This window comes from Bosea sp. (in: a-proteobacteria) (assembly GCF_023953965.1).
GTDB lineage: Bacteria > Pseudomonadota > Alphaproteobacteria > Rhizobiales > Beijerinckiaceae > Allobosea.
Genome location: NZ_JAMLIX010000001.1, coordinates 2,605,684 through 2,661,685, shown reverse-complemented (window position 1 = coordinate 2,661,685; position 56,002 = coordinate 2,605,684). Strand labels below are relative to the sequence as shown.

Here is a 56,002-nt window from a genome sequence, read left to right as displayed (position 1 = left end):
GGCGCTCACCGTCTGGTTCAGTCATGGCGAGACCGAGATGCTCGGCCCGGCCGCCGAAGAGATCTTCATGGGGCTCGCCGAGGACGGGACGCCGCGCTTCGCCCGCCTCATCGACAAGGCGCTGATCGACCCGCTGAAGGAGCGCCCGGAGCTGTTCCTGACCGATCTGCGCTCGGTCGCGCTGAAGCGCATCGTGCCGGAGGAGGAAATCGGGCCGCTCGGCGAGGCCAAGGCCGTGCTCGACTGGCACGCGCGGCACCGCCTCTGCGCTCAGTGCGGCGGGGCGACCGTCGCCGGCGCCTCGGGCTGGCGGCGCGAATGCACCGCCTGCGGCGCGCTGCATTTCCCGCGCACCGACCCGGTCGTGATCATGCTGGTGACGCATGGCGACGCCTGCCTGCTGGCACGGCAGGCCCGTTTCGCGCCTGGCATGTATTCCTGCATCGCCGGCTTCGTCGAACCGGGCGAGACGCTCGAGGACGCGGTCAGGCGCGAGAGCTGGGAGGAGGCCGGCCTCAGGGTCGGCACCGTGCGCTACCTCGCCTCGCAGCCCTGGCCCTTCCCCTCCTCGATCATGATCGGCTGCATCGCCGAGGCACTGGGCGAAGAGATAACGCTCGACATGACGGAGCTGGAAGCCGGGCGCTGGTTCACGCGCGAGGAGGTCCTCCAGATGCTGGAAGGCCGCCATCCCGACGGGCTCGGCTGCCCGCAGCACATCGCCATCGCCAACACGCTGGTCAGGGCCTGGGCGCTCGACGGCGAGAGGGCCTGAGCGCTCAATCGAGCCGTTACTCCCCCGCTTCCTCGATCGTCGAGCGGAAGTCGCTGGCGGGATAGACGCCCATGATCTTCGTCTCCTTGGAGAAATAGGAGAGTTCGTCGAGCGCGCGCCTGAGCCCGGGATCGTCGGGATGGCCCTCGACATCGGCATAGAACATCGTCGCCGAGAACAGCCCGTCGACCATGTAGCTTTCGAGCTTGGTCATGTTGATGCCGTTGGTGGCGAAGCCGCCCATCGCCTTGTAGAGCGCGGCCGGGATGTTGCGGACGCGGAACATCAGGGTGGTGACCGTCTTGCCAGCGCCCTGGCGGGCATATTCGGGATATTTCGACAGCACGACGAAGCGCGTGGTGTTGTGCTTCTCGTCCTCGATGTCCTCCATCAGGATGTCGAGGCCGTAGACCTCCGCCGCGATGCGCGGCGCGATGGCCGCCCGCGTCGGATCGGCCGCCTCGGCGACCTGGCGGGCGGAGCCGGCGGTGTCGGCCGCGACCTCGGCCCTGAGGCCGAGCTTGCGGATGATCTTGCGGCACTGGCCGAGCGCGTGGATATGGCTCTGGACCGTCTGGATCGTCGCCAGCGTCGCGCCCTTGCCTGCCATCAGGTGGAAGCGGATCGGCAGGAAGTGCTCGCCGACGATATGCAGCCCCGAACGCGGCAGGAGATGGTGGATATCGGCGACACGGCCGGCGATCGAGTTGTCGATCGGGATCATGCCGTAGCGCGCCTTGCCGTCGCTGACGGCGGAGAGCGCGTCCTCGAAGGTGGCGCAGGGCAGAAGCTCGCAGTCCGGAAAGACCTGGATGGCGGCCTGCGAGGAGAAGGCTCCGGGCTCACCCTGATAAGACACGACGACGGACATGGGACGACTTCAGGCTCCTCAAGAGCATTTTCGAACGAAGTGGGCACCGGTTCGCGTGAAGAAAATGCGGCAAGACAAGAATCTAGGGCAATTCCGCGGTTCAGGGAAACGCGGAATTGCCCTAGCTGGATTTCAGGATCGCGCGGGCGCGATCGAGATCGGGGGGGGTGTCGACGCCGCGCGGCACTTGGTCGATGACCATGGCGTCGATGCGCATGCCGTCCTCGAGCGCGCGAAGCTGCTCGAGGCTCTCGCGCAGCTCCAGCGGCGATTGCGGCAGGCCGACGAAACGGTCGAGCGCGGCGCGGCGATAGGCGTAGAGGCCGACATGGTGGTAGAGCGGCCCCTCGCCCGCCGGCGCCCTGGCGCGGGTGAAGTAGAGCGCGCGCAGATGGCCCGGAGCGATCTCGCTGCCGACGAGCTTGACGACGCTCGGCGCCGTCTTCTCCTCCTCCTCGGTGATCACGCCGGCGAGCGTCGCGATGTCCACGGCCGGATCGGCGAGCGGCTTCACCGCCGCGGCGATGGCCGAGGGCGCGAGCGTCGGGAAATCGCCCTGCACATTGACGATGATGTCGTAATGCCGCTGCGGATCGAGGATATCGGCGGCTTCCTTGATCCGGTCGGAGCCGGTCTGGTGGTGGGCGCCGGTCATCACCGCCTTGCCGCCGGCCGCCGCGATCGCCGCCGCGATCTCGGCTGAGTCCGTCGCCACGGCGACGTCGCCCGCCCCGGATTCGACGGCGCGGCGCCAGACATGCACGATCATCGGCTCGCCATGGATGTCGGCCAGCGGCTTGCCGGGCAGGCGCGTCGCCTGCATGCGGGCCGGGATCAGGATCAGCGGAAGGGCCATTTTCTGCAGCGTTCCCGGCTGGGCGCCGCCGCGGAAACCCGTGGCGGCAAAAAGTCTCAAACGGTGCGCGCTTATACGAGTTGCAATGAAGCGCGCAAAGCGGTTAAGCAACGGCGTAGGCTGGAGCCTTTCGAGACTCCGGCCAAGCGCTATCTCGTCTCCCGCGCCTTTCGCCGCGGAGGGCAGCAGGGTCGGACAGGATGAACATCGAAGCCAACAAGATCGCCGGCGCGGTTCTCTCCACGCTGCTCGTCGTGATGGGCCTCAACATGACGGCGGGCATCGTCTTCGCGCCGAAGAAGCCGGTGGTGCCGGGCTTCGATCTGCCGAGCGAGGAAGCGTCCGCCGGCGGCGGCACCGCCGCCGCGCCCGCCGCGGAGGAGCCGATCGCGGTGCGCCTCGCCAAGGCCGACGTCGCCAAGGGCGAGAAGGCCACCGCCGCCTGCAAGGCCTGCCACACCTTCGACAAGGGCGGGGCCAACAAGGTCGGCCCGCATCTCTTCGGCGTCTTCGGCCGCAACGAGGGCGCGGTCGACGGCTTCGGCTATTCGGCCGCGATGAAGGGCCGCACCGACAAGACCTGGGACGCCGACGCGCTCGACCACTTCCTGAAGAGCCCGAAGGCTTACGTGCCCGGCACCGCCATGGCCTTCGCCGGCATCGCCAAGCCCGAGACCCGCGCCGACGTCATCGCCTATCTGAACTCGCTGGCGGATTCGCCGCAGCCGCTGCCGAAGCCCTGACGACAGGCCGGCCACCGACGAATCGACGATCACAAAGCCGGGCCCTGCCCGGCTTTTTCTCATCGCGCCTTGCCTGCGCCTTGCGCATGCCCGCACAATCCGCATTACGGTCACCCGCCGCGCGGGCGAGACAGGACGGCGGCGAATCGGACGGAGACGCGAAACCATGCGCAGGCGCATCACACGCCGCGGATTTCTGGAAGCGGCAGGCACCGCCGCGGTCGCGGGCATCCTGCCCGGCCCGGCCGGAACGGGGCTGGCGCAGGAAAGGGAAGCGCACGGGCTCTCGACCTTCGGCGAGCTCGCCCTGCCCCCGGACTTCCCGCATTTTCCCTATGTGAACCCCAAGGCTCCCAAGGGCGGGAGCTTGACCGTCCAGATCAAGAGCCGCTCCGGCAACCAGGGCGCCGACAGCTTCGACACCCTGAACATCTTCGTGCTGCAGGGCAGCGGCGCCGCCGGGATGGACGCCTGCTTCGACAGCCTGATGTCCGGCTCGGGCGACGAGCCCGGCGCGCTCTACGGGCTCCTGGCGAAAAGCGTCGCGGCCTCGCCCGACAGGCTGAGCTATCGTTTCCGGCTGAGGCCCGAGGCCCGCTTCCATGACGGCTCGCGCGTCACCGCAGCCGACGTCGCCTTCTCGATGAACATCCTGAAGACGAAGGGCCATCCCTCCTATCGCATGATGCTGAGCGAGCTCGTCTCGTCCGTCGCCGAGGGCGAGGACATCGTCGTGGTGACGTTGTCGCCCCGGCGCAGCCGCGATCTGCACCTCGTCGTCGCGGGATTGCCGGTCTTCTCCGAAAAATTCTGGTCGACCCGCAATTTCGAGGCCTCGACGCTGGAGCCGCCGCTGGGCTCCGGCGCCTACAAGGTCGGCCGCTTCGAGCAGGGCCGCTTCATCGAATTCGAGCGCGTGCCCGATTATTGGGCGAAAGACCTGCCGGTGAATGTCGGCCTCAATAATTTCGACCGGGTGCGCTGGGAATATTTCCGCGACCGCCAGGTGGCGTTCGAGGCCTTCAAGAGCGGATCGATCACCTTCAACGAGGAGTTCACCTCGAAATTCTGGGCGACGGCCTATGACTTCCCCGCCGTGCATGAAGGCAAGGTCAGGAAGGAGACCTTCAAGCGCACCGCGCCGGTCGGCTCGCAGGGGTGGATCTTCAATCTCAGGCGGAAGAAATTCTCCGATCCGCGCATTCGCGAAGCGCTGGGGCTGGCTTTCGATTTCGAATGGACCAACCGCAACATCATGTTCGGCCTCTATAGCCGCATGACCTCCTATTTCGAGAATTCCGACTCCAAGGCGGCCGGGAAACCCTCGGAAGCGGAATTGGCCCTGCTCGAGCCGTTCCGGGGCAAGGTTCCCGACGAGGTCTTCGGCGAGCCCTGGCTGCCGCCCGTCTCGAACGGCTCCGGCAGCGACCGCAACCTGTTGCAGCGCGCCGACGAGATGCTGCGGGCCGCCGGCTGCAAGCGCGACGGCAGCAACCTGAAGCTGCCCGACGGCCAACCCTTCGAGATCGAGTTCCTCGACTCGCAAACCGTGCTCCAGCCTCATACGCAGCCGTTCCAGGCCAATCTCAAGCGGCTGGGCATCCGCGCCACCTCGCGCATCGTCGACGATTCGCAATATCAGCGCCGGGTCGACGATTTCGAGTTCGACGTGATCAGCCGCGCGCTCGGCGGCAGCGCGATCCCCAGCGACACCCTGCGCATCGTCTACGGCTCGGAGGCCGCGAAGACGCGCGGTTCGCTCAATGCCGGAGGCGTTTCGGACCCCGCCATCGATGCGATGATCCAGCGGATCGGCCAGGCGGACAGCTACGCCGAGGTGGTCGTCGCCGCGAAATGCCTCGACCGGCTTTTACGCGCCGGCCGCTACTGGATCCCGATGTGGTGGAACCCGGGCGAATGGATCGCCTATTGGGACATGTACGACCGGCCAGAGACCAAGCCGAAATACGGCTCCGGCGCGCCGGGGATCTGGTGGTACGACGCCGAGAAGGCCAAGCGGATCGGAAAGGCGTGAGCGGAGCATGCTGAGCTACATCGCCCGGCGCCTGGCGCTGATGGTGCCGACGCTGTTCGGCATCCTGCTGGTCTCCTTCGTCATCGTGCAGTTCGCGCCGGGCGGCCCGGTCGAGCGCGTGATCTCGCAGCTCCAGAACCCCAACAGCAGCGCGATGGACCGCGTCAGTGGCGGGCAGATGGGCGATGCCGGCGCGCAGGGCGACGCTTCGGCCTATCGCGGCGCGCAGGGGCTCGACCCCGCCTTCATCAAGGAGCTGGAAAAGCAGTTCGGCTTCGACAAGCCGGCGCATGAGCGCTTCCTGAAGATGCTCGGCGACTATGCCCGCTTCGATTTCGGCCGCAGCTATTTCCGCGACGCGCCGGTGCTCCAGCTGATCAGGGAGAAGCTGCCGGTCTCGATCACGCTCGGCCTGTGGATGACGCTGATCTCCTATGCGATCTCGATCCCGCTCGGCATCCGCAAGGCGATGAAGGAGGGCTCGCGCTTCGACACCTGGACGAGCGCCGTCGTCATCCTCGGCTACGCCATACCGAGCTTCCTGTTCGCGATCCTCCTGATCGTGCTCTTCGCCGGCGGCTCGTTCTGGCAGATCTTCCCGCTGCGCGGCCTGACCTCCGACAATTGGGCGCAGCTCAGCCTGATCGGCAAGGCCAGGGACTATCTCTGGCACATCACGCTGCCGGTCCTGGCGATGGCGCTCGGCGCCTTCGCCACCTCGACGCTTTTGACCAAGAACTCCTTCCTCGACGAGATCCGCAAGCAATACGTGCTGACCGCCCGGATGAAGGGCCTGAGCGAGCGGCGCGTGCTCTACGGCCATGTCTTCCGCAACGCGATGCTGATCGTCATCGCCGGCTTCCCCGGCGCCTTCGTCAACGCGCTCTTCGCCGGCTCGCTTTTGATCGAGACGATCTTCTCGCTCGACGGGCTGGGGCTTCTCTCCTTCGAGGCGATCGTCAACCGCGACTATCCGGTCGTCTTCGCCAATCTCTACATCTTCTCGCTGATCGGCCTCGTCGTGCACCTGATCACCGACCTGACCTATAGCTGGGTCGACCCCCGCATCGATTTCGAGAGCCGGGAGGCGTGAGCATGGCCGACACGCTAATCGACATCCCCCTCGCCCCGGCGCAGCCGCAGCAGGGCTGGCTGAAGCTCAAGCCGATCAACCGGCGCCGGCTCGACAACTTCAAGGCGAACCGGCGCGGCTGGTGGTCGCTCTGGCTGTTCCTGGCGCTGTTCCTCGTCTCGCTCTTCGCCGAGTTCATCGCCAACGACCGGCCGCTTCTCGTCCACTACAAGGGCGAGTGGCTCATTCCCGTCGCGGTGAACTATCCGGAGGAGAAGTTCGGCGGCTTCCTCGCCACCACCGATTACCGCGATCCCGTCATCGCCAACGAGATCGCGGCCAACGGCTTCGCGATCTGGCCGCCGATCCGCTACGGCTACAATACGCACAACCTCGACCTGCCTGTGCCCGCTCCCGCCCCGCCGACCTGGCTGCTCACGGACGAGCAATGCCGGCCGATCGCCGAGCGCACCGGCGGATCGACCTGCCGCGACCTCGAATGGAACTGGCTCGGCACCGACGACCAGGGCCGCGACGTCGTCGCGCGGCTGATCTACGGCTTCCGCATCTCGGTGCTGTTCGGGCTGATCCTGTGCGCCTTCTCCTCGGTGGTCGGCATCGCGGCCGGCGCCATCCAGGGCTATTTCGGCGGCTGGACCGACCTCGTCTTCCAGCGGCTGATCGAGATCTGGACCTCGATCCCGGCGCTCTACCTGCTGATCATCGTCGCGGCGATCATCACGCCGGGCTTCTTCGTGCTGCTCGGCATCCTCTTGCTGTTCTCCTGGGTGGCGCTGGTCGGCGTCGTGCGCGCCGAATTCCTCAGGGCGCGCAACTTCGAATATGTCCGCGCGGCCCGCGCGCTCGGCCTCTCCAACCGCACGATCATGATCCGCCACCTCCTGCCCAACGCCATGGTCGCGACGCTGACCTTCCTGCCCTTCATCCTGAACGGCTCGATCACGACGCTGACCTCGCTCGACTTCCTCGGCTTCGGCCTGCCGCCGGGCTCGCCGTCGCTCGGCGAATTGCTGGCGCAGGGCAAGTCGAACCTCCAGGCGCCCTGGCTGGGCTTGTCCGGCTTCATCGTGATCGCGCTGATGCTGTCGCTCTTGATCTTCATCGGCGAGGCGGTGCGCGACGCCTTCGACCCGCGAAAGACCTTCGCATGAGCGGCCCGCTTCTCTCCGTCGAGGACCTTTCCGTCGCCTTCCGCCAGGGCGGCAGCGAGACGCTCGCGGTCGACCATGTCTCGTTCTCGATCAATCGCGGCGAGACCTTGGCGCTCGTCGGGGAATCCGGCTCCGGCAAGTCGGTCTCGGCGCTGTCGATCCTCAAGCTCCTGAACTATCCGGCGGCGCGCCACCCCTCCGGCAAGGTGATCTTCGACGGGCAGGACCTGATCGCGGCCGACGAGGACGCGATGCGCAAGGTGCGCGGCAACGACATCACCATGGTCTTCCAGGAGCCGATGACCTCGCTCAACCCGCTGCACACGATCGAGCGGCAGATCGGCGAGATCCTCGAACTGCACAAGGGCCTCAGCGGCGAGAAGGCGCGCGCCCGCACGCTGGAACTGCTCGACCTCGTCGGCATCCGCGATGCGGCAAGCCGGCTCGACGCCTATCCGCACCAGCTCTCGGGCGGCCAGCGCCAGCGCGTGATGATCGCGATGGCGCTCGCCAACGAGCCCGAACTGCTCATCGCCGACGAGCCGACGACGGCGCTCGACGTCACCGTGCAGGCCCAGATCCTGAAGCTGCTCAAGGAGCTGCAAGGCCGGCTCGGCATGGCGATGCTGTTCATCACCCATGATCTCGGCATCGTGAGGCGCATCGCCGACCGGGTCTGCGTCATGCTGAAGGGCAGGATCGTCGAGCACGGCCCCGTGGCCGAGATCTTCGGCAACCCGCGCCACGACTACACCAGGCGCCTGCTCGCGGCCGAGCCGAAGGGTCGCCCCGCCCCCGTCCCGGCCGACGCGGCGACGCTGCTCGAGGCCGGCCCGGTCAAGGTCTGGTTCCCGATCAAGTCCGGCCTGCTGCGCCGCGTCAGCGGCCATGTGAAGGCGGTCGACGGCATCTCGGTCACGGTCCGCGAGGGCGAGACGCTGGGCGTCGTCGGCGAATCCGGCTCGGGCAAGACCACGCTCGGCCTAGCGATCCTCAGGCTGATCGCCTCGGAAGGGCCGGTCGTCTTCCTCGGCGATCGCATCGACGGGCTGTCGAGCAAGCAGCTCAGGCCGAAGCGCAAGGACCTCCAGGTCGTCTTCCAGGACCCTTACGGCTCGCTCTCGCCGCGCATGTCGGTGGCCGAGATCGTGGCGGAAGGGCTCGCCATCCAGAAGCCCGGCCTGAACGACCGGCAAAGCCGCGAGACCGTCGCCCAGGCGCTCGTCGATGTCGGGCTGGATCCTGCGGCGATGGACCGCTATCCGCACGAATTCTCGGGCGGCCAGCGCCAGCGCATCGCGATCGCGCGCGCCATGGCGCTCGACCCGCGCTTCGTCGTGCTCGACGAGCCGACCTCGGCGCTCGACATGTCGGTGCAGGCGCAGATCGTCGACTTGTTGCGCGGCCTGCAAACCAGGCGCAAGCTGGGCTATCTCTTCATCAGCCACGACCTCAAGGTCGTCCGGGCCCTGTCGCACCGGGTGGTGGTGATGCAGAACGGCAAGGTGGTCGAGGAAGGCCCGGCGGAGGCGATCTTCGCGAAGCCGCGCGAAGCCTATACACAGGCCCTGCTCGCCGCCGCGCTCAACCTCGAAACCGCCGGCTCCGCCGCGGTGAAGGATTGAAGCATGGCACGCGCCCTCCTGATCGTGCTGGATTCGGTCGGCTGCGGCGGCGCGGCCGATGCGGGCGCCTATGGCGATGCCGGCTCCGACACGCTCGGCCATATCGCGGAAGCCTGCGCCGACGGCCGGGGCGACCGCGCGGGCCTGCGCGGCGGGCCATTGCGGCTGCCGAACCTCGTCCGGCTCGGCCTCGCCCAGGCCTGCGAAGCCTCGACCGGGCGCCCGCTCGCCGGCATCGCCAAGCCGGCGAGCCCTGAGGGCCGCTGGGGCTATGGCGTCGAGGTGAGCCAGGGCAAGGATACGCCCTCGGGCCATTGGGAGATCGCCGGCTGCCCCGTCTCCTTCCAGCGCGGCTATTTCACCGCAACCGAGAACTCCTTCCCGCCGGAGCTCGTCGCCGGCATCGTCAAGCAAGGCGCCCTGCCCGGCATCCTCGGCAACCGGCATGCCCCGGGCACCGTGATCGTCGCGGAGCTCGGGGCCGAGCATATCCGGACAGGCAAGCCGATCTGCTACACCTCGGTCGATTCCGTGCTCCAGATCGCGGCGCATGAGGAGCATTTCGGGCTCGACCGGCTCTATGCCCTCTGCAAGACGGTGCGCGGGCTGGTCGATCCCCTGCATATCGGCCGCGTCATCGCGCGCCCTTTCATCGGCTCGGCCGAGGAAGGCTTCACCCGCACCGGCAACCGCAAGGACTTCGCCATACCGCCGCCGCAGGAGACCATCCTCGACCGGCTGACCGCGCAGGGCCGCGCAATCGTCACCATCGGCAAGATCGGCGACATCTTCGCCCACCGCTCGACCGGCACCGAGATCAAGCCCTTCGGCAATGCGGCGATGGTCGATGCGGCGCTGGAAGCCTGGGACGGCCTGCCCGACGGCGGCTTCTGCTTCGTCAACCTCGTCGATTTCGACACCGAGTTCGGCCACCGGCGCGACATCCCGGGCTATGCGGCGGCGCTCGAAGCCTTCGACCGCCGGCTGCCGCATCTCGAAGCCGCGCTTAAAGTCGGCGACATCGCCGTCATCACCGCCGATCACGGCAACGATCCGAGCTGGCCCGGCACCGACCATACGCGCGAGCATGTGCCGATCCTCGCCTTCGGGCCCGGCATCGGATCAGCGCCGCTCGGCCGGCGCGAAAGCTTCGCCGACATCGCGGCGAGCCTCGGCACTTTCCTCGGCATCGGGCCGGTCGGCCCCGGCCGCCCCTGGTAGGATCGGCCGGGACGCCCCGCATCTTCACCTGAACGCAGCAGGCTCCGGCGGGCCGGGGATGCATTTACCTTTCGTCAACAGGTGCAATTTACAACCTTAAGTTGCGCTCGTTCACTGAGGAACGGTCATGCTGCCCGCGCTGTCCCGCCTCTCCCGCAACCAGGACGGAATGACCGCCATCGAGTTCGCCTTCACCGCGCCGATCCTGCTGCTGCTCCTCGTCGGCATCATGGGATACGGCTACGTCCTGGGCGTCTACCACAGCATCCAGCAGATCGCCTCCGAAGCGGCGCGCTCGTCCATCGCGGGCCTGAACGACGGCGAACGCTCGCGGATCGCCCGCGATTTCATCACCGCCCATGCCGGCTCCTACGCCTTCATCGACCCGGCCAAGCTCAGGATCCGCACCAGCCAGACCGGCCCGCTGATGCTGGGCTTCGAGGTCGCGGTCGCCTACGACATGAGCGGCTCGGTCTATGACAGCCTGAGCCGGCTGGCCTCGCTTCCGCAACCTGTCATTGAGCGGCGGGCAATCATCCAGCGCGGCGAAAACTAGCTCCGCAGCCGCTGCTTGATCCGCCGGGTCAGGGCATCGCGGACGTCGCGATAGGCGTCGAGCTTCTGCTCGCGCGAGCCCTGGAACGCCGTGGGATCGGCGGTCGGCCAGTATTCCACCGCGGCGGCATGGGTGCGTGTCAGCTCCAGCGCCTTGTGGTGGGCTTCCGGCGAGAGCGTGACGATCAGATCGAAATTGAGCCCCTCCCACTCCTCCAGTTCCTCGATCGATTTCGGCTTGTGGCGGCTGAGATCGATGCCGATCTCGTCGAGCACCGTCAGCACGAAGCCGTCGGCCTCGCCTTTTCGCGCTCCGGCCGACTGGACATAGATCGACTTGCCGAAGAAGTGCTTGGCCAGCGCCTCCGCCATCGGCGAGCGCACGGCGTTCATCGCGCACATGAACAGCACGCTCTGGACCTTGCTCGCGGGCTCCAAGCGCGTCAGCCCTTCCAGTGCAGCGCGTAGATCAGCGTGAAGAGGCGGCGCGCCGTATCGAAATCGACCTCGACCTTGTTGGCCAGCCGCTCCGCCAGGATGCCGGCGGCCTCGTCGTGCAGGCCGCGCCGGCCCATGTCGATCGCCTCGATCTGCGCCGCGGTCGCGGTGCGGATCGCCGCGTAGTAGCTGTCGCAGACGAGCTCGTAATCCTTGATGATGCGCCGGAACGGGCTGAGCGAGAGATGATGCGTGACGACAGGCGCCCCATCGGCCTCCCGGATCTCGAAGACGAGACGCCGCTCGACCATGGCGAGATGGATGCAATAGGGGCCGCCGTCGTGCTCGGGCACGACGAAGCTGTTGCGCTCGATCAGATCGTAGATGGCGACGGCGCGCTCGTGCTCCTGATCGGGCGCCCCCCGGCCGAGGGAATTCTCGTCGAGGGTCAGGCCGACCAGGCGCTGCTTGGTGGGCATCGAGGCGTCGGACATCGCTCCTCCGGCCATGGCGCCGCGATATGCGGCGCTCAGTTGAGCCTGATCGTCACGGATCGCGCGTGCGCCTGCAAGCCCTCCGCTTGCGCCAATCGCGTGGCGGCGGGGGCGAGCGCGCGCAGGCCCTCCGGCCCGCATCTCAAGAGCGAGGTGCGCTTCATGAAGTCGCCGACGCCGAGCCCGGAGGAGAAACGGGCGGAGCGGGCGGTGGGCAGGACGTGGTTCGGCCCGCCGACATAGTCGCCGATCGCCTCGGGCGTATGACCTCCGAGGAAGATCGCGCCGGCATTGCGGATGAGCCCGGCCAGGCGCTGCGGATCGACGGTCATGATCTCGAGATGCTCGGGCGCGAGGCGGTCGACCAGCGGCACGGCGGCTTCGAGATCGGCGACGATGAGGATCGCGCCGAAATCGCGCCAGCTTTGGCCGGCGATCTCGGCCCGCGGCAGCGTCGCGAGCTGGGCCGCCACCGCCTTCTCGACCTCGGCCGCGAGCGTGGCATCGTCGGTCATCAGGATCGCCTGGGCCGAGGCGTCGTGCTCGGCCTGCGCCAGGAGGTCGGCGGCGATCCAGTCGGGGTTGGCGCTGCGGTCGGCGATCACCAGCACCTCGGAGGGGCCGGCGATCATGTCGATGCCGACCCGGCCGAAGACGCGGCGCTTGGCGGCGGCGACATAGGCATTGCCCGGGCCGACGATCTTGGCGACCGGCGCGATCGTCGCCGTACCGTAGGCCAGCGCAGCGACGGCCTGCGCGCCACCGATGCGGTAGACCTCGTCGACGCCGGCAAGGCGGGCGGCGGCGAGCACGAGCGGGTTGGTCTCGCCGCGCGGCGTCGGCGCGACCATGACGATGCGCGGCACGCCGGCGACCTTCGCCGGAATGGCGTTCATCAGCACCGAGGAGGGATAGCTCGCCGTCCCGCCCGGCACATAGAGACCGACCGCCTCGATCGCCCCCCAGCGCCAGCCGCTGCCGACGCCGGCCGCATCCTCGACCCAGGAATCGGCCGGCTTCTGGCGGCGGTGATAGGTCTCGATGCGCGCGCGCGCGGTTTCCAGCGCCGCCAGGAGCTCGGGCGAGCAGGCGGCGACGGCAGCGTCGATCTCGGCCTCCGGGACGCGCAGGGTTGCGGGCGTCAGGTCGAGGGCGTCGAAGCGGGCGGTATAGGCGATCAGCGCCGCATCGCCCCTCTCGCGGACATCGGCGATGATCTCGGCCACGACGCGGTCGACCTCCTCGGAGACCTCGCGCTTGGCGGAAAGCAGCGCCGAAAAGCCGTCGGCGAAGCCGGCATCCCTGTCGTCGAGCCTGATCGGCATGGGGGTCCTCGGAGTATCGTCGGGAAAGGACGGCTCAGGCGCCGTCGGGATGGCCGGGCGTCGCCGCCGCTTCCCAGACCGGGCCGAGATCCTTCATCTGCGCCTCGACGCATTCGACCGAAAGGCGGATCGCCGCGCCTTCCGAGAAATGCAGCGTCACGTCCCCGGCCGGCTCCTCGCTCAGATCGAAGGTGATGGCGAGCAGGTTGAGGACCTTGTCGGGATCGTTCTTGTCGAGTCTCGCGCTGCGCACCGCCCGGACGCGGTCGAAATGCAGCGCCGTCAGGCGGCGCCGGCACTCGCCATGCTGCGCGCCCTCCCAGTCGAAGCGGCGCAGCGCCAGCGCGAAGCGCTGCTCGCGCGGCAGATAGACGAGATCGGCCGCCTTCAGCACCGCATCCTGAAGATGGGCCGAGACGATCGCGAGATCGTCGGCATCGAGCGCGAGGAGCTTCAGCGGATCGGCGGCAGCGTCTGGCATGGTCTTGTTCTGCCGACCCGCCTTGAGAAAATCAACCGCTGATGCGCTCCACCATGGCGCCGCAGCGGGTGAGCTTGGCTTCCAGCGCCTCGAAACCGCGATCGAGATGGTAGACGCGGTTGATGGTGGTGTCGCCCTCGGCGGCGAGGCCTCCGATGACCAGCGAGACCGAGGCGCGCAGGTCCGTCGCCATCACCGGCGCGCCGGTCAGCTTCTCGACGCCCTCGACATGGGCGACGTCGCCGTCGAGCCGGATCTTCGCGCCGAGCCGGACGAGCTCCTGCACATGCATGAAGCGGTTCTCGAAGATGGTCTCGCGGATGCGCGAGGTGCCCTTCGCCTTGGTCATCAGCGCCATGAACTGCGCCTGGAGATCGGTCGGGAAGCCGGGGAAGGGGTCGGTGTCGACATCGACCGCCTCGATCCCATGGCCGTTGCGGCGCACGCGGATGCCCTCGTTCGTCGCGTCGATCTCGACGCCGGCCTTGCCCAGCGCGTCGAGCGCCGCCTGCAGCAGCTCGGGCCGGGCGCCTTCCAGGACGACGTCGCCGCCGGTCATCGCGACCGCCATCGCATAGGTGCCGGCCTCGATCCGGTCGGGCAGCACGGCGTGATGCGCGCCGCCCAGCCGCGCGACGCCCGTGACGACGATGCGCGAGGTGCCGGCCCCCTCGATCCTGGCGCCCATCTTGACGAGGCAGGCGGCGAGGTCGGTGACCTCCGGCTCGCGCGCCGCGTTCTCGATCACCGTTGTGCCGCGGGCGAGCACCGCGGCCATCAGCGCGGTATGGGTGCCGCCGACGGTAACCTTCGGGAAGACGATCTCGCCGCCCTGCAGGCCCTTGGGCGCCCGCGCCAGCGCATAGCCGTTCTCGATCACGATCTCGGCGCCGAGCTTCTCCAGCGCCATCAGCAGGAGGTCGACCGGGCGCGTGCCGATGGCGCAGCCGCCCGGCAGCGAGACCTTGGCCTCGCCCATCCGGGCGAGGATCGGCGCGATCACCCAGAAGCTCGCCCGCATGGTCGAGACGAGCTCGTAGGGCGCGCAGGTATCGACGATCTGGCGCGCGGTCAGCGCGATGGTCTGGCCGGTCTCGGCCGACTGGCCGATGCGCTTGCCGGCGACGGTGCGGTCGACGCCCTGGTTGGAGAGGATGCGCGAGAGCGCGGTCACGTCCGAGAGCCGCGGCACATTGGTCAGCGTCAGCGTCTCGTCCGTCAGCAGGCTCGCGATCATCAGCGGCAGGGCGGCGTTCTTCGCGCCGGAAATCGGAATGGCGCCATGAAGGCGCTGGCCGCCGGTAATGCGGATCTTGTCCATCGTCGGGTCCTGCTCGGCCGGCCGGGCAAGGCCGCCGCATGGGAATTGAGGAAATTCAGGTCCGGGAAGATTCGGCCTGAGCGGGCGCGGCCGGCTCACGCGTTTGCGCTTCCTGCGAGCGACGGGCGCGAGCCTGGGCCTTGCGGCGCTTCAGGTTCTCGCGAAGCGCCGCGGCAAGGCGCGCCTGCTTCTCGTCCTCGGCTGTCTGGCGGGTCACGGCATCAGCTCGACATCGGTGTTGTACGCGGGAACACGGCGAATTCGCGGCGGTATCGTTAGAGCATCGGACCGGAAAGGGGAATCCGCTTTTCGGACAAATCCGATGCCCGCACAAGGCGCCGGATCGCCGCTTCGCGCCCGATGGCGCGGCGCCGACCTTGCCGACCTGACGCTTGGTAAACCAAAAACCTTAATTATATTAACCATTTCCAGCTTGTTTCGTTTACAATTTGTTAAGCTCGCTTAGGCTGTCGGCATCGGGGGTTTCTCGGGGGTTGAGTGGAGAGCGCCATGTTGCAGTTCTCGAAGATTGAAGAAGGAAGCTTCGCGCCGACCTCGCTCGAGCACTGCGAGGTGGTCGAGGCGATCCGCGACAAGGCGGGATTCCTGCCGGAGGTCGAGCTCGCCTATGAGCCCGAGATCCGGACGCTGTGGGTCACGATCCGGCCGGAGCTGAAGCCCGTCTTCACGCTGCAGCTGCTCGACAGCCTGGTGAAGATCCAGAGCACGATCGTCGCGCTGTGGGGCGCGCGCGACCGCTACCAGCGCGCCCCGGTGCGCTTCCTCGCCTTCCGCGGCTCAGGCCCCTTCTTCACGCTGGGCGGCGATCTCGACTTCTATCTCGACTGCCTGGCCAAGAACGACCGGGCCGCGCTCACCGAATATGCCAGGCTCTCGGCGGAGGGGGCGATCTGGAACGCCGGCGGCCTCGACGGCCTCGTCATCACGCTCGCGACGATCCATGCCAAGGCGATCGGCGGCGGCATCGACGCGCCGCGCTCCTGCAACGTCATGATCGCCGAGGAGCAGGCTTCGTTCGTCTATCCGGAGATCAAGTTCAACCACTTCCCGATCACGGCGGTGGCGATCCTGTCGCGGCGCATGGGCCAGCGCGCCGCCGAACGGATGCTGCTCTCGGGCGAGGAGATGAGCGCAGAGGCGTTCATGGCGGCCGGGGGCCTGGAGGCAGTGGTGCCGGCTGGCACGGGAGAAAGCTGGATCCGCAAGTACTGCACGGAGGCGCTGCCGATCCACGCGGCCAAGACCGCCCTCTTCGCGGCCTTCAACCGCCGCTCCGGCGATCTGCGCGAGGAGCTCAGCCATCTCGGCCAGATCTGGACGGATTGCATGCTGCGCCTCAGCCCGAGCGCGATCTCGAAGCTGCAGCGCATCGCGCAGACGCAGGACCGGATGCTGGCACGCGTCTATCAGCGCCACCCCGCCCCGGCCTGAGCGGCGGGAGGCGATTATGGGAAGCCATACGAAGCATTTACCTCTGCTCTCGTACAAAGCACCGGCATGATGCGCAGAATCCGGACCTCGCGCATCGCCCCGCGTACGGCGGCAAAGGCAAAGAGCGGATGGCAGTTGCGCTGAAGCGGTTCATGGCGGCGGGCGGCCGCAGGCAGGGTGGGGAGGTCGACCTGACCGGCTACACGCTGCTGGTCGGCTCGCTGTTCTCCTCGCCGGCCTCGATCGTTCCCGGCTGCATCGCCGGTATCCTGACACCGTTCCTGTGCTGGGTTTCCACCGGCATGGGCATCTTCATGAGCCTCACGGTGCTGGTGACGCTGATCGTCGTCCTGCGCATCATGACCGTGATCACCTATCGCCGGCGCAACCACGCCGATGACGACTATGCGCAGACCCGCCGCTGGGACCGCGACTATTTCCTCGGCGCCACGGCGTTCAGCGCCGCGCTGGGCTACAACTGCTATGTCGCGCTGGCCCACACCGACGACCCTGCCGCGCACATCACCTCGGTCGCCTCGACCATCGCGCTGGCCTCGGGCTATGTCGCGCGCAATGCCGGCCGCCCGAAATTCGTCGCGGTGCAGCTCTTGACCTTCTGTATCCCGATGGCGTTCGGGCTGATCGAGGCCCACAACCCCTATTACAACTACATCGGCTACTTCGCCATTCTCTATGTCGCGGCCAATATCGCGATCACCAACTCGCTGCATCGCAACCTGCTGGCGCTGAGCGACGCCAACAAGCAGTCGAAGGCGCTCGCCTCCGCCCTGCATTCGCAGAACCTGACGCTGGACGCCGCCCTCAACACGATGATCGGCGGGCTGGCGATGTTCGACCGCAACCTCAAGCTGGCGGTCAGCAATGCGCCCCACGGCACCCTCTACGGTCTGCCGGAAACGCTGACGCTCCCCGGCACGCCGCTGACGGCGATCGCGCGTTTCCTGATCGAGCGCCAGGTGATCGCCCAGGACCAGCTCGGCGACCTGCGCGCGGCACTGACCGACGTCCAGGCGACCCAGCAGGCCGTGAGCCGGGAGCTCGCGACGCGCAACGGGCACGTGCTGGTCGTCACCTTCGCGCCCGCCGCCGAGGGCGGCATCCTGATGCTCACCGAGGACGCCACCGAGCGCAAGGCGGCGGAGGCCCGCATCGAGCAGATGGCGCGGTTCGACGAATTGACCGGGCTTGCGAACCGCTTCGAATACAACACGCAGATCGCCGACGCCTTCGCCAGGCACGCGCGCACGGGTGAGGGCTTCGCGCTGCTCTATCTCGACCTCGACGGCTTCAAGCAGGTCAACGACAGCCTCGGCCACGATGTCGGCGACCATGTGCTGAAGGAAACCGCCAGCCGCCTGCGCCGGGCGAGCCGCGGCGACGACACGCTCGCCCGCTTCGGCGGCGACGAGTTCCTGCTGATCCTGCCGGCTTGCGATCATTCCGCCGTCACCGCGATCGCCCAGCGCATGATCGACGTCATGGCGCGCGTCTTCGACGTCGACGGCAAGACCGTCTATGTGACGGCGAGCGTCGGCATCGCGATGGCGCCGCTGGACGGCGAAAACCCGGCCGACCTGCTGCGCCATGCCGATACGGCGCTGTACAAGGCCAAGGCCGCCGGCCGGAACACGCTGATGTTCTTCAACCCGTCCATGGCCGAGGAGATGCTGGAGCGGCACGAGATCGAGAACGACCTGCGCCAAGCCTACGGCAAGGGCGAGCTCGAGCTCCACTACCAGCCGATCGTCGATCTGAAGACCCAGAAGATCGTCTCGCGCGAGGCGCTGATGCGCTGGCGCCATCCCACCCGCGGCCTGGTGCCGCCGGGCGTCTTCATCCCGATCGCCGAGAAATCCGGCCTGATCGCCGGCATGGGCGACTGGGCGATCCGCCAGGCCTGCCGGGACGCCGCCGGCTGGGAGCCGGGCATCGGCGTCTCGGTCAACGTCTCGCCGCTGCAGTTCCGCGAGCCGCGCCGGCTGATCGAGACGGTCAAGGGGGCCCTGCTCGCCGCGCATCTCGAGCCCCGGCGGCTGATGCTCGAGGTCACCGAATCGCTCCTGATCGAGGACGACAAGCTGGCGCTGTCGGTGCTCGACGAGCTGCGCGCGCTTGGCGTGACCTTCGCGCTCGACGATTTCGGCACCGGCTATTCCTCGCTCGCCTATCTCTCGACCTACCCCTTCGCGCAGGTGAAGATCGACCAGAGTTTTGCGCGCAAGGTCCATACCAGCGAGGCTTCCAAGGCCGTGATCGAGGCGGTCTGCCAGCTCGGGCTGCGGCTCCAGGTCAATGTCGTGGTCGAGGGCATCGAGACCGATCAGCAGCGCATCGCCGTCCAGTTCCTCGGCGCCCATCGCGCCCAGGGCTTCCTGTTCGGCCGCCCCGAGCCGCTCGCCAGCATCGAGGCCAGGAGCCAGAAGCGCGGCGTGGCCTGAGCGGGCCGGCGCCGCAAGCGACGGGAGCGACGGGAAATCCGGTGAGTGACGGCATGGCCGAGGCGGCGAAACCAGCCGCGCTGACACCCGATATCTGCATCATCGGCGCGGGCCGAGACGGCATCGCCCTGGCGATCGCCGCCTCGGCCTTCGGCGTCCCCGTCGTCCTGGTCGAGCGGGGCACGATCGGCGGCAGCCCGGGGCCGCTGGCGGCGCGCGCCCTCGTCGCGGCCGCGGCTGGGGCCGGGCCGGACCCGGTCCGGATCCACGACCATATCCAGCGCGCGCTCGCCACCGAGCGGGCCAACCACACGGCCGAGCGCCTGACGGCCCTGGGCATCCGCATCGTCCGGGGGCAGGCCCGCTTCACCAGCCGCAGCACGGTCACCGTCGAGAGGCTTCAGATCAAGGCGCGCCGCTTCGTGATCGCCACCGGCGCACGCCCCGCCCCGCTCGCGATACCGGGGCTCGACACGCTGCCCGTCCTCGACGAGGCCGCCCTCGCCGGCCTGACACGGCTGCCCGAGCGGCCGATCGTCCTCGGCGGCGGCGGCACGGGCGCCGCCCTGGCGCAGGCGCTCAACCGGTTCGGCTGCGCTACGACGCTGATCGCTCCGGAGGGGCTGCTGCCGGATCACGACGCGGAGGCCGTGGCGCTCCTGCGGCGCCGGCTCACGCGCGAGGGGCTCGATATCCACGAAGGCCGCGCGCCGCTGCGGGCCGAGCGCAGCCGCTCCGGGTTGCGCCTCGTCCTCGCCGGGCCTGCGGGCGAAGCGACGGTCGAGGGCTCGCATCTTCTCGCCTGCGGCCCGCTTCAGCCCGCGATCGGCGGGCTTGACCTCGATCTCGGCGGGATCCGCCATGATGCCTCCGGCGTGAGCGTCGACAAGGGCCTGCGGACGAGCAATCGCCGCGTCCATGCGCTCGGAGCCTGCGCGGGCGGGGCGGCGGCGGCGGCGCCCGCCCGGGCGGGCGACGATCATGTCGGGCTCCTGCTGCGCACGCTCCTGTTCCGCCAGCCGGTCCGGATCGACCCGGTAAGCGAACCCCGCATCGTCTGGAGCAGGCCCGAGATCGCCGCGATCGGGCTGACGGAGGAAGAGGCCCGCGCCCGGGCCGGGACGATCCGGGTGCTGCGCTGGCCGTTTTCGGAGAATGCGGCCGCGCAGGCTTCTGGCGAGACCGAGGGCTTCGTCAAGGCGATCACCGACCGCAAGGGCCGCATCCTCGGCGCCGTCATCGTTGGCGACGAGGCCGGCGAGCTGATCGCGCCGTGGTGCGTCGCGATGCGGGCAGGCCTCGGCATCGGCGCGGTCGCCGGCCTGCCGCTGCCCGCGATGGGCCGCAGCGACGCCTCGCGGAGCGCCGCGCTTTCCTTCCACGCGCCGCTGACGACGCGGCCGGCCTTGCGCCGCCTGATCGGCTTCCTGCGGCGCTTCGGCTAGGCACGGCTGACGCTCGCCACACCCTCGTCATTCCGGGGCTTCGCATCAGCGAAGAACCCGGAACCCACGACCGGGTGAGCGAGCAGCCCGCAACGCGGCATCGGATGCCTCACCCGGTCGTGGGCTCCGGGTTCGCGCCTGAAGGCGCGCCCCGGAATGACGAGGGGCAGCGCTGATCAGGAACGATCCTAACTCGTTATTCCACCGCATTTTCCCGATGCGCATCGGTCTCTACTTCCCGCGAAAATGCTTTAGGATCACAGGCGATGCATCCGCCCAAGCAAGCCCTGTCGATCAACCGGCCGCGCCTCGGCCTTTCGGCCAAGCTCCTGTTCGTCACCGTGCTTTTCGTCATGCTGGCGGAGGTGCTGATCTATCTGCCCTCCATCGCGAATTTCCGGCGCAACTGGCTGCATGACCGGATCGCCGCCGCGCAGGTCGCGGCGCTGGTGCTGGAAGGTGCGCCGGAGGACGGCCTGCCCGAAGGCAGCGAGAATCGCCTGCTGATGGGGGTGGGAGCCCGCGCCATCGCGGCGCGCGTCGGCGGCGCGCGGCGCTTGCTCAGCCTCGATTCGATGCCGCCGCCGGAGGTCTCGCGCTCGGTCGACCTGCGCAGCCTCGGCTGGATCGGCGCGATCGAGGAAGCGCTCGCCGTGCTCGTCGCGCCAGCGACCATGCCGATCCGCGTCGTCGGCGAGGCGGTCGGCGGCGCCGATTTCGTCGAGATCGTCATCGACGAGGCGCCGCTGCGCCAGGCGATGCTGACATTCTCCGGAAACCTGCTGCTGATCTCGCTCTTGATGACCGGGCTGACGGCGCTTGCCGTCTATATCGCGCTCAACGCGTTGATCGTCTGGCCGATCCGGCGTCTGGCTGCGAACGTCACGGCGTTCGAGGCGGAGCCCGAAAATCCGCGGCGGATCATCGAGCCCTCGCTCAGCGCCGACGAGATCGGCGAGGCCGAGCGCGCGCTCGCCCGCATGCAGGCGACGCTCGCCGACGAGTTGCGCACCAAGAAGCACCTCGCCGAGCTCGGCCTCGCCGTCTCGAAGATCAACCACGATCTGCGCAACATGCTGGCGGCGGCGCAGCTCATGTCCGACCAGCTCATCGAGACCCGCGACGCCAAGATCCGCCGCTTCGCGCCGCGCCTGATCGCGACGCTGGGGCGCGCCATCGCTTTCTGCGAGGCCACCCTCGCCTATGGCCGCGCCGCCGAGGCGACGCCTTCCCTCCGCGACGTGCCGCTGCGCCTCCTCGTCGCCGAGCAGGCGGAGATGCTCGGCCTCGGCGAGGGCAAGAAGCCGCGCTTCGAGAACCGGGTCCCCGCCGAACTGGTGCTCCCTTGCGACCCCGACCAGATGGCCCGCGTTCTGACGAACCTGATGCGCAACGCGATCCAGGCGCTGACGCGGGCCGGCGCGGAAGCCGGCAGCGAGCCGGTGCTGACGGTGACGGCGGGGATCGAGAACGGCTCGGTCGCGCTGCGCGTCATCGACAACGGGCCGGGCGTGCCCGAGCGGGCGCGGGCCAATCTGTTCCAGGCCTTTCGCGGCTCGGTGACGCCGGGCGGGACCGGGCTTGGCCTTGCGGTCGCAGCCGAGCTCGTCCGGCTCCATGGCGGCGCGATCGCGCTCGAACCCTCCGCCACCGGCGCGGTCTTTTCGGTGACGCTGCCGGCGCGGCGCGCCACGGGCATTGACCGCACCCCGTCTTCCGTCATTGCGAGCGCAGCGAAGCAATGACAACGGATAACGCGGCGCGCCGGCGCACCTACTGGCTCGCCCAGATCACCCGCGCCATGAAGGCGATCTCGGCGAGGTTCAGCACGCGGTCGGGATGCTCCGGGTTGAGCGAGGCGAGTTCGACCGTCCGCGCGGTCTGGCGCCTGAGCTGCTTGGCCAGCACCTCGCCCTCCACCGTCTTGACCACGACGCGGTCACCGCGCCTGACCGTCGCGGTCGGCGAGACGATGATGGTGTCGCCGTCACGATAGAGCGGCAGCATCGAATCGCCGGAGATCTCGAGCGCATAGGCCTTCTCCTCGGCGACGCCGGGAAAGGCGACCTCCTCCCAGCCCGTGCCGACCGGAAAGCCGCCATCGTCGAAGAAGCCGCCCGAGCCGGCCTGGGCGAAGCCGATCAGCGGGATGGTACGCGCCGGGGCCTGCTCGCGGCGCAGGACCACGCTCATGAACTCGTCGAAGGAGGCGCCGGTCGCCGCCAGGATCTTGGCGATCGACTCCGTCGAGGGCCAGCGCTCGCGCCCGTCGGGGGCGACGCGCTTGGAGCGGTTGAAGGTCGTGGCGTCGAGCCCGGCCTTGCGCGCCAGCCCCGAGGCGGTGAACCCGTAACGCTGGGCGAGCGCATCGATCGCCCCCCAGATCTGGTCATGTGACAGCATCGCTGAGGCCTCGCTTGGCTCTTGCCGTTCGGCGGGGATTAGCGATAGGAAATATCCCCTATTAAATAAGATTTCAATCCGAATCTCGCCGCGATTCAGCAATGGCTTGCGGAATCCTCCTGCCAGCGTTTAAGCCGGTGCCGGACATCTGCGCGAGGCTTCCGTTGCCCCTGATCTACAAGATATGCCCCGCCCCGCTCTGGCGCGAGGCGGAAGCCCGGGGCCGCTTCGACGGCGCCCCGGTCGACCTCGCCGACGGCTACATCCATTTCTCCACCGCCGCCCAGCTTGCCGAGACCGCGGCGAAGCATTTCGCCGGCCAGGACGGGCTCCTCGTCGTCGCCGTGGAGGCGGAGCGCCTGGGCCCAGCGCTCCGCTACGAGCCCTCGCGCGGTGGCGCCCTGTTCCCGCATCTCTACGCCGCGCTCGACCCGCAGGCGGCACGCTGGATCGCGCCCCTGCCGCGCAAGGCCGATGGCAGCCACGCCGTCGCGGAGGCGCTGGCATGATCGGCACCCTGTTCGGTCTCGCCCGGCCGCTGATCCATCGCATGGACGCGGAGACGGCGCATCGCCTGACGGTCGCGGCGCTCGCCGCCGCACCCGCGCTGAAGCCCGGCGCCGACGACCCGGTGCTCGCGACCGAGGCGTTCGGGCTCACCTTCCCCAACCCGGTCGGGCTCGCGGCCGGCTTCGACAAGCATGCGCAGGCGGTCGACGGCGCGCTGGGGCTGGGCTTCGGCTTCGTCGAGGTCGGCGGCGTCACCCCGCTGCCGCAGCCCGGAAATGCGCGCCCGCGCGTCTTCCGGCTGACCGAGGACGAGGCCGTGATCAACCGCTACGGCCTCAACAGCGAGGGCATGGAGGCCGTGGCGAGGCGGCTCGAAGCCAGGCAGGGCCGCGGCGGCATCGTCGGCGTCAATCTCGGCGCCAACAAGGACTCCGCCGATCGCGCCGCCGATTACGCGGTGCTGGCGCGCCGCCTCGCGCCCCTCGCCGATTTCCTGACGATCAACGTCTCCTCGCCGAACACGCCGGGCCTGCGCGACCTCCAGGCCGAGGCAGCGCTCGACGACCTCGTGGCGCGCACGCTCGCCGCGCGCGACGAGTCCGCGGACAAGCGCACGCCCGTCCTCGTCAAGATCGCGCCGGACCTGACCATGCCGGAGCTCGACGGCATGATCGCGGTGGCGCGCCGGCGCGGCATCGACGGACTGATCGTCTCCAACACCACGGTCACGCGCCCGGAAAGCCTCAAGAGCGCCCACAAGGCCGAGACCGGCGGACTCTCCGGCAAGCCGCTCTTCACCGCCTCGACCCGCATCCTGGCCGAAGCCTTCCTGCGCGTCGAAGGGCAGTTCCCGCTGATCGGCGTCGGCGGCGTCGATTCGGCCGAGACGGCCTTCGCCAAGATCCGCGCCGGCGCGACGCTGGTGCAGTTCTACTCGGCGATGGTGTTCAAGGGGCCGGGCCTGGCGAAGGAGATCAAGGCCGGGCTCGCCAGGCGGGCGCGCCGCGCCGGTCTGACGCGGCTCACCGCCCTGATCGGGCGCGACGCCGCGGGGATCGCCCGCGGCGAGGGGCTGTAAGGTTTATTTACGCGCCGCGAAGAGCCGCATCAGCAGCCAGAGCGGCACGACGATCACGGCGCCGGCGACGAGCCATTGCCCAACCTCGCGCACGGCGTCGAAGCCGAGCCCGGTGATCGAGCGGATGAAACGCGCCGCCGCCTCGTAGAGGTTCTGCGGCGAGAGGCCGAGGAAGGCCATCGCCGCGCCGACGAGCAGCGAGATGAAGACGAGACGGACGAGGACGCTGAGCGGCGAGCCGCCGAGAAACCGTTCCATGGAAGCAATCGTCATCCTGTTGCGCCCCATGTGGCTCGGGGCGCTTCCGCGCTGTCTTAACCTGAAACCCGCCGCGCTTGAACCGGGGCTGAACGCGGCTCAGCCCGTGGCCGACGCGCCCGCCGTGGCCCAGGCGGTGCCGGCGATCTTCGAGGCGGCGATCACGGCTTGCGTACGGCTGTCGACGTCGAGCTTGGTCAGGATCGCCGAGACATGGGCCTTCACCGTCGCCTCGGAGACGCCGAGCTCATAGGCGATCTGCTTGTTGAGCAGCCCCTCCGACAGCATCATCAGCACCCTGACCTGCTGGGGCGTCAGCGTCGAGAGGCGGCGCACCATGTCGGCGACCTCGGCATCCACGGGTGCGGACAGATCGACGCCGGGCGGGGTCCAGACGCCGCCGTCGAGCACGGCGCGGATCGCCTCGCCCATCTGGGCGAGATCGGCGGTCTTGGGCAGGAAGCCGAGCGCGCCGAACTCGATGCAGCGGCGAATCACCGCCGGATCGTCATTGGCCGAGACGACGATGACCGGGATCTCCGGATGGTCGGCCCGCAGGAAGAGCAGGCCCGAAAAACCCTGCACGCCCGGCATGGTCAGGTCGAGCAGGACGAGATCGGCGTCGCCGCCGCCGGCCAGCGCCTCGGTCAGGGCCTCCAACGAGCCGACCTCGCTGACCTCGGCCCCGCCGATGGCGTACGAGACGGCCTGGCGCAAGGCGCCGCGAAACAGCGGATGGTCGTCCGCGATGACGATTCGCGTCGAAGGCTGCCTGGTCATCGCCATCCCTCCCCTTATGCAACTTTTATTTTGCCCCAGACGGGGAGCCGATCACAAGCATAGCCAACGCAGAGCCGCAACCCGCTACGGATCAACCGGCGGCCGGCAGCATCGCCTCCAACACCTCGATATGGTCGGCCTCGCGCGGCGGCTTGTCCCAGCGGATGCGGCTGATCCGGGGAAAACGCATGGCGAGACCGGATTTATGCCGGGTCGAGCGCTGCAGGCCCTCGAAGGCGACCTCGAAGACGAGGCCGGCCCCCGCCTCGTGGACGACCTCGCGCACCGGGCCGAAGCGGTTCACCGTGTTCTTGCGGACATAGCGGTCGAGTACGACGAGTTCCTCGTCGGTGAAGCCGAAATAGGCCTTGCCGACCGGAACCAGCTCCTCTCCGCCCGCCTCGCCCGCGCGCCAGACGCCGAAAGTGTAGTCCGAATAGAAGGAGGAACGCTTGCCGTGCCCGCGCTGGGCATACATCAGCACGCAGTCGACGAGGCGGGCGTCGCGCTTCCATTTCCACCAATGGCCCTTGGGGCGGCCGGGCAGATAGGGCGAATCGCGGCGCTTGATCATGCAGCCCTCGACGGCCTCCGCATCGGCGCCCGCCCCGGCCGAGGCGGGGTCGGCGCGAGCCGCCCTCAGCTCGTCCCAGGAGCCGAAGGGGATCAGCGGCGACAGGTCGAAGCGGATGCCGGCGAGGCGCGAAAGGAAAGCCTCAAGCCGCGCGCGCCGCGCCGCGAAGGGCAGGTGCCGGATGTCCTCCTGCCCATCGACGAGAAGGTCGTAGACGCGGATATGGGCCGGAAATTCGCCGAGCATCCTCGCGGTGACGCTCTTGCGGTTGAGGCGCTGCTGCAGCGTGTTGAAGCTCTGCACGGCGCTCTCGCGCATCACCAGCAATTCGCCGTCGAGCGCCCCGTCCTCGGTCAACGCCTCGACGAGATCGGGGAAGGCCCCGGCGATGTCCTCGCCGGTGCGCGAAAACAGCCGCGTCACGCGCGTGCCGTCGGCCTTGGCGCAGCTCGCCGCCTGGACGCGGATGCCGTCCCATTTCCACTCGGCACAGAATTCGGCCGGATCGAGCCTGTCGAAATCGCCGTCCTCGACCGGATGCGAGAGCATCACCGGGCGAAACGGCGCCGGATCGCGCGCTTCCGGCCGCTCGCCCCTGCCCTCCAGCCAGGCAAAGAGCTCGGCATAGGGCGGCTTCAGCCCATGCCAGACCTGCTCGACCTCGTCGGCTGGCACGCCGCCGAGGCTCGCGGCCGCCGTCTTGGCGAGGCGGGCCGAGACGCCGATGCGAAGTGAGCCGGTGATGAGCTTCAGCAGCGCCCAGCGGCCGGTCTCGTCGAGCGCGTCGAGCCAGGCGGCGACGAGGCGCGGCAGATCGGTCTTGCCGGCCTCGCGCAGGCTCTCGACCACCTCCGGCAGATGCGGCACCGCGTTCGTTCCGTGCCGCGCCGGCCATAGCAGCGCGACCGTCTCGGAAAGATCGCCGACATAGTCGTAGGAGAGCGCGAACAGCACCGGGTCGGTCCGCTCCGCGATCAGCGCGCGGACGAGCCCGGCCTTGGCGTGGCGGAATGAGAGCCCGCCCGTCATCGCCGCCAGCGCATAGCCGCGATCGGGATCGGGCGTCGTACGCAGGTAATCCGCGATCAGCGCGAGCTTGGCGTTGCGGCGCGGTTCATAGGCGAGGCGGTCGAGCAGCCGGGCGAAGCGGTTCATCGTTCAGCTACCGTTCATGAAGCGAACCTTAACGGCGGCAGGGTAGCCCGGAGAAAGCCGTCGATGCGCGCCGCGATGCGGTTCCTCGCCTTGCCTGTCGTCGCCGCGACGCTTTCGGCCGCAGCACCCGCCGAAGCCGCGGGCTTCTCCTGCCGCGAGAGCCCGATCGTGCAGGCGAACACGGCGCTCGCGCCGCTCTCGGCCAGGGTCGCGCAGGGCCAGCCGCTCGCCATCCTCGCCATCGGCTCCTCCTCGACGGAGGGCGTCGGCGCGAGCGCCCGCGACAAGACCTATCCCGCCCGCCTGCAGGCGCTGCTCGCCAAGGCGTGGCCGCTGTCCCCGGTCACGATCGTCAATGCCGGCATCGGCGGCGAGACCGCGCCGCAGACCCTCGCCCGGCTCAGGGCCGCGCTGAAGGCGCAAGCCTACGACCTCGTGATCTGGCAGGTCGGCACCAACGACGCCGTCAGGGGCGGCGATCTCGACGCCTTCCGGGGCATGGTCGCCGAGGGCATCGCGCTGGTGCGCGCGGCGGGCCCCGCGCTCGCCATCCTCGATCCGCAATTCTTCCCCTCCGTGCGCGATCCCGAGCGCTATGGCCGCTATGTCGAGGCGGTCGGTGAGATCGCGAGGCGCGAGGCCGTGCCGGTCTTCGCCCGCTATGCCGCGATGCGCGAATGGCACCGGGCCGATGCCGAGGCGTTCAAGGCCGCGCTCTGGAACGACGGCTTCCACATGAGCGATGCCGGCTATGACTGCCTCGCCCGCGACATGGCGAATGCGATGGTCGGCATGGCCGCCCCGGTCCGGCCGGTGGTGGCGGCCTCGCGCTGAGCAGGCTCCCGGTGCTGTCATTCCGGGGCTTCGCGGAGCGAAGAGCCCGGAACCCACGACCGGGTGAGCCGCTGACAACCGGGCATCGAAGGTTTCACCCGGTCGTGGGTTCCGGGTTCGCGCCTGCGGCGCGCCCCGGAATGACGGTTCGAATCGAGAGCAATCCAGCAATCGCCCACATTGCCTAGACGGCAGCATCGGCCGCCTCCCCTTCCGTCTCGGCCTCGCCTTCGTCGCCATAGCCGACGAGTTGCAGGGGCTTTGCCTTCAGGCCGGCCGTGCCGCACCAGTGGACGAGCGCCTCGGCCTCGCCATGCGTGACCCAGATCTCGCCGGCCCCGGTCTCGCGGATCGTGGCGGTGAGATCGTCCCAATCGGCGTGGTCGGAGATGACGAGCGGCAGCTCGACGCCCTTCTGGCGGGCCCGCGCGCGGATGCGCATCCAGCCCGAGGCGAAGGCAGTGACCGGATCGGGGAAGCGGCGCGCCCACAGATCCTGCGTCGCGCTCGGCGGGCAGATGACGATCGCGCCGCCGAGCGCCTTGCGATCCTCCCCGGCGACCGGGCGGATCTCGCCGAGCGGAATACCCTCAGCCTCATAGAATGCCGTGATCCTCTCGACGGCGCCGTGGATGTAGAGCGGCTGCCCATAGCCAGCCTCGCGGATCAGGGCCATGACGCGCTGCGCCTTGCCGAGCGAATAGGCGCCGACGATATGCGTCCGCTCCGGAAAGAGCCGGACCGATTCCAGGAGCTTGGCCACCTCCCCCGCAGCCGGCGGATGGCGGAAGACCGGCAGGCCAAAAGTCGCCTCGGTGATGAAGACGTCGCAGGCCACGGGCTCGAAGGGCGCGCAGGTCGGGTCGCGCTCGCGCTTGTAGTCGCCCGAGGCGGCGATGCGTAAGGACCGGCTCTCGACCACGATCTGGGCCGAGCCGAGGACATGGCCGGCCGGCACGAAGGTGAAATCGACCTCACTGACGCGGATCGCCTCGCCCGGCACCGCCACCTGCCGAGAACCGGCGAAGCTCTCGCCATAGCGCAGCGCCATGATGGCCAGCGTCTCGCGCGTCGCCAGCACGGCGCCGTGGCCGGCCCGCGCATGGTCGGAATGGCCATGGGTGATCAGCGCCCGCGCCACCGGGCGGACCGGGTCGATATAGGCGTCGGCCGGCGGGCAATAGAGCCCGGCCGGCGTCGGCAGCAGCAATTCGGAGGGGCGCCAGCGGGCGCTTCGTCTGGCCAGCATCACCCTCCTCGGTTACATCGGTCACCATGACCGATCCGGGCTCGACCACGCATTTCGCCTCGTCCGGCGACCCCGTGCTCGACCGCCGCTATGGCTGGGCCGAGGCCGCGCTGAAGGACGGGGACGCGCGGGCGGCGGTCGACATCCTCGACCAGACGCTGGCTGAAGCCTATCATTTCGCCGCCGGCTGGCATCTCTATGGCCTCGCCCAGGAGGCGCTCGGCCATCAGGAAGAGGCGGCCACCGCCTGGCGGCAATGCCTCGATCTCGACCCCGACGATCCTTTCGGCGCGCGACTCGACCTCGCCCGCATCGGCGCGCTGCCGGCCGAGCAGGCGACCTTGGAGCATTTCTCCGGCGCGCTGTTCGACGCCTATGCCGACCGCTTCGACAGCCATCTGACCCAAACCCTGCACTACAACGCGCCCGACCTGCTGAAGGCCGCGCTCATCCGCTGCTGCAGCAACGCCGGCCGCCCCTTCCGGTTCGACATTGTCTACGATCTCGGCTGCGGCACCGGGCTGATGGGCGAGGCGATCCACGAGCAAAGCGGCTTCATCGCCGGCTGCGATCTCTCGCCGCGCATGATCGAGCGGGCGCGCAACAAGATGGCTCCCGACGGAACGCCGCTCTACGACAAGCTCTCCGTCGCGGGATTGACGGACTTCCTGGCCAGCCGTCCCGACCATTCCGCCGACCTCGTGATCGCGGCCGATGTCTTCGTCTATCTCGGCGATCTCGCCCCCTGCTTCGCCCAGAGCGCGCGCGTGCTCGAGCCCGGCGGCCTCTTCGCCTTCACGGTGCAGAGCCATGACGGCGAAGGCGTGGTGGTCGGTGGGGATCGGCGTTTCGCACATGCGGAGGCCTGGTTGCGGGAGCGGCTCACGGATGCCGGGCTCACTCCCCTATGCGTCGAGCCCGCCAGCGTGCGGCAGGATCGCGGCGCGCCCGTGCCGGGGCTCTTGGTGGTGGCGCAGAAGCGGTGAGGGAGGTTATTCTCCTTTCGTTCTCCCTCCTCAACCCCTATCCTGCGCCGGCATGGCCGCCCCCTCCCCGCTTCCGCCCGCTTTCGCTGCCTGGTTCGCAGGGCGCGGCTGGAGCGTGCGGCCGCATCAGCTCGCGCTTCTGGACGAGGCTCGCGCCGGGCGCTCGACCTTGCTCGTCGCCCCCACGGGAGCGGGCAAGACGCTCGCCGGCTTCCTGCCCTCGCTGGTCGAGCTCAGCGAGCGCGAGGGTCGGCATGACGGGCTGCACACGCTCTATATCTCGCCGCTGAAGGCGCTCGCCGTCGACATCGCCCGCAATCTCGAAGCGCCGGTGCGCGAGATGGGATTGCCGGTCACGATCGAGACCCGCACCGGCGACACCTCCGCCGCCAAGCGCACGCGCCAGATCGCCAGGCCCCCCGATATCCTGCTGACCACCCCGGAGCAGCTCGCGCTCCTGGTCTCGCATCGCGACGCGGCGCCGTTCTTCGCGAACCTCAGGCGCATCGTGCTCGACGAGCTGCACGCGCTCGTCACCTCCAAGCGCGGCGACCTGCTGGCGCTCGACCTCGCCCGGCTGAAGACGCTGGCGCCGCAGGTCTCGGCGGTCGGCCTGTCGGCTACGGTGCGCGAGCCGGCCGACCTCCAGCGCTATCTCGGCGGCGCCGGGACGCCGGCCGGGCTCGTCATCGTCGCAGGCGGGGCGAAGCCGCGGATCGCCATCCTCGATACGCAGCGCAACCTGCCGATCGCCGGCCACACCACGCTGCATGCGGTGACCGAGGTTTATGAGGCGATCCGCGCGCACAAGCTCACCCTCGTCTTCGTCAACACGCGCATGCAGGCGGAATTCGCCTTCCAGGCGCTGTGGAACCTCAACGAGGACAGCCTGCCGATCGCGCTGCATCACGGCTCGCTCGATGCCCAGCAGCGCCGCAAGGTCGAGGCGGCGATGGCGCAGGGGCGCCTCAAGGCGGTGGTCTGCACCGCGACGCTCGATCTCGGCATCGACTGGGGCGATGTCGATCTCGTCGTCAATCTCGGCGCGCCGAAGGGGGCGAGCCGCCTGATCCAGCGCATCGGCCGCTCCAACCACCGCATGGACGAGCCTTCCGAGGCGCTGCTGGTGCCCTCGAACCGCTTCGAATTGCTGGAGTGCCGGGCCGCGCTCGAAGCCGTGCACGAGGCGGCGCAGGATACGCCCACACCCCGCATCGGCGCGCTCGACGTGCTCGCCCAGCATGTGCTCGGCGTCGCCTGCTCGGACGGTTTCGAGGCCGATGCGCTCTATCGGGAGGTCCGCGGCGCCGCGCCTTACGCCGATCTCGCCCGCGCCGATTTCGACGCGGTCGTCGCTTTCGTCGCGACCGGCGGCTATGCGCTGAAGAGCTATGAGCGCTTCGCCAAGCTCAGGCAGGATAAGGCCGGCCTCTGGCGCGCCAGCAACGCCCGCGTCATCCAGCAATACCGCATGAATGTCGGCACCATCGTCGAGGCGACGATGCTGAAGGTCCGGCTCGGCCGGGCGCGGGCCGGAAGGCCCGGCAGCTCTTCAACGCCAAAGGTTGCCGGCATGATCAGCCGCGGCGGGCGCGTGCTCGGCGAGGTCGAGGAGTATTTCGCAGAGACCCTGGTGCCGGGCGATACCTTCGTCTTCGCCGGCGAGGTCCTGCGCTTCGAGGGGATCGTCGAGAACGAGGCTGTCTGCTCGCGCGCCGCGCCCGGCACGGACCCGAAGATCCCCTCCTATGACGGCGGCAAGTTCCCGCTCTCGACCTTCCTCGCCGAGCGCGTGCGCGCCATGCTGGCTTCGCCGGCGATGTGGAACACGCTGCCGGAGGAGGTTTCGGCCTGGCTTGATGCGCAGCAGCGGAAATCGCGGCTGCCCAAGCCCGGCGAGCTCCTGGTCGAGACCTTTCCGCGCGGCGGGCGCTTCTATCTCGTCGCCTATCCCTTCGAGGGCCGCCTCGCCCACCAGACGCTCGGCATGCTGCTGACGCGAAGGCTGGAGCGCGCCCGGATGCGCCCGCTCGGCTTCGTCTGCAACGATTACGGCCTCGCCTGCTGGACGCTGGGCGACCTCACGGCAGCCATCGCGCGCGGCGCGCTCGATCTCGACGAATTGTTCGCCGAGGACATGCTCGGCGACGATCTCGAGGCGTGGATGGCGGAATCGGCGCTGATGAAGCGCACCTTCCGCTCCTGCGCCATCATCGGCGGGCTGATCGAGCGCCGCTATCCGGGCCAGGAGAAAAGCGGCCGGCAGGTGACGATCTCGACCGATCTCGTCTACGACGTGCTGCGCCGGCACGAGCCCGACCATATCCTGCTCAAGGCGGCGCGGGCGGATGCGGCGACCGGCCTGCTCGACATTCGCCGGCTCGGCGAGATGCTGACACGGATCAGCGGGCGAATCGTGCATCAGCCGCTCGCTCACGTTTCGCCGCTCGGCGTCTCGGTGATGCTCGAGATCGGGCGCGAGGCGGTCTATGGCGAGGCGGCTGACGAGATCCTGGCGGAGGCGGAGGCGATGCTGACGCAAGAGGCGATGGCGTGACGCAACCCTTGAGCACCGGCGAAGCCTTCATGCTGGGCCGGCTCGTGCTCGTGCCCGATCTCTCGGGCGCGCTCTGGCTGCCTGAGGAGCGCACGCTCGTCGTCGCGGACCTGCATCTGGAGAAAGGCTCGGCCTTCGCGGCGCGCGGGGTGATGCTGCCGCCCTATGATTCGGCCGCGACGCTCGCCGCGCTCGGCCATGCGATCGGGCGCCGCCAGCCGGCACGCGTGATCGCGCTCGGCGATTCCTTCCACGACCGCAAGGCGGAAACCAGGCTGGCGCCCGAGACGCGCGCGATGCTGAGACACTTGCAGCGAGGCCGCGACTGGCTCTGGATCACCGGCAACCACGACCCCGCCATCGGCGCCGCCATGGGCGGCGACAGCGCCGCCGCGATCGCGCTTTCCGGCGTGACGCTGCGCCACGAGCCGACCCCGTGCAGCGGCCATGAGATCGCCGGCCATCTGCATCCGGCGGCGAAGGTGAGGCTGCGCGGACGGGCGGTCAGGCGGCGCTGCTTTGCCCTGTCCGCGCGCCGCTGCGTGATGCCGGCGATGGGCGCTTATGCCGGCGGGCTCAACCTGCGCGAGGCGGCCTTCCGGCCGCTGTTCCGCGAAGGTTTCAGCGCCCATCTCATCGGCGATGGCCGGCTCTTCCGGATCGACCCGCGCTTATTGCTGCCGGATTGAGAGAGCGGGTTGCGTCCGCCCTGCGCTTATGGCATCAGGGCGCCGCATCGGACCGGCGCTGTCCGGCCGGCGGATTTGCTGCGGTAGCTCAGTGGTAGAGCACTCCATTGGTAATGGAGAGGTCGAGAGTTCAATCCTCTCTCGCAGCACCAGCCGTTCTCCGGATAGCCGGCGAATTTCCAATTGCGCGGAAAACCCGCGCCTTCGTTGTCACTTACGAATCTCGCGACCGATAGAACGCGATGATCAGCCGGCGCTCACGCGCCGAACTCTCGGCCAGCCTGGCGCGTGTCTCTGACGCGCCATTTCGGATTTTCCGTCCATTCCAGCGGCCGGGGGTCAGAGACGGGTTAGCTTCGGAATGAGACGAGTTCGCAACTCGGCTATGGCCGTACCTGGCCCATAGCTGACGCTAGGAACGTCTGCTTCAGGGCAATCTATGCAATTCGGTAATCGAGCAACCCAACCTGCCGCATGGCTGACGTCCGGAACGTCCGCTTCGGAGCGTTCCTGTTCAAAGGCCGAACTTCGGCTTCTGTCGAATCCAGCGACATGGCCCAACTGCCACCTACTGACACCTCCTGACACTGAGCTTCACTACTCTAGTCTAGCGATATGTGGGACTGGTTGGGGGGGGCGATGGCGAAGGAAGGACAGTGGCTTACCCGCTCATTCCTCGTGGGCTACGGGGCAGGTGCCGGCCACAGCGCCTGGCGCGCTACGAAAAGTCGCGCTTCCCACGTCGTGATAGTTGGCCTCGCCGTCTTTCTAGCCGCGGCACCGCTGTTCTTCGTTTACAAGACCGCAAAGACGACTTTCGAACGCACGCCACCGGATGAAAGCAGGGCCACGAATCTCGCCCTATTCGGCGGCGGCGCGATCCTGTCGATCATGTACCTGGGGTGGGCACTTTATTGGTCCACATTCGCGTTCAGCGCCATCGTCCATCCGGCAAAGCTGCCCGGCTATAACCTCGTCCCCGAGCAGGCCACGACGGTCGTCTATCGGAACGTCATCCACTCGACAGTCCGGGCCGGCCTGCTCATCGGGAAGCTATTCGGGCGCACGGCTGAGGATGATGACGTTTCCGTTGGCGTCATTTATCCGAACGCCGAGAACTCGGATCTGCTCGACACGCTCAACTTAGTGGCGCGGCTCTATTTCTTCGCCTTCTTCCTCGGTGTGTTCGCCGGCGTGCGGCAGAGGATCAGCACAGTCTGACCAGAGCAAGCCCGCCGAGTAGTCGTGGATTGGGCCAAATCGACCATTTCCCGTTCCTTGGCCTGCTCTATAGTTCGTTGACCTGTAATCTGAGGGGGATAGCGCGTGTTTGTTCTCGTCGACGCCACTGCCGCAAAGAGGCGCGCCCAGGCCCAGCTGGAGCGGAACCTGAAGTCCATCCTCGATCATCAGGGCTCCCTGTCAACGGCGGTCGGATTCCAGGCCATCGTGGCGGAGTAAAAGCAGGCCACTGGCGTTGGCGAGCGGCGGATATGGCGAGGGCCCCGATCGGGGCCCTCGCCATATCGCGCTGCCGGGATTGCTCAGGCGATGATCTCGCCGGTTTCGGGATCGGCTTCGTCTACTGTGGCCTGGTTTTCCTCCGCCGCGGCGGTGGCACGGCGACGGCCGGCGGATTGCCTGAGGCGGTAGCTGTAGCCGTTCATGGCCAGGATGCTGACGTGGTGGGTCAGCCGGTCGAGAAGCGCACCGGTCAGGCGCTCGGACCCGAGGACCGAGGTCCAGTCCTCGAAGGGCAGGTTCGAGGTGACGATGGTCGAGCCGCGCTCGTAGCGCTGCGAGAAGACCTCGAACAGAAGCTCGGCGCCGGTCGGCGACAGCGGCACATAACCAAGCTCGTCGACGATCAGCAGCTTGACCGCCTGCAACTCGCGCTGGAGCCGGAGCAGGCGCTTCTCGTCGCGGGCCTCGAGGAGCTGATTGACCAGGGAAGCCGCCGTCGCGAAGGCGACAGAGAAGCCCTTCTGGCAAGCGGCCAGCCCGAGCGCGAGAGCGACATGGGTCTTGCCCGTGCCGCTGTTGCCGAGCGCGATGATGTTCTCCCGGCGCAGGATGTAGCCGCAGCGCGCCAGCTCCAGCACGAGCATCTTGTTGAGGCTCGGGATCGCGGTGAAGTCGAAGGTGTCGAAGCTCTTCACCGCCGGGAAGCGCGCCGCCCGGATCCGCCGCTCGACCATGCGCCGTTCCCGGTCGATCAGTTCGAGTTCGACCAGCCGCAGCAGATAGCGGGGATGATCGACGCCGTCCCGGGCGCATTCCCGCGCCACCTTGTCGTATTCGCGCAGCACGGTCGGCAGCTTCAGATGCTTGAGGTGGTGCGCCAGCAGGATCTGCGGCGTTCCCGCGGTGGTCCCCGCCGGCATCGACTCCTTCGCCGCGCCCGTCATGCCGCCGTTCCCGGCAGAAGCACCGCATAGTCGGCGGCCGAGGTCGTCTTCACCATGGTCTTCGGCAGATGCGGATAGGCCGCCAGGTCGAGGCGAGCCGGGCGCCGCTCCAGGCGCGCCAGGGCGATCAGCTTCACCGCATCGAAGCCGATCGCACCAAGCCGGATCGCCTCGCCGACGGCGAAGCTCACGACCTCGCGCGGCAGAGCCTCCATCAGCCGCAATACCTGGATGAACTCGCGCTTGCCGCGATTGCCCATCCGGGCCTCCAGCAGATGGCGCAGATGCTGGAAGCTCTCGGGCAGATCCCAACCCTGCAACGCCGCCGCCTGGTCGAGCGCGTTCGGCTTCACCTCGATCAGCGCCAGATAATGCAGCGGATCGGCGACGAACACGCCGGTCCCGTAGCTGCGCGGGTGCCGGGCGATCTCCTCGCCCCGGCACAGGATCACGACCTCTTCGACGAAGCCCTTCACCACCACATCCTGGAAGCCATAGGCCGTCGGCACCGAGTAGTCGTTGGAGCGATAACGGACCAGTGCCGTCGACGAGACACGCCCGCCGCGCTTCTCGCACGGCTCCAGCGGCACTGCCGGCAAGGAGCGCAGGGCTTCAAGATCGGCCAGGAGCCGTTCGCCGATCGTCTGCGCATGCCGACCAGCCCGCTCGTCCTGCCGCCGGCGGCAGCGCTCTGCCAGCATCACGTTCAGCTCGGCGAAGCTCGCCGCCACCGGGATCGGGGTCGCGTCCCTAGTGATGGTGTAGCTGACGGGCGGTCATCGGCGATTGCCGGTTAGGTTTGGGTTGCGAATGCCAACCCCGAACCGAGAGATCCCCGATGACCGACGAGATGATGAGCCTGCGCGGGCTGCTGGAGAAGAGCCCCGACACGGATTTTCTGCGCGAGATGATCGGCTTTGCCGCCCAGCGCCTGATGGAGCTGGAGGTCGGCAGCCTGACGGGCGCCGGTTTCGGCGAGAAGAGCCCGGATCGGCTGGCCCAGCGCAACGGCTATCGCGAGCGTGACTGGGAGACGCGCGCCGGCACGGTCGAGCTGCGCATCCCCAAGCTGCGCAAGGGCTCCTACTTTCCGGGCTTCCTCGAGCCGCGTCGCATGGCGGAGAAGGCGCTCACCGCGGTGATCCAGGAGGCCTACATCCAGGGGATCTCGACCCGCTCGGTCGACGACCTGGTCAAGGCGATGGGGATGAGCGGCATCTCGAAGAGCCAGGTCTCGCGGCTTTGCGAGGAGATCGACGAGCGGGTGCAGGCCTTCCTCGACCGGCCGATCGAGGGCGACTGGCCCTATCTCTGGATCGACGCCACCTATGTGAAGGTGCGCCAGGCTGGCCGGATCGTCTCGGTCGCGGTGATCGTGGCGGTCGGCGTCAACAGCGACGGCCGGCGCGAGGTGCTGGGGATGGATATCGGCCCGTCCGAGGCCGAGACCTTCTGGGCCGCGTTCCTGCGCAAGCTGGCGCGGCGCGGTCTGCGCGGCGTCAAGCTCGTCGTCTCCGACAGCCATGAGGGCATCAAGGCCGCCGTCTCGAAGGTCCTCACCGCAACCTGGCAGCGTTGCCGGGTTCACTTCATGCGCAATGCGCTCGCCCATGCCGGCCGCTCGGGGCGGCGGGTCGTCTCGGCCTTCATCGCCACCGCCTTCGCCCAGAACGATGCGGTCGCTGCCAGCCAACAATGGCGCAAGGTCGCCGACCAGCTCAGGCCGACCGTTCCGAAGCTCGCGGCCCTGATGGACAAAGCCGAGACCGAGGTGCTCGCCGACATGACCTTCCCGGCGCAGCATCGCGCCAAGCTCCATTCGACGAACCCGCTGGAGCGTCTCAACGGCGAGATCAAGCGTCGGACCGAGGTCGTCGGCATCTTCCCCAACGAGGCCGCCATCACCCGGCTCGTCGGCGCCATCCTGCTCGAACAGAATGATGAATGGGCCGTCCAGCGGGCTCGCTACATCACGCTGGAAAGCATCGCCCCGATCAGCGATGATCCGCTCGTCAGCCTGCCCGCCGTGGCCGCCTGACCAGCCCGGCCAACGCCGGCGCTCGACGGTTCCTGCCGTCAGCTACACCACGACCGGGGACACGACCGTCGCAGCCCAAGGGCGCGGTCAATCCCTTCGCGGTGAAAGTGTTGCAGAGCTTTGACTACCCCTCTGAGGGCTTCCGCTCCAAGAGCTGGGAGGAGTTTGCCTGCCCCGACGCGCCCGTCATGGATTTCGTCTTTACCGTCTGCGACAACGCCGCTGGCGAAGCCTGCCCGGTCTGGCCCGGACAGCCCATGACCGCGCATTGGGGTATCGAAGACCCGGCGGCCGTCGAGGGGTCGGATATACAGAAGGAAGCCGCTTTCGTTGCGGCCTTCCGCTACATGAAGAACCGCATCTCAGCCTTCACGTCCTTGCCAGTCGCCAGTCTCGACAAGGCGTCGCTGCGCACAAAGCTAACCGAGATCGGCCAATCCGATGGCGCGTCGTCTCCACGCAACAGCGCGGCGTGAGGCGGACCATGGACGTCATTATCTATCACAACCCGGATTGTGGCACCTCGCGCAACACGCTGGCGATGATCCGCAATGCCGGCGTCGAGCCACATGTCATCGAATATCTCAAGATGCCGCCGTCTCGGGAAATGCTGACCCAGCTCATCGCGCGCATGGGCATATCGGTGCGCGACCTGCTTCGGGAAAAGGGCACGCCCTATGCCGAGTTGGGCCTAGGCGACCCAGCGCTGAGCTACGAGCAGGTGCTCGACGCAATGATGGCGCATCCCATCCTGATCAACCGGCCCATCGTCGTCAGTCCGATGGGCGTCCGGCTCTGCCGACCGTCCGAGGAAGTGCTCGATCTGCTGCCCGCGCAACGCGGCGAATTCGTCAAGGAAGACGGCGAGCGCGTGATCGACGAGCACGGCCGGCGCGTGGCTACGGCCTGAGGGAATTCCATGCCCACCTTCGAACGCTATCTCACCCTGTGGGTCGCGCTGTGCATCGTCGCCGGCATCGCGCTCGGCCATCTGCTGCCGGGTGTGTTTCAGATAATTGGATCGGCAGAGATCGCCAGCGTCAACCTGCCGGTCGCTGTACTGATCTGGCTGATGGTCATCCCCATGCTGCTCAAGATCGACTTCGCGGCGCTGGGCGAGGTCGGCCGCCACTGGCGCGGCATCGGCGTGACGCTGTTCATCAACTGGGCAGTGAAGCCATTCTCTATGGCGCTGCTGGGCTGGCTGTTCATTGGCTGGCTGTTCCGGCCTTATCTGCCGGCCGATCAGATCGACAGCTATATTGCCGGCCTCATCATACTTGCCGCAGCACCTTGCACGGCCATGGTATTCGTCTGGTCGAACCTCACCAAGGGCGAGCCGCATTTCACGTTGAGCCAGGTCGCGCTCAACGACGCCATTATGGTTGTCGCTTTTGCGCCCATTGTCGCCCTGCTGCTGGGCCTGTCAGCCATTACCGTGCCATGGGGCACGCTGGTCCTGTCTGTCGTGCTCTATATCGTCATCCCCGTCATTATCGCGCAGCTCATTCGTCGCCAGCTTCTGGCACTCGGTGGGCAGGCTGCACTCGACAGACTTCTTGCGAGGCTCGGTCCAGCCTCTCTCGTTGCGTTGCTGACGACGCTGGTGCTGTTGTTCGGCTTTCAGGGCGAACAGATCATCGCGCAGCCGGCGATCATCGGCCTGCTGGCCGTGCCGATCCTGATTCAGGTCTATTTCAACTCAGGGCTTGCCTATCTGCTCAACCGGATGGCCGGCGAGCAGCATTGCGTCGCCGGTCCCTCGGCGCTGATCGGTGCGTCGAACTTCTTCGAGCTAGCGGTTGCTGCCGCCATCAGCCTGTTCGGCTTTCACTCGGGCGCGGCGCTCGCCACGGTCGTCGGCGTGCTGATCGAAGTGCCGGTGATGCTCTCGGTCGTCTGGATCGTGAACCGCTCCAAAGGCTGGTATGAGCGCGGCGGCAAAGTTTCAAAGCTGGCGGAAGAGCAGCGTTGATGTCGGACGATCTTCCCAATCTAGATGCCGGTTGCGTTGATACTCCGGGCATTGGCAGGCTGCGCGATGCGACACCCTCGACCCACCCGCCGCGTATCCTGCTGCTTTACGGCTCCCTGCGTGAACGATCCTACAGCCGTTTCCTGACATTCGAGGCTGAGCGTCTGCTGAAACATTTTGGGGCGGAAACACGTATCTTCGATCCGTCCGGCTTGCCGTTGCCGGACGGAGCTGACGTCAATCATCCCAAGGTGCAGGAACTGCGCGAACTCTCGCTCTGGTCGGAGGGACAGGTCTGGACCAGCCCCGAGCGTCACGGTGCGATGAGCGCGGTGATGAAGGCGCAGATCGACTGGATTCCCCTTTCGGTTGGCGCGGTAAGGCCGACGCAGGGCCGGACTCTCGCCGTCATGCAGGTCTCCGGCGGCTCGCAGAGCTTCAACGCCCTCAACCAGATGCGTGTGCTCGGCCGCTGGATGCGGATGGTCACGATCCCCAACCAGTCCTCCGTCGCCAAAGCCTTTCAGGAGTTCGACGAGGCGGGCCGGATGAAGCTGTCGCCCTACTATGATCGGGTGGTCGATGTGATGGAGGAACTGGTCAAGTTCACGCTGCTGACGCGCGACGTGTCGTCCTACCTGACGGATCGCTATTCCGAGCGAAAAGAAAGCGCTGAAGCCTTGTCGCGGCGGGTGAATCTGACGACCGCGACCTGACCAGACTTGTGACGACGCGGCCACTGTTGTCGTACCGTAGCGGGCTATCGGCGGCTTTGATGTAATCTTCTGCCGATAGGGTAATCGGCGGTGATCGGCGGCCATAGCGCACCGTAGAGGGCAATCGGCGGAGCGTGGCGCGCCCGAAAGGATTCGAACCTCTGACCCTCAGATTCGTAGTCTGGACCAAAGTTTAGGAATTTAAGATACTTAATTGAAGTGGGACTGTAAAATTCAGGTGTCAATGCTGTAGGCAAATGCTGGATTTTCCAACTAGGCGCGATGACGCAAACGGTCGCATCAATTGGCCGCGTGATCGTTTTACCCCGCTGACTCGAACCTCCAGTAGGGCTACCTAAGCACTGAATTACTGTCCGTCATCAGATGATTTGAGACCGTTTCGGCGTCTCAGGAACGGAGGTTCTGGCTCATCTGGGTTTGAGGCTATGCGGCCTGCAGGTGATGCTGTAAGCGTCTTTGCTGGATGGTCTGGGGCTTGATCCTTTCGCGATTGGTGAGGATGGCCTGCTCGCGGCCGAGGTAGACATCGGCGGGCGTCAGGTTGCCGAGGCTCTCGTGGTAGCGCGCATGGTTGTCGTGCTCGACGAAGGCCGCAATCTGCCTTTCGAGATCGCCAGGCAGATAGTAATTCTCGAGCAGGATGCGGTTCTTGAGGGTCTGGTGCCAGCGCTCGATCTTGCCTTGCGTCTGGGGATGGTAGGGCGCGCCGCGAACGTGCTCCATGCCCTTGCCGTCGAGCCAGGCGGAGAGGTCAGCCGAGATGTAGGACGAGCCGTTGTCGCTCAACAGCCTTGGCCGGTGCGCGACCGTGATCTGGTCGCGCACCGCTGCCACTAGCGCCAGATCGAGCTTGGCGGCAACGTCATCGGCGCGCATCCTGGAAAAAGATTCCAGGCGACGGTGAGCCGAGAGAAGTCATCGGGCACGGTCAAGAGATAATACCACCCCCAGGCGGGTAATCTGGCTCAGCCGCTCCAGAGGCTCCGAAAGCCCGAAAAGCGATCTCTGCTTCATGCCTCTCTCCCCAAATCGCGGCAGGCCAGTTAAACACGAAATCACCAATCAAGGGAGGTTCTTGCGAGTGTCCAGCCGCGAGGCGCCGGGCTCAGCGATTATCTGGATGCGATTTGCGTCGGCCCTTTCATCTCTGCCGTCTTTTTTCCGGAAGAATCAAACTGTTTGAGAAAGGCAATCAGATCCTTAATCTTCTGCTCGTCCTTGAGGCCGACGTAGAGCATTTTCGTTCCTGGAATCTTGGCCTTCGGGTCTTTGATATACTCCGCGAAGGTAGCCTCATCCCAAGTCAGACCGGAATTCTTGTTAGCAGCCGAATAACTGTAGCCCTCAACTGTGCCTGCCTTGCGCCCGATGATGCCATTCATCACTGGACCAACGACATTCTTAGCGTTCGCGCCGATCTGGTGACAGGCCTTGCAGGGAGCAAAAACCTTTTCCCCCGCAGCTGCGTCTTGGGCGTGCGCAAGGGCTGGACTTAAGGCCAGAATACCAGAAACAAGTACGAACAAGCGCATCATAACCTCCTTGCCAATGTTCTGAATTTGAAGGCCAATTATTGACCTATGTTCCGCCGCTGCCTTGCGTTCTTTGAAGTCGAAACTAGACGCTGATCGCGACGCTCGCTATCGAAATCACGCGCGAAGCGCGAGGTGTTCCCCTGATGCCGTAATCGATCGCACCTCTCCTTCTCCGAGCTGGCCAAGTGCCAGCGCAATGTCCTCGGGAGCCATCAAGCTGAAGGCGGTTGATAGCGCATCCGCCGCAGTTGCAGTTGGCATGACCACCGTAACGGAGCGGTGGAGGTGAGCGCACTCGCCAGTCCGCGGGTCGAAGAGATGATTGAAGCGTCCCGGGGAATCGAACCGGAAACCATACGCTCCGGATGTCGCGACGGCTTGATCAATCGCCTCCAGCGTCGCGCCGATCCGCTCCGGTCGGTCCGGATCGGCAATGCCGAACTGCCAAGCCGAACCGTCAGGACGCTTGCCGAGCGCGCGGCTTTCACCCATGTCGACAAGGCTGCTCGCAATCCCCTCGCTACGCAGCAGGTTGACGATCCGATCGGTAGCGAAGCCCTGGGCGATTCCGTTCAAGGTGAGTGCCATCCCGGAGCGGAGCAGGGCAATTCGGTCCTTGTTGAAGGCCACTCCATCAAAGCCGACGCGGGCGAGCGCGGCGGACAATGCCTGTGCGGGCGGCCCCTGCGGGTCGGCATCCGTTCTCGAGAAATGGTCGCGGTAGAGCGTCCATAGCGCCTGCACGCTCGGGTCAAAGCGGCCTCGCGTAAGCTCAAAATAACGCCGGCAATCGTTCAAGACCGTCACGAGTTCGGGTGGCGGCGCCAGAAGGAAGCCCTCGCGATTGAGCACAGACAGGGCGGAATCGTCTCTGTAGAGGCTGAACACCCGTTCGAGCCGACGCACTTCCGAAAGTGCACGGGCAATCAGCCGTTGGGCCGCAGCACGATCGTGATGATGGATCTGCAACGTCGCGACGGCTCCCATGGCCTGACCCTGCCAGATCACGAGTTCGCCTCCGGCCTTGGCCCTCTTGCCCAGCGGAAGAAGGCTCAGGCCGGCCGCAGCGGCCGAAATTCCAATGAAGCGCCTGCGGGATGGGATCGAAAACATTGCAAGCTCCTACCTGATAGGGCCGCCCCCTGGGGGGACGGGCGCATTGTCACGAGGCTCGTCTCCGCTGGATTGGTGCTCCCCTTCGGTCGTAGGTTCAGCGGCGCTGCTGCCGAGGATATAGTCCTGCGGCATTTCGGCATACGCGACGACACGTCCGCCATTCTCGGACGCGAATTTTTCGGCAGCCTGCCTCTCCGAAAACGGCACGGCCTCGTCGGCCCCCATCCCGCCCTTGGCCCGACTTCCAATGACGAACGACGCCTTCCGCGCCTCGACCCAGTTGGTTGCCCCTGGTTCGTCCCAGCTCGTGGCTTTCCCCATGTCCGAAACATAGATGGCTTGGATATCCTTGGCCTCCTCCGGTAACATTGTGAAGGAAAGCGCATCGCGAGCCGACGAGAACCAGACGGGCTGGAGCCGGCTGGCGAGCAGGATCTGCCCCTTCGGGCCGGGATGCTCCAGCACGTTCATTCCGCAGTAATGCCCCATCGCTCGTTGTGTCAGTTCATGCGGCGGCGGCAGAGCTTCGGCAGCCTTCTCGTCCTTGCACGCGACCAGGGCGAGACCCGCGACCAGAAGGGTGGACAGGGTCAGGATCCTCATAGTTCCCTCCTCGAGAAGGCGACCGCCGCGAACGTGAGCGGCAGGAGCGCCCAGGCCCCGAGCGCAGCCAGGAGAACCAACGGATTGAGATTTGCGGTTTGCGCTAGCCCGGCCATCCCGGAAAAGGAGCTGACATTGCCCGAGCTGGTGAGATTGAAGAGCCGGTAAGCGTCGGTCGGATTGAGCAGCAGCAGCGTGTTGAGGGCGACGCCTGAAACCGTTTGCCCCTGATCGACGACCAGGACTCCGAGCAGGGCCATGTCGTAGATCAACACGAATAGGAGCCATACGCCGACGGCGATGCCGGCGGCAGTGCCGCGCTCGCGGACAAGCGTACTAACCAGATAGCCGATGGCGATGAATGCGGCACCCAGCAGGATCGAAGAACCAACCATCCAGCCAAAGGCGCGCCAGCTCTGTGGATCGATGGCCGCTCCGGTCGCGACGAGCGCGGCCGCGGCCGCGCCGTAGCCGACAAAGGTTGCGAAGGCCAGAATCGCCAGGTGGCCGACGAATTTGCCGAGCACCACCTGCCAACGTGCCACCGGATAGCTCAACAGCAGCAACATGGTGCCGCGTTCCATCTCCCCCACAATGGCATCATGCGAGATCAATAGGGCAATCAAGGGCAACAGGAAGATTGTCAGGCTGGAGAGGCTGACAATCACGACGTCGAGCGCCCGCACGCCGACATTCCCGGTCGGCGCGCTTCCGAGAAAGGTGAGCGTCAGGGCAAGGGCAGCCAACAGGAGGGTCGTGGCAAGGACCCAGCGATTGCGCAGACTCTCTTGGATTTCCTTGCCCGCGACGATCAGGACGGTCCTCACCGCGGCACCTCCTGCGTGCGAAGAAAATGGGTGTAAAGTTCGTCGAGGGTCGGCGGGGTCACATCGATATCCTCGACGGGGGCGTCAACGGCGGTGGCGTGCCGCAGCACCTCGATCTTCTGGTCGGGGGCTGCATCGATTTCGAGCAAATGACCGTTGATCGCGCGCCATTCGCCAAGCGATGCAAATCGATTCCGGGCATCCGCAAAGCCCGATGCTGCGACCTTCAGACGAATGCGCGTCGGCAAGCGGGCGATGTGGCGCAACTCGTCGAGGCTGCCGTCGGCAACCTTGCGCCCTCGGTTCATGATCACCACCCGGCCAGCTCGTTCTTCAAGTTCGGTCAGCGCATGTGACGACAGCAGCACCGTGGCCCCCTGTCGGCGCAGTTCTTCGATGATTTCGTAGAAGCTCTGGCGGAGCGCCGGATCGAGGCCACTCGTCGGCTCGTCGAGGAGCAGGATGCGGGGCTTGCCGAGAAGCGCCTGTGCCAGCCCGAGCCTCTGCCGCATTCCCTTGGAATAGGTACCGATCCGGCGGTCGGCGGCAGGGCCGAGACCGACACGCTCCAGCAGCGGCGCGACGACGCCGCCGCCCTCACGCTTCAGCCGAGCATAGAAGGCGAGGGTCTCCCGGCCGGTCAGCGCCGAATTGAACGAAACATTCTCCGGCAGATAGCCCAGAAAGCGGCGCGCCGCGAACTGACCCGCGGCCGGGTCTTCGCCCAGCACCTTGATGCTCCCGCTCGATGGACGGATCAGGCCGAGCATCAGCTTCAGCAACGTGGTCTTGCCGGCGCCATTGTGGCCGACGAGTGCGATCGTCGTGCCCTCCCGCAGCTCAAAGGACACGTCGCGGACAGCCTCGACCCTGCCGAAGTTCTTCGTGACATCGCCAATTTCGACGGTGCTGGTCACGGCCGGTTCCTCTCGGCGATTTTGGGGCGGGCCGGCGGCAGCATCAATGGATGACTGTCGACCACGCCGCCAGGAAGCAGTGCCGGGAACTGCGACTGAGCCCAGCGGATCACCTGGACCGCAGGTGAATTGGCGAGCACCTTCGCCTGTGGCACGGTCCAGAGCACCTTGTCCATCAGGTCGTTCGGCCGATAGGCGCTGTCGCCGAGCCCGTCGCCATTGAGGTCGAAGGTCGGGTTGTCGCTCCAGAAATTGCCGCGGCCGCCCTTCGACCAGTCGAGATAGCGCGTACCGACATATTTCACCTGGTTTTGATTTTTCACGAAGGCATTGCCGGCGATCTCGTTGCCTTCCGACCCGGCCGTGAAGTGAATGCCGATTTCGCAGCCCTCGAACCAGTTGTCGCGAAACCGGTTTCGGTTGGCATTATAGATGAAGACGCATTTCCCGGGGCCGCTGCGCCAGCCCGTCGCCCGGGCGCTTTCGATGTCGCCCGCGTCCGGAAGCCCATGTTCACGGGCCTCCCCTGTGCGCATGCCCGATGTCATCCAGCGCTCGGGCGGCTGCAAACGGCCGAAGACGGCATTCCCGAATATCTGTGACCCGTTGGCGTAGTTGAACAGGAAGCCGTGGTCGCGGTCGCCGTCGGAAATATTCCTGCTGACCTTCAGCCGATGCGAAAACATGATGGCGAACCCGACCGTGTTCCCGGTCGAGATGTTGTCCGCGATCTCGCTGTCGTTGGTGTACATGTAGTGGATCGCGAAGCGCAGCTCGCGGAAACGGTTGCCGTTGAACACGTTGTGCTTGCTGGCAATCGAGAAGATCCCGTCCCGGCCGAAGGAGACATCGTTGTCGAGCACCTTGGCGCCCGTTGCGTTCCAGACCGAGATTCCGTTCCCGGCCTCGTTGACACGGCCTTCCTTGATGCCGACGATCGTGTTGCCGAGCGCGATCGCGCCTTCCGCTCCGTGCAGATAGATGCCGTAGAGATTGCCCTCGATCCGGTTGCCCACGACAAGCGCGCGGCTTGCAGTCTTCTCGACGAAAACACCCGAATCCAGCGTCTCGCCGTTGGTGCCGGAACCGCGAATGGTGAGGCCTCGCACCACGGCCTGCGGCGCTGAAATCGTCACCACGCTTCCGCTACCAGGTCCTGTCAGGACCGCTCCGGGCGCGCCTTCCAGGACCAGTCTCTTGTTGAGCCGGACAGGGCCACGGTGGTCGCCGCTCTGCAACGAGACGATGTCGCCGTCGGAAGCCCGTTCGAGGATGGATTGGAGGTCTTCGCTCCCCGACGCCACGACGATGCGTTCCGCCCATGCAGGCAGGTAGGGGCTGGCGGCGAAGGTCGCCGCCAGCCCGAGACGCACAACGGTGCGGTGCGGCCGCATGCTCACGTCGCTTGCGGCTCGACGAGCATTCGGCCCTTCATCTCCATGTGCATGGCATGGCAGAACCACGAGCAGTAATACCAATAGACGCCAGGCTTGGAGGCGATGAAGGTCACGGACGCCGTCGCCTGGGGCGCGACCTCCATGTTGATGCCGTAGTTCGTGATGCAGAAGCCGTGGGTCAGGTCCTCGACCTCGTCGATATTGGTGACGACGACGGTGACCTCGTCGCCTTGCTTGACGGTGAACTCTTCCAGGCCGAAGGCTGGTGCCGCGGAGGTCATGTAGACGCGCACCTTGTTGCCGTCGCGGATGACCTGCGAATCCTGCTCGAGCGTGACACCGTCAGCCTTGGCCTGCTGCACGGCATGCGCAAAGAACGGGTCATCGCGCTTCCAGATATGCAGCGGATTTATCTTGGAACGGTGAACGATAGTGGCGTCGTGCGGCTCGGCGAAACTCGGACCATCGTGAACCAGCAGCATCCGGTCGCCCGAGATGTCGATCAACTGATCGTTCTCGGGTTTGAGGGGGCCGACGTTCAGGAACCGATCCTTCGAGAATTTGTTGAGCGAGATCAGCCACTTGCCGTCCGCCTCCTTGGTCTGCCCCATCGAGGTGTGGTTGTGCCCAGGCTGATAGTGCACATCCAGCTTCTGGATGATGGGGTTGACCTTCTCGCCCTTGAAGGCCCGCTTCGCCAGATCGATGTTCCATTTGACCACCTGGCTGTCCAGGAAGAGCGTCGTGTAGGCATTTCCCTTGCCGTCATAGGCGGTATGCAACGGCCCCAGGCCGACTTCCGGTTCGGCGACGACGACATCACGAGGCTTGATCTTGTCGTCGAAAAGATCGTCGAGCTTGCGGGCGTCGAAGACCGTGACAGTGGGCGATAGCTTGCCATTGGCCACGAAATGGATGCCGTCGGGGGCGGTATTGATGCCGTGAGGGCTGTTGGGAATCGGGATGTAGCGCGTGAATTTCGAGCCAGAACGCCCGTCCAGCACAGGAACGCCGCCCAAGGTCTCGAACTCGCCGTTCTTGACGGCTTCCTCGATGCGCTTGAGATTGAAGACGACGATCCAGTCCTGTTCCTTCGCCATCATCTCGGCGAGGGTGACGCCCTCTTCGGAATTGTAGCAAGTGGCCCAAGCATACTTTCCCTGGTAATCACAATCGACATTGTCGAGATTACCATCGACCTTGACCTGCCATGCAACCTTCATCGTGTCTCCATCGACCGCACTGAAGATTGCTACGTATTTTTTCGGATCATTAAGATCTCTTCCATCATTTGGCACCGGCACGCGATCCTCACCATTGCAGAAGACGTAACCGGTTCGAGGATACTTCTGCACCCGCAGTCCGTGAACAGTGTGCTGGTTCGGCAGCTGGATGATCTTGTCGCACTTCATGACGTCCAGGCGAATGCGGCAGACGCGCGTATTCGCCTTGTCGTTGGCGTAGAGATAGCGTCCATCGTAGGTGCCATCGGTGAATGACAAATGCGGATGGTGCAGGTCGCCATTGAGATAGGTTCCGCCCTTGTCCTTGAGAAAATCGCGAGCCTCGGGCGTGAGACTTTCGGTCAGTATCCTCAGGCTCTCATTGGTCTGGCCCCAGCCGGTGGCGCTATCGCGGTTGAAGACCGGGATGCGCATCAATTCGCGCATCGAGGGGCAGCCGATGATACGGACCTCGCCGCTCTGCCCGCTCGAGAAGAATACGTAATACTCGTCGAGCTCGCCGGGTTTCACCTCGTATTTGTTGGCTACGGCCGGCCGTGTCACCGGGCCGGCGGGCCGTGTCTGCGCTTCTGCGGAGATGATCGCGCCAGACGGCGACAGCACCATACCCCCCGCGACACCCGCCGCTCCAGCCGCGCCGACTGCCGCGGTGGTCCCGAGCATGTCGCGCCGGCTCAGTCCCTTTTTACTGCTCTCATCTGACATGGCGGTCTCCCGATTGTTCGTAAAGCGATGGCGAGGTGGTCAATTCCCGATCGAAGCGTCAGCCGGGTCGGTGTCCTGAATTGGCTTCCCCATATGGGTTACAACCAGTTTAGCAGGTCCAGCTCCTCCTTCTTTGATCTGGCGCGTGGACGGTGACGAAAGCGCCTCGCGTCTTTCGCGCTTCAGCCTCACCTGGATCATGTGGGGACAGCGGTGATCGTCGTGGTACACTTCCTGGCAGTGCATGCAGTAGATGCATTCGTTCACGTTGATCTGCCCCTCGGGGTGGATCGACTGGACCGGGCATTCATTGGCGCAGCGCTGGCAGGGAGTTCCGCATTCGGGCCAGCGCTTCAGCCATTCGAACATGCGGATCCGTCCAGGGATGGCGAGGGCCGCGCCGAGCGGGCAGAGATAGCGGCAAAAAAAGCGCTCGATGAACAATCCCGCTGCCAGCAGCGTCAGGGCATAGATGACGAACGGCCAGTCGCGGCCAAATTTGAGAACGATCGCGGTCTTGAACGGTTCGACCTCCGCAAAGACCTCAGCCAGCGCGATGGAGTAGAGTGACAAGCCGAACAGTCCCAGGAAGATGATGTACTTGATCGGCCATAATCGCTCGTGGAGGCCCCAGGGCACCTTGATCTGCGGAACCTTCAACCATTGGGCGATATTGTTCGTCAGCTCCTGAAGCGCCCCGAATGGGCAGAGCCAGCCGCAGAAGGGGCCGCGCCCCCAAAACAGCAGCGCAGCGGCGATGGCCGTCCAGAGGATGAAAATCAGCGGCGCTGCCAGGAAGAACTCCCAGTTGAAGCCCGATACCAGAGCGCTCGTGAAGGTCAGAACGTTGACCACCGAGAGCTGCGCGTTCGCATACCAGCCGAGCCAGACGAGCGTGAACGTCAGATAGGCGCGACGTACCCAGACATATGTCTGCGGCCGTCGGACCAGAGCGTCCTGGAAGAAGAAGATCCCTGTCAGCGCGAGGATCGCAAAAGCCGCGATCCCGATAGAGACTGCGTTGGCGATCCAGATGCGCTGCCAGAGCGGGGTGTCCAGTTCCCCGCCGAGGATGCTCGTGTCGACGCCCGCGGGCGTGGCGTGATCCTCCTCGGAGACGGCCTGACCGCCTGGTACCGGGCCTGGAAGGGCTGGCGGCCTGCCGGCTTGCTCGATCCGCAGATAGCGCTCGGGGAGAGTGTATTCGAGCTCATAGTCCAGAAAGGCCTTGTCGCGGGCGCCGACATTACGCTGGACCAGCAGTTGCAGTTGCCACGGCTCCGTCAGATCGAGCCGGAACTCGTCGGGGAGGACGAACAGGGCGATCTCGCGCAGTTCGGGCGCACCATCGGCGGCAAGGTCACCCAACCGAGTATGGTTTCGATCTCTGAACCGCGTGCTCTGCCCGTCCTGAAGGATCTCGATACGGTCGAAGATGCCGCCTCGGACATAACCGGAACCCTTGAAGGAATAGGCACCGTTGCCCGCGACGACAATGGCTTGCTGCCCGGGCTTCAGGCGCGCCCGCAACCGCTCGTAGCCTGCGTCCCCCAGCAGGCTACGACCGATCGTCGGCACGCTGACCGGCGCCACGTAAAGTTCGATGAACGGGTCGTTTGCATCGCCCGGTTCGGGATTGTCGGCCGCAGCCTGGCTGCCGGCCTTCGCGAAAGCTTCGCTGACCTCGCCAATGGTCAGCGACAGGCGGCGTACCGATCCGTCCCCGAGCAGAGCTTCCCAAGCGCGCCGCTCACTCTTGTCGAAGTCCACGGCCTTCACGGCCGGGGGCGCCGATGCGGCGGGTGATGGCTGCCTTCCAGCGCCGAGCCGTCCGCTCTTGATCAGCCGGACGGCTGAGCGCACGACGCTGTCGCCCATGACGAGCACGGTCACGGTCGCGCCGCTGACGATGTCGACCTGAGGCGGCCGCTCGGCGCCGGTGGCCACGGGGACGAGGTCCTTCCCGACAAGCCGGTTCATCGCCTCGACGATGCGTTGCTCGGGGATGCCGATCAGGACGATCGGTTCCTTGTGATCGACAAGCTTCACGCCACGGATGACGCCTCGCGGGTCGATGCCGACCAGCATGTGGATGGGCTTGCCGGAATAACCGGTCGCGTTTGCGAAATCCGAGTTCAGATAGACATAGCCGAGGAGTTCACCGCCGCGGTAGGCCGGCACCAATGGCGGATCGCCCTGCGCTGGGCCGAAACGATCGGCTTGCGCAAAGAAATCACTGGGGCCAACCTTCGACAGGAATTCCTGCACCCGCCCCGCCGCGAGAGCCGTTCCCGCGAGCGCAAGCAGCGCCGCAACGACTAGCGCGGCTCGCACAATCTGCGAAACCGCGCTGAAATGTAGCCTTTGGGTCGTCGCCGAGAAAGCCAACAGGGAACGTCCTATCCTGAACGCAGTTCCTGACCATAGAGGCCATTGGAACGTGATCAACACTGACGGGTCCCTGCTCGGCGATTGACGAGCATGGATCTCGACCGTCATCTTCCGAAAATTGCCATCGATAGGCAAGGAGGCTGGATGTCGCTACTTAAAGCCGAGCCGTCGACGCCGGTGAGAACGCTGGAGGAGTTGTTCTCGATCGCGCACGCCATGGAACGCGAGGCCGCCCACCGCTACGCCGAGATTGCCGAGCGTATGAAAGGCGCGGGCAACTTCGGGCTTGCGGCGGTTTTCGAGCGCCTCTCAGCCGATGAGCAGGGGCATCTGGCTCAGGTTGCGCATTGGTCGCAACAGATGAAGGGAAAGGCCCCCGACTCGGCTCTGATCCGGTGGAAACTGCCGGAAACATTTGACGATGAAGGTATCTCCACCACGGATCCCCAGCTTCTGAGCGCCTATCGTGCGTTGGCAATGGCCGTGCGTAATGAGGAAAGGGCCTTTGCATTCTGGAGTTACGTTGCGGCTCAGGCAGCAGATCCCGAGATTCAGCAGGCTGCGGAAGCGATGGCGCACGAAGAACTCGGTCATGTCGCCACACTGCGACGCGAACGCCGCCGGGCCTTCCACTCGGGCCGCCCAGGCCCCATCGACGAAGCCGGGGGCAGTGCATCGGGCCAGGCCACGGCTTCGCTTGAGCGCCGACTTGCCGAGCTCCTCGAGCAGATGTCAGCGCGGGCGCCGCCTGCCGAGCAACCGCGCCTGAAGGCATTTGCGGAGGCGGCAAGGCGGCACGCGCGCGAGCTCGAAGGTTCACCGATCAGTGTTCCCGCCGGATCCTATCCACCGACACTTTCCGATCGCCCCGAAGTCCTGGCCGAGTGGCTCAGCGAGCGCTATCTCGAAGCGGCCGATGATCTTCACGACGAACAGGAGTTGGTGCGCGTCCAAGCTCTCGCCGGGCACGCCATCGCTCGTCTCGCCTGGCTGCGGGCGGACCTGCCGGAACTGGAAGGAAGCCCAGGAGGCTGAATGGCTCCGCCTTGCCGCTTCGGATGCGCCAACCACCCGTATAAGGACCGACATCTGCTACCAGCGAGCTAGATGTTTGATCCCGGCATTTGATGGTGCAGTCTTTTCGCAAAGCTGGAGGGATGCGCTATGGGCCAGGTTCACCATGGGAGCGCCACGACGACAGCGGCGGTCCGTCGAGCGATACAGCATAGTCAAGAGAGCCTGAGGGCTCGGTCGCGTCCCTAGTGATGGTGTAGCTGACGGGCGGTCATCGGCGATTGCCGGTTAGGTTTGGGTTGCGAATGCCAACCCCGAACCGAGAGATCCCCGATGACCGACGAGATGATGAGCCTGCGCGGGCTGCTGGAGAAGAGCCCCGACACGGATTTTCTGCGCGAGATGATCGGCTTTGCCGCCCAGCGCCTGATGGAGCTGGAGGTCGGCAGCCTGACGGGCGCCGGTTTCGGCGAGAAGAGCCCGGATCGGCTGGCCCAGCGCAACGGCTATCGCGAGCGTGACTGGGAGACGCGCGCCGGCACGGTCGAGCTGCGCATCCCCAAGCTGCGCAAGGGCTCCTACTTTCCGGGCTTCCTCGAGCCGCGTCGCATGGCGGAGAAGGCGCTCACCGCGGTGATCCAGGAGGCCTACATCCAGGGGATCTCGACCCGCTCGGTCGACGACCTGGTCAAGGCGATGGGGATGAGCGGCATCTCGAAGAGCCAGGTCTCGCGGCTTTGCGAGGAGATCGACGAGCGGGTGCAGGCCTTCCTCGACCGGCCGATCGAGGGCGACTGGCCCTATCTCTGGATCGACGCCACCTATGTGAAGGTGCGCCAGGCTGGCCGGATCGTCTCGGTCGCGGTGATCGTGGCGGTCGGCGTCAACAGCGACGGCCGGCGCGAGGTGCTGGGGATGGATATCGGCCCGTCCGAGGCCGAGACCTTCTGGGCCGCGTTCCTGCGCAAGCTGGCGCGGCGCGGTCTGCGCGGCGTCAAGCTCGTCGTCTCCGACAGCCATGAGGGCATCAAGGCCGCCGTCTCGAAGGTCCTCACCGCAACCTGGCAGCGTTGCCGGGTTCACTTCATGCGCAATGCGCTCGCCCATGCCGGCCGCTCGGGGCGGCGGGTCGTCTCGGCCTTCATCGCCACCGCCTTCGCCCAGAACGATGCGGTCGCTGCCAGCCAACAATGGCGCAAGGTCGCCGACCAGCTCAGGCCGACCGTTCCGAAGCTCGCGGCCCTGATGGACAAAGCCGAGACCGAGGTGCTCGCCGACATGACCTTCCCGGCGCAGCATCGCGCCAAGCTCCATTCGACGAACCCGCTGGAGCGTCTCAACGGCGAGATCAAGCGTCGGACCGAGGTCGTCGGCATCTTCCCCAACGAGGCCGCCATCACCCGGCTCGTCGGCGCCATCCTGCTCGAACAGAATGATGAATGGGCCGTCCAGCGGGCTCGCTACATCACGCTGGAAAGCATCGCCCCGATCAGCGATGATCCGCTCGTCAGCCTGCCCGCCGTGGCCGCCTGACCAGCCCGGCCAACGCCGGCGCTCGACGGTTCCTGCCGTCAGCTACACCACGACCGGGGACACGACCGTTGGTGAGCGAAATATCGATCTCGCTCTGGTCGATGCCCGGAAGTTCAATCGAGATTTCCAATGCGTTTTCCGTCTCGGTAACGTCGGCTTTTGGCCCGTCAGGAGCCCAGCGTCCGAACGCCCCGACCGGTTGATCGAACCGCTTCCAGAAATCATCGAAAATCCGGTTCACATCACGTTGGAGGGAGAAGACGGGGTTATCCTCCTCCCGCTTCGCGATTTCGCTCCCCTTGTTGCTACCCCAGGGGATCAGGTCTCTGATTGGCATCGTCAACCTCCTTGTGGTGCATGACTTAAGCGGTCTTGAGCTCGATCTTGCGAGCCTTGGCCGGCGCGGCCTTGGGCAGGACGAGGCGCAGGACGCCGTCTTTCTGCGACGCCTCGATGGCATCGCGGTCGATGTCCTCGGACAGCGTGAAAACGCGCTCATAGTCGCCCGCGCCATACTCGGCATAGATCTGGCGATAGTTTTCGCGCTGCTGGTCGGCAGCGTAACCGCGGATCGCCAACGTTCGCTTCTCGAGCGTGATATCAACTCCGTCCGAAGCGACGCCGGGCATATCAACGAGAAGAACCACCTGGTCCGGTGTCTCGTAGATGTCGGCGCGCGGCACGAATACCTGGCGCGAGCGGGTCCGTTCACTACCGTCAAGCTTGCTCGGGACCTGCCGGTCGGTTGTCTGCAGTTCTTGAGCCATGTTTGCCTCCACTCATCCCTTGATCTGGATTTTCCTGGGCCGGTCCGCCTCCGGTCGATGCAGCTCGACTTCGAGCAGTCCGTTGTCAAAGCGCGCCTCCACCTGTTCCGGGTCGACGCGGAACGGCAGCTGGATCGTCCGGGAGAATCGTCCGCTGGGGCGCTCGCGGCGATGCCAGACGGACGTCTCGTCCTGCGACTTGCGTTCGCCCTTCAATGTCAGCGTATTTTCACGCACGGTCAGATCGACATCGTCGGCAGCGATGCCAGGCAGCTCTGCAGTCACCGCGACGCTGTTTTCGCCAAGCCAAAGATTGACTGGCGGAAACTCCTGAGCGGCGTTGGACCTGAGACCAGCCAGACGCTGATTCATTTCCTGTTGCATGCGCCGCATTTCCAGAAACGGGTCGTACCCGAGGCGGCCAAAGTCCGATAACAGCATGTCATCCTCCATCGCTTCATGACTCGGCATGATGCCGCGCGCACCTGCGCGCCCCGGAGGCGTATCGATCAGTGGCAGGCGAGATGAAGCGATCCTGTCCGAGGCCGAGCCGGTCGATCGCATGAGCTCGCGAAACGCGAGTAGGAGGGGTTCGAGTAAATACCGGACCACATCCTCCGGTCGTGTCCCCGGTCGTGGTGTAGCTGACGGCAGGAACCGTCGAGCGCCGGCGTTGGCCGGGCTGGTCAGGCGGCCACGGCGGGCAGGCTGACGAGCGGATCATCGCTGATCGGGGCGATGCTTTCCAGCGTGATGTAGCGAGCCCGCTGGACGGCCCATTCATCATTCTGTTCGAGCAGGATGGCGCCGACGAGCCGGGTGATGGCGGCCTCGTTGGGGAAGATGCCGACGACCTCGGTCCGACGCTTGATCTCGCCGTTGAGACGCTCCAGCGGGTTCGTCGAATGGAGCTTGGCGCGATGCTGCGCCGGGAAGGTCATGTCGGCGAGCACCTCGGTCTCGGCTTTGTCCATCAGGGCCGCGAGCTTCGGAACGGTCGGCCTGAGCTGGTCGGCGACCTTGCGCCATTGTTGGCTGGCAGCGACCGCATCGTTCTGGGCGAAGGCGGTGGCGATGAAGGCCGAGACGACCCGCCGCCCCGAGCGGCCGGCATGGGCGAGCGCATTGCGCATGAAGTGAACCCGGCAACGCTGCCAGGTTGCGGTGAGGACCTTCGAGACGGCGGCCTTGATGCCCTCATGGCTGTCGGAGACGACGAGCTTGACGCCGCGCAGACCGCGCCGCGCCAGCTTGCGCAGGAACGCGGCCCAGAAGGTCTCGGCCTCGGACGGGCCGATATCCATCCCCAGCACCTCGCGCCGGCCGTCGCTGTTGACGCCGACCGCCACGATCACCGCGACCGAGACGATCCGGCCAGCCTG

Annotated in this window: 51 protein-coding genes, 2 tRNA genes and 3 pseudogenes (2 of these 56 running past the window's edge); 27 read left to right on the top strand and 29 right to left on the bottom strand. The window is 66.6% G+C overall.

The features are described from left to right. Positions 1-775, top strand: partial view of an NAD(+) diphosphatase gene (nudC, locus tag M9917_RS12390; RefSeq protein WP_297254073.1) — the 3' portion only. Its footprint begins 185 nt before the window's first position; only the last 775 of its 960 coding nucleotides appear in the window; its start codon lies beyond the left edge, outside the window; its stop codon occupies positions 773-775. Positions 776-791: 16 nt separating this feature from the next. Here nudC and M9917_RS12385 read toward each other — a convergent pair whose 3' ends face one another. Together M9917_RS12385 and M9917_RS12380 are read right to left on the bottom strand one after the other, a co-directional pair. Beyond that, positions 792-1,646 carry a prephenate dehydratase gene (locus M9917_RS12385; protein WP_297254071.1) on the bottom strand — a complete coding sequence of 285 codons (855 nt, stop codon included), beginning with the start codon at positions 1,644-1,646 and terminating at the stop codon, positions 792-794. Positions 1,647-1,767: 121 nt separating this feature from the next. Next, positions 1,768-2,502, bottom strand: coding sequence for a 3-deoxy-manno-octulosonate cytidylyltransferase (locus M9917_RS12380; protein WP_297254069.1), 735 nt, complete (start codon positions 2,500-2,502; stop codon positions 1,768-1,770). Positions 2,503-2,702: 200 nt separating this feature from the next. On the opposite strand from M9917_RS12380, the gene M9917_RS12375 reads away from it, so the two are divergent. From M9917_RS12375 to M9917_RS12345, 7 genes are all read left to right on the top strand, one after another. Continuing rightward, on the top strand, positions 2,703-3,245 hold the full coding sequence (locus M9917_RS12375) for a c-type cytochrome (protein ID WP_297254068.1): 543 nt from the start codon (positions 2,703-2,705) through the stop codon (positions 3,243-3,245). Between the two features lie 166 nt (positions 3,246-3,411). After that, positions 3,412-5,280, top strand: coding sequence for an extracellular solute-binding protein (locus M9917_RS12370; RefSeq protein WP_297254066.1), 1,869 nt, complete (start codon positions 3,412-3,414; stop codon positions 5,278-5,280). A gap of 7 nt (positions 5,281-5,287) precedes the next feature. Further along, positions 5,288-6,373 (top strand): microcin C ABC transporter permease YejB, encoded by a 1,086-nt coding sequence (locus M9917_RS12365; protein WP_297254064.1) that lies wholly within the window; start codon positions 5,288-5,290, stop codon positions 6,371-6,373. Between the two features lie 2 nt (positions 6,374-6,375). Next, the gene (locus tag M9917_RS12360; protein WP_297254062.1) at positions 6,376-7,524 is read left to right on the top strand and encodes an ABC transporter permease; all 1,149 of its coding nucleotides are present in this window, start codon (positions 6,376-6,378) and stop codon (positions 7,522-7,524) included. Then, positions 7,521-9,149 (top strand): ABC transporter ATP-binding protein, encoded by a 1,629-nt coding sequence (locus tag M9917_RS12355; protein ID WP_297254061.1) that lies wholly within the window; start codon positions 7,521-7,523, stop codon positions 9,147-9,149. The genes M9917_RS12360 and M9917_RS12355 overlap by 4 nt, the downstream gene beginning before the upstream one ends. A 3-nt stretch (positions 9,150-9,152) precedes the next feature. Beyond that, the gene (locus M9917_RS12350) at positions 9,153-10,370 is read left to right on the top strand and encodes a phosphopentomutase (protein ID WP_297254059.1); all 1,218 of its coding nucleotides are present in this window, start codon (positions 9,153-9,155) and stop codon (positions 10,368-10,370) included. A 127-nt stretch (positions 10,371-10,497) separates the two neighbouring features. Continuing rightward, complete coding sequence (locus tag M9917_RS12345; protein ID WP_297254056.1) at positions 10,498-10,926, top strand: TadE/TadG family type IV pilus assembly protein; 429 nt, start codon at positions 10,498-10,500, stop codon at positions 10,924-10,926. Here M9917_RS12345 and M9917_RS12340 read toward each other — a convergent pair. The 6 genes from M9917_RS12340 to M9917_RS12315 are packed head-to-tail and all read right to left on the bottom strand — an operon-like array spanning position 10,923 to position 15,201. Then, positions 10,923-11,327, bottom strand: coding sequence for an arsenate-mycothiol transferase ArsC (locus M9917_RS12340; RefSeq protein ID WP_297254859.1), 405 nt, complete (start codon positions 11,325-11,327; stop codon positions 10,923-10,925). The two genes, M9917_RS12345 and M9917_RS12340, sit on opposite strands and share 4 nt — an antisense overlap. Before the next feature lie 41 nt (positions 11,328-11,368). Continuing rightward, complete coding sequence (locus M9917_RS12335; protein ID WP_297254054.1) at positions 11,369-11,857, bottom strand: UPF0262 family protein; 489 nt, start codon at positions 11,855-11,857, stop codon at positions 11,369-11,371. 35 nt (positions 11,858-11,892) lie between these two features. Then, positions 11,893-13,182, bottom strand: a complete 1,290-nt coding sequence (hisD, locus tag M9917_RS12330) for a histidinol dehydrogenase (RefSeq protein ID WP_297254052.1) — start codon at positions 13,180-13,182, stop codon at positions 11,893-11,895. Positions 13,183-13,216: 34 nt separating this feature from the next. Further along, complete coding sequence (locus tag M9917_RS12325; protein ID WP_297254050.1) at positions 13,217-13,663, bottom strand: DUF2948 family protein; 447 nt, start codon at positions 13,661-13,663, stop codon at positions 13,217-13,219. Between the two features lie 31 nt (positions 13,664-13,694). Then, a complete protein-coding gene (murA, locus tag M9917_RS12320; RefSeq protein WP_297254048.1) occupies positions 13,695-14,984 on the bottom strand; it encodes a UDP-N-acetylglucosamine 1-carboxyvinyltransferase in 1,290 nt (429 codons plus the stop codon). A 55-nt stretch (positions 14,985-15,039) separates the two neighbouring features. Continuing rightward, positions 15,040-15,201: a hypothetical protein gene (locus tag M9917_RS12315; RefSeq protein WP_297254046.1), complete on the bottom strand. Its 162-nt coding sequence runs from the start codon at positions 15,199-15,201 to the stop codon at positions 15,040-15,042. A 293-nt stretch (positions 15,202-15,494) separates the two neighbouring features. Here M9917_RS12315 and M9917_RS12310 point away from each other — a divergent pair, with 293 nt between their 5' ends. The 4 genes from M9917_RS12310 to M9917_RS12295 all read left to right on the top strand — a co-directional run bounded on the left by M9917_RS12310 (position 15,495) and on the right by M9917_RS12295 (position 22,085). Continuing rightward, positions 15,495-16,436, top strand: coding sequence for an enoyl-CoA hydratase-related protein (locus M9917_RS12310; RefSeq protein ID WP_297254044.1), 942 nt, complete (start codon positions 15,495-15,497; stop codon positions 16,434-16,436). A gap of 128 nt (positions 16,437-16,564) precedes the next feature. Further along, on the top strand, positions 16,565-18,895 hold the full coding sequence (locus tag M9917_RS12305; protein ID WP_297254042.1) for a putative bifunctional diguanylate cyclase/phosphodiesterase: 2,331 nt from the start codon (positions 16,565-16,567) through the stop codon (positions 18,893-18,895). Positions 18,896-18,936: 41 nt separating this feature from the next. After that, positions 18,937-20,340, top strand: coding sequence for an FAD-dependent oxidoreductase (locus M9917_RS12300; RefSeq protein WP_297254040.1), 1,404 nt, complete (start codon positions 18,937-18,939; stop codon positions 20,338-20,340). A 266-nt stretch (positions 20,341-20,606) separates the two neighbouring features. Beyond that, positions 20,607-22,085, top strand: a complete 1,479-nt coding sequence (locus M9917_RS12295; RefSeq protein WP_297254038.1) for a sensor histidine kinase — start codon at positions 20,607-20,609, stop codon at positions 22,083-22,085. A gap of 28 nt (positions 22,086-22,113) precedes the next feature. On the opposite strand, the gene M9917_RS12290 is transcribed toward M9917_RS12295, so the two are convergent. Continuing rightward, positions 22,114-22,743: a S24 family peptidase gene (locus tag M9917_RS12290; protein ID WP_297254036.1), complete on the bottom strand. Its 630-nt coding sequence runs from the start codon at positions 22,741-22,743 to the stop codon at positions 22,114-22,116. 164 nt (positions 22,744-22,907) lie between these two features. Here M9917_RS12290 and M9917_RS12285 point away from each other — a divergent pair, with 164 nt between their 5' ends. Together M9917_RS12285 and M9917_RS12280 are read left to right on the top strand one after the other, a co-directional pair. Further along, positions 22,908-23,252, top strand: a complete 345-nt coding sequence (locus M9917_RS12285; RefSeq protein ID WP_297254034.1) for a DUF952 domain-containing protein — start codon at positions 22,908-22,910, stop codon at positions 23,250-23,252. Next, on the top strand, positions 23,249-24,331 hold the full coding sequence (locus tag M9917_RS12280; protein ID WP_297254032.1) for a quinone-dependent dihydroorotate dehydrogenase: 1,083 nt from the start codon (positions 23,249-23,251) through the stop codon (positions 24,329-24,331). Before M9917_RS12285 ends, M9917_RS12280 begins: the two co-directional genes overlap by 4 nt. Positions 24,332-24,334: 3 nt before the next feature. Here M9917_RS12280 and M9917_RS12275 read toward each other — a convergent pair whose 3' ends face one another. The 3 genes from M9917_RS12275 to M9917_RS12265 all read right to left on the bottom strand — a co-directional run bounded on the left by M9917_RS12275 (position 24,335) and on the right by M9917_RS12265 (position 27,098). Then, complete coding sequence (locus M9917_RS12275; RefSeq protein ID WP_297254029.1) at positions 24,335-24,589, bottom strand: DUF6460 domain-containing protein; 255 nt, start codon at positions 24,587-24,589, stop codon at positions 24,335-24,337. A 99-nt stretch (positions 24,590-24,688) separates the two neighbouring features. Next, positions 24,689-25,369: a response regulator gene (locus M9917_RS12270; RefSeq protein ID WP_297254027.1), complete on the bottom strand. Its 681-nt coding sequence runs from the start codon at positions 25,367-25,369 to the stop codon at positions 24,689-24,691. A gap of 91 nt (positions 25,370-25,460) precedes the next feature. Beyond that, positions 25,461-27,098, bottom strand: coding sequence for a cisplatin damage response ATP-dependent DNA ligase (locus M9917_RS12265; protein ID WP_297254025.1), 1,638 nt, complete (start codon positions 27,096-27,098; stop codon positions 25,461-25,463). Between the two features lie 63 nt (positions 27,099-27,161). Between M9917_RS12265 and M9917_RS12260 the strand changes: the two genes are divergently transcribed. Then, on the top strand, positions 27,162-27,932 hold the full coding sequence (locus M9917_RS12260; protein ID WP_297254023.1) for an SGNH/GDSL hydrolase family protein: 771 nt from the start codon (positions 27,162-27,164) through the stop codon (positions 27,930-27,932). A gap of 184 nt (positions 27,933-28,116) precedes the next feature. On the opposite strand, the gene M9917_RS12255 is transcribed toward M9917_RS12260, so the two are convergent. After that, positions 28,117-29,181, bottom strand: coding sequence for a ligase-associated DNA damage response exonuclease (locus tag M9917_RS12255; protein WP_297254021.1), 1,065 nt, complete (start codon positions 29,179-29,181; stop codon positions 28,117-28,119). Positions 29,182-29,207: 26 nt separating this feature from the next. Here M9917_RS12255 and M9917_RS12250 point away from each other — a divergent pair, with 26 nt between their 5' ends. From M9917_RS12250 to M9917_RS12230, 5 genes are all read left to right on the top strand, one after another. Further along, a complete protein-coding gene (locus tag M9917_RS12250) occupies positions 29,208-30,167 on the top strand; it encodes a methyltransferase domain-containing protein (RefSeq protein WP_297254019.1) in 960 nt (319 codons plus the stop codon). Positions 30,168-30,219: 52 nt separating this feature from the next. Further along, positions 30,220-32,724, top strand: a complete 2,505-nt coding sequence (locus tag M9917_RS12245) for a ligase-associated DNA damage response DEXH box helicase (RefSeq protein ID WP_297254017.1) — start codon at positions 30,220-30,222, stop codon at positions 32,722-32,724. 29 nt (positions 32,725-32,753) lie between these two features. After that, positions 32,754-33,413 (top strand): ligase-associated DNA damage response endonuclease PdeM, encoded by a 660-nt coding sequence (pdeM, locus tag M9917_RS12240; RefSeq protein WP_297254857.1) that lies wholly within the window; start codon positions 32,754-32,756, stop codon positions 33,411-33,413. A 77-nt stretch (positions 33,414-33,490) separates the two neighbouring features. Next, positions 33,491-33,565 (top strand) — tRNA-Thr (locus tag M9917_RS12235). Positions 33,566-34,052: 487 nt separating this feature from the next. Next, entirely contained in the window at positions 34,053-34,634 is a 582-nt protein-coding gene (locus M9917_RS12230; protein ID WP_297254015.1) for a hypothetical protein, read from the top strand. Positions 34,635-34,957: 323 nt separating this feature from the next. On the opposite strand, the gene istB is transcribed toward M9917_RS12230, so the two are convergent. Both istB and M9917_RS12220 read right to left on the bottom strand, forming a co-directional pair. Then, positions 34,958-35,821, bottom strand: coding sequence for an IS21-like element helper ATPase IstB (gene istB / locus M9917_RS12225; RefSeq protein WP_297254013.1), 864 nt, complete (start codon positions 35,819-35,821; stop codon positions 34,958-34,960). Continuing rightward, positions 35,818-36,564, bottom strand: a pseudogene (locus tag M9917_RS12220) (Mu transposase domain-containing protein); the annotation flags it as partial. The pseudogene M9917_RS12220 and the gene istB, both read right to left, overlap by 4 nt. Positions 36,565-36,659: 95 nt before the next feature. On the opposite strand from M9917_RS12220, the gene M9917_RS12215 reads away from it, so the two are divergent. Genes M9917_RS12215 through arsH form a run of 5 tightly spaced genes read left to right on the top strand, consistent with a single transcriptional unit; the run spans position 36,660 to position 40,550 of the window. Continuing rightward, positions 36,660-37,859 carry an IS256 family transposase gene (locus M9917_RS12215; protein ID WP_297253988.1) on the top strand — a complete coding sequence of 400 codons (1,200 nt, stop codon included), beginning with the start codon at positions 36,660-36,662 and terminating at the stop codon, positions 37,857-37,859. Further along, on the top strand, positions 37,856-38,335 hold the full coding sequence (locus M9917_RS12210; RefSeq protein ID WP_465246379.1) for an arsenate reductase ArsC: 480 nt from the start codon (positions 37,856-37,858) through the stop codon (positions 38,333-38,335). Before M9917_RS12215 ends, M9917_RS12210 begins: the two co-directional genes overlap by 4 nt. Positions 38,336-38,343: 8 nt before the next feature. Beyond that, positions 38,344-38,769, top strand: a complete 426-nt coding sequence (gene arsC, locus M9917_RS12205; RefSeq protein ID WP_297254011.1) for an arsenate reductase (glutaredoxin) — start codon at positions 38,344-38,346, stop codon at positions 38,767-38,769. A gap of 9 nt (positions 38,770-38,778) precedes the next feature. Beyond that, positions 38,779-39,834 (top strand): ACR3 family arsenite efflux transporter, encoded by a 1,056-nt coding sequence (arsB, locus tag M9917_RS12200; protein ID WP_297254009.1) that lies wholly within the window; start codon positions 38,779-38,781, stop codon positions 39,832-39,834. Then, positions 39,834-40,550 carry an arsenical resistance protein ArsH gene (arsH, locus tag M9917_RS12195; protein WP_297254007.1) on the top strand — a complete coding sequence of 239 codons (717 nt, stop codon included), beginning with the start codon at positions 39,834-39,836 and terminating at the stop codon, positions 40,548-40,550. The genes arsB and arsH overlap by 1 nt, the downstream gene beginning before the upstream one ends. 135 nt (positions 40,551-40,685) lie before the next feature. Here arsH and M9917_RS12190 read toward each other — a convergent pair. The 10 genes and pseudogenes from M9917_RS12190 to M9917_RS12145 form a co-directional block, all read right to left on the bottom strand. Next, a tRNA-Ser gene (locus tag M9917_RS12190) sits at positions 40,686-40,831 on the bottom strand. A gap of 163 nt (positions 40,832-40,994) precedes the next feature. Further along, a pseudogene (locus tag M9917_RS12185) lies at positions 40,995-41,533 on the bottom strand (transposase); the annotation flags it as partial. 150 nt (positions 41,534-41,683) lie between these two features. Next, complete coding sequence (locus tag M9917_RS12180; protein ID WP_297254005.1) at positions 41,684-42,103, bottom strand: c-type cytochrome; 420 nt, start codon at positions 42,101-42,103, stop codon at positions 41,684-41,686. Between the two features lie 117 nt (positions 42,104-42,220). Further along, entirely contained in the window at positions 42,221-43,219 is a 999-nt protein-coding gene (locus M9917_RS12175; protein ID WP_297254002.1) for an FAD:protein FMN transferase, read from the bottom strand. 9 nt (positions 43,220-43,228) lie between these two features. Continuing rightward, positions 43,229-43,825 carry a nitrous oxide reductase accessory protein NosL gene (locus M9917_RS12170; RefSeq protein ID WP_297254000.1) on the bottom strand — a complete coding sequence of 199 codons (597 nt, stop codon included), beginning with the start codon at positions 43,823-43,825 and terminating at the stop codon, positions 43,229-43,231. Next, positions 43,822-44,652, bottom strand: coding sequence for an ABC transporter permease (locus tag M9917_RS12165; protein WP_297253998.1), 831 nt, complete (start codon positions 44,650-44,652; stop codon positions 43,822-43,824). The genes M9917_RS12170 and M9917_RS12165 overlap by 4 nt, the downstream gene beginning before the upstream one ends. Further along, positions 44,649-45,569 (bottom strand): ABC transporter ATP-binding protein, encoded by a 921-nt coding sequence (locus M9917_RS12160; protein ID WP_297253995.1) that lies wholly within the window; start codon positions 45,567-45,569, stop codon positions 44,649-44,651. Before M9917_RS12160 ends, M9917_RS12165 begins: the two co-directional genes overlap by 4 nt. Beyond that, entirely contained in the window at positions 45,566-46,963 is a 1,398-nt protein-coding gene (locus M9917_RS12155) for a nitrous oxide reductase family maturation protein NosD (RefSeq protein WP_297253993.1), read from the bottom strand. The genes M9917_RS12160 and M9917_RS12155 overlap by 4 nt, the downstream gene beginning before the upstream one ends. Before the next feature lie 2 nt (positions 46,964-46,965). Further along, on the bottom strand, positions 46,966-48,915 hold the full coding sequence (gene nosZ / locus M9917_RS12150) for a TAT-dependent nitrous-oxide reductase (protein ID WP_297253992.1): 1,950 nt from the start codon (positions 48,913-48,915) through the stop codon (positions 46,966-46,968). A gap of 39 nt (positions 48,916-48,954) precedes the next feature. Next, positions 48,955-51,249: a 4Fe-4S binding protein gene (locus tag M9917_RS12145; protein WP_465246378.1), complete on the bottom strand. Its 2,295-nt coding sequence runs from the start codon at positions 51,247-51,249 to the stop codon at positions 48,955-48,957. A 147-nt stretch (positions 51,250-51,396) separates the two neighbouring features. Here M9917_RS12145 and M9917_RS12140 point away from each other — a divergent pair, with 147 nt between their 5' ends. Continuing rightward, on the top strand, positions 51,397-52,341 hold the full coding sequence (locus tag M9917_RS12140) for a ferritin family protein (protein ID WP_297253990.1): 945 nt from the start codon (positions 51,397-51,399) through the stop codon (positions 52,339-52,341). 312 nt (positions 52,342-52,653) lie between these two features. Then, positions 52,654-53,853: an IS256 family transposase gene (locus M9917_RS12135; RefSeq protein WP_297253988.1), complete on the top strand. Its 1,200-nt coding sequence runs from the start codon at positions 52,654-52,656 to the stop codon at positions 53,851-53,853. Here M9917_RS12135 and M9917_RS12130 read toward each other — a convergent pair. The 4 genes and pseudogenes from M9917_RS12130 to M9917_RS12115 all read right to left on the bottom strand — a co-directional run. Further along, positions 53,828-54,190: an Hsp20/alpha crystallin family protein gene (locus M9917_RS12130; protein ID WP_297253986.1), complete on the bottom strand. Its 363-nt coding sequence runs from the start codon at positions 54,188-54,190 to the stop codon at positions 53,828-53,830. The genes M9917_RS12135 and M9917_RS12130 overlap by 26 nt on opposite strands. A 25-nt stretch (positions 54,191-54,215) precedes the next feature. After that, positions 54,216-54,620: an Hsp20/alpha crystallin family protein gene (locus tag M9917_RS12125; protein ID WP_297253984.1), complete on the bottom strand. Its 405-nt coding sequence runs from the start codon at positions 54,618-54,620 to the stop codon at positions 54,216-54,218. A 12-nt stretch (positions 54,621-54,632) separates the two neighbouring features. Then, positions 54,633-55,184, bottom strand: coding sequence for an Hsp20/alpha crystallin family protein (locus tag M9917_RS12120; protein ID WP_297253982.1), 552 nt, complete (start codon positions 55,182-55,184; stop codon positions 54,633-54,635). A gap of 122 nt (positions 55,185-55,306) precedes the next feature. Next, positions 55,307-56,002 (bottom strand): annotated as a pseudogene (locus tag M9917_RS12115) (IS256 family transposase) (its annotated part continues 114 nt past the right edge of the window); the annotation flags it as partial.

Bases quoted from the DNA above. Each gene is read 5' to 3' on its own strand.
- M9917_RS12310 (WP_297254044.1), top strand. From the start codon at position 15,495: ATGTTGCAGTTCTCGAAGATTGAAGAAGGAAGCTTCGCGCCGACCTCG.
- M9917_RS12170 (WP_297254000.1), bottom strand. From the start codon at position 43,825: ATGAGGATCCTGACCCTGTCCACCCTTCTGGTCGCGGGTCTCGCCCTG.
- istB (WP_297254013.1), bottom strand. From the start codon at position 35,821: ATGACGGGCGCGGCGAAGGAGTCGATGCCGGCGGGGACCACCGCGGGA.
- M9917_RS12325 (WP_297254050.1), bottom strand. From the start codon at position 13,663: ATGCCAGACGCTGCCGCCGATCCGCTGAAGCTCCTCGCGCTCGATGCC.
- M9917_RS12245 (WP_297254017.1), top strand. From the start codon at position 30,220: ATGGCCGCCCCCTCCCCGCTTCCGCCCGCTTTCGCTGCCTGGTTCGCA.
- arsH (WP_297254007.1), top strand. From the start codon at position 39,834: ATGTCGGACGATCTTCCCAATCTAGATGCCGGTTGCGTTGATACTCCG.
- M9917_RS12295 (WP_297254038.1), top strand. From the start codon at position 20,607: ATGCATCCGCCCAAGCAAGCCCTGTCGATCAACCGGCCGCGCCTCGGC.
- M9917_RS12305 (WP_297254042.1), top strand. From the start codon at position 16,565: ATGGCAGTTGCGCTGAAGCGGTTCATGGCGGCGGGCGGCCGCAGGCAG.
- M9917_RS12135 (WP_297253988.1), top strand. From the start codon at position 52,654: ATGACCGACGAGATGATGAGCCTGCGCGGGCTGCTGGAGAAGAGCCCC.
- M9917_RS12130 (WP_297253986.1), bottom strand. From the start codon at position 54,190: ATGCCAATCAGAGACCTGATCCCCTGGGGTAGCAACAAGGGGAGCGAA.
- pdeM (WP_297254857.1), top strand. From the start codon at position 32,754: ATGCTGGGCCGGCTCGTGCTCGTGCCCGATCTCTCGGGCGCGCTCTGG.
- M9917_RS12140 (WP_297253990.1), top strand. From the start codon at position 51,397: ATGGATCTCGACCGTCATCTTCCGAAAATTGCCATCGATAGGCAAGGA.
- M9917_RS12290 (WP_297254036.1), bottom strand. From the start codon at position 22,743: ATGCTGTCACATGACCAGATCTGGGGGGCGATCGATGCGCTCGCCCAG.
- M9917_RS12265 (WP_297254025.1), bottom strand. From the start codon at position 27,098: ATGAACCGCTTCGCCCGGCTGCTCGACCGCCTCGCCTATGAACCGCGC.
- M9917_RS12350 (WP_297254059.1), top strand. From the start codon at position 9,153: ATGGCACGCGCCCTCCTGATCGTGCTGGATTCGGTCGGCTGCGGCGGC.
- M9917_RS12385 (WP_297254071.1), bottom strand. From the start codon at position 1,646: ATGTCCGTCGTCGTGTCTTATCAGGGTGAGCCCGGAGCCTTCTCCTCG.
- M9917_RS12335 (WP_297254054.1), bottom strand. From the start codon at position 11,857: ATGTCCGACGCCTCGATGCCCACCAAGCAGCGCCTGGTCGGCCTGACC.
- M9917_RS12345 (WP_297254056.1), top strand. From the start codon at position 10,498: ATGCTGCCCGCGCTGTCCCGCCTCTCCCGCAACCAGGACGGAATGACC.
- M9917_RS12360 (WP_297254062.1), top strand. From the start codon at position 6,376: ATGGCCGACACGCTAATCGACATCCCCCTCGCCCCGGCGCAGCCGCAG.
- M9917_RS12230 (WP_297254015.1), top strand. From the start codon at position 34,053: ATGGCGAAGGAAGGACAGTGGCTTACCCGCTCATTCCTCGTGGGCTAC.
- M9917_RS12255 (WP_297254021.1), bottom strand. From the start codon at position 29,181: ATGCTGGCCAGACGAAGCGCCCGCTGGCGCCCCTCCGAATTGCTGCTG.
- M9917_RS12275 (WP_297254029.1), bottom strand. From the start codon at position 24,589: ATGGAACGGTTTCTCGGCGGCTCGCCGCTCAGCGTCCTCGTCCGTCTC.
- M9917_RS12250 (WP_297254019.1), top strand. From the start codon at position 29,208: ATGACCGATCCGGGCTCGACCACGCATTTCGCCTCGTCCGGCGACCCC.
- M9917_RS12180 (WP_297254005.1), bottom strand. From the start codon at position 42,103: ATGCGCTTGTTCGTACTTGTTTCTGGTATTCTGGCCTTAAGTCCAGCC.
- M9917_RS12365 (WP_297254064.1), top strand. From the start codon at position 5,288: ATGCTGAGCTACATCGCCCGGCGCCTGGCGCTGATGGTGCCGACGCTG.
- M9917_RS12175 (WP_297254002.1), bottom strand. From the start codon at position 43,219: ATGTTTTCGATCCCATCCCGCAGGCGCTTCATTGGAATTTCGGCCGCT.
- M9917_RS12280 (WP_297254032.1), top strand. From the start codon at position 23,249: ATGATCGGCACCCTGTTCGGTCTCGCCCGGCCGCTGATCCATCGCATG.
- nosZ (WP_297253992.1), bottom strand. From the start codon at position 48,915: ATGTCAGATGAGAGCAGTAAAAAGGGACTGAGCCGGCGCGACATGCTC.
- M9917_RS12370 (WP_297254066.1), top strand. From the start codon at position 3,412: ATGCGCAGGCGCATCACACGCCGCGGATTTCTGGAAGCGGCAGGCACC.
- M9917_RS12375 (WP_297254068.1), top strand. From the start codon at position 2,703: ATGAACATCGAAGCCAACAAGATCGCCGGCGCGGTTCTCTCCACGCTG.
- M9917_RS12125 (WP_297253984.1), bottom strand. From the start codon at position 54,620: ATGGCTCAAGAACTGCAGACAACCGACCGGCAGGTCCCGAGCAAGCTT.
- M9917_RS12355 (WP_297254061.1), top strand. From the start codon at position 7,521: ATGAGCGGCCCGCTTCTCTCCGTCGAGGACCTTTCCGTCGCCTTCCGC.
- arsB (WP_297254009.1), top strand. From the start codon at position 38,779: ATGCCCACCTTCGAACGCTATCTCACCCTGTGGGTCGCGCTGTGCATC.
- M9917_RS12120 (WP_297253982.1), bottom strand. From the start codon at position 55,184: ATGCGATCGACCGGCTCGGCCTCGGACAGGATCGCTTCATCTCGCCTG.
- M9917_RS12155 (WP_297253993.1), bottom strand. From the start codon at position 46,963: ATGCGGCCGCACCGCACCGTTGTGCGTCTCGGGCTGGCGGCGACCTTC.
- M9917_RS12380 (WP_297254069.1), bottom strand. From the start codon at position 2,502: ATGGCCCTTCCGCTGATCCTGATCCCGGCCCGCATGCAGGCGACGCGC.
- M9917_RS12260 (WP_297254023.1), top strand. From the start codon at position 27,162: ATGCGCGCCGCGATGCGGTTCCTCGCCTTGCCTGTCGTCGCCGCGACG.
- arsC (WP_297254011.1), top strand. From the start codon at position 38,344: ATGGACGTCATTATCTATCACAACCCGGATTGTGGCACCTCGCGCAAC.
- murA (WP_297254048.1), bottom strand. From the start codon at position 14,984: ATGGACAAGATCCGCATTACCGGCGGCCAGCGCCTTCATGGCGCCATT.
- M9917_RS12270 (WP_297254027.1), bottom strand. From the start codon at position 25,369: ATGACCAGGCAGCCTTCGACGCGAATCGTCATCGCGGACGACCATCCG.
- hisD (WP_297254052.1), bottom strand. From the start codon at position 13,182: ATGCCGATCAGGCTCGACGACAGGGATGCCGGCTTCGCCGACGGCTTT.
- M9917_RS12215 (WP_297253988.1), top strand. From the start codon at position 36,660: ATGACCGACGAGATGATGAGCCTGCGCGGGCTGCTGGAGAAGAGCCCC.
- M9917_RS12340 (WP_297254859.1), bottom strand. From the start codon at position 11,327: ATGTGCGCGATGAACGCCGTGCGCTCGCCGATGGCGGAGGCGCTGGCC.